This is a genomic window from Streptomyces sp. NPDC043878 (assembly GCF_056435735.1).
The window spans coordinates 86,059-143,081 of sequence record NZ_JBWKDW010000021.1; the positions used below are offsets into that span (position 1 = coordinate 86,059).

At 69.0% G+C, this 57,023-nt stretch carries 47 protein-coding genes and 10 pseudogenes (2 of these 57 only partly in view); 29 read left to right on the plus strand and 28 right to left on the minus strand.

Translation table 11 applies throughout. The annotated features are described in order from the left end of the window. The 5 genes and pseudogenes from AC07AZ_RS26980 to AC07AZ_RS27000 all read left to right on the plus strand — a co-directional run. On the plus strand, positions 1–1,390 hold the 3' portion of the coding sequence (locus AC07AZ_RS26980; protein ID WP_478852110.1) for an AfsR/SARP family transcriptional regulator. The gene continues 548 nt to the left of window position 1, outside the view; only the last 1,390 of its 1,938 coding nucleotides appear in the window; its start codon lies off the left edge, out of view; it ends in the stop codon at positions 1,388–1,390. A 643-nt stretch (positions 1,391–2,033) separates the two neighbouring features. Beyond that, entirely contained in the window at positions 2,034–2,309 is a 276-nt protein-coding gene (locus AC07AZ_RS26985) for an alcohol dehydrogenase catalytic domain-containing protein (protein ID WP_478852112.1), read from the plus strand. 66 nt (positions 2,310–2,375) lie between these two features. After that, positions 2,376–3,200 carry a helix-turn-helix transcriptional regulator gene (locus AC07AZ_RS26990; RefSeq protein WP_478852114.1) on the plus strand — a complete coding sequence of 275 codons (825 nt, stop codon included), beginning with the start codon at positions 2,376–2,378 and terminating at the stop codon, positions 3,198–3,200. A gap of 392 nt (positions 3,201–3,592) precedes the next feature. After that, a pseudogene (locus AC07AZ_RS26995) lies at positions 3,593–4,463 on the plus strand (IS110 family transposase); the annotation flags it as partial. Between the two features lie 71 nt (positions 4,464–4,534). After that, a pseudogene (locus AC07AZ_RS27000) lies at positions 4,535–4,869 on the plus strand (transposase); the annotation flags it as partial. A 264-nt stretch (positions 4,870–5,133) separates the two neighbouring features. Here the strand turns inward: AC07AZ_RS27000 and AC07AZ_RS27005 are convergent. From AC07AZ_RS27005 to AC07AZ_RS27035, 7 genes are all read right to left on the minus strand, one after another. Then, a complete protein-coding gene (locus tag AC07AZ_RS27005; protein WP_478852116.1) occupies positions 5,134–6,120 on the minus strand; it encodes a helix-turn-helix domain-containing protein in 987 nt (328 codons plus the stop codon). A gap of 440 nt (positions 6,121–6,560) precedes the next feature. Continuing rightward, positions 6,561–7,136, minus strand: coding sequence for a hypothetical protein (locus AC07AZ_RS27010; RefSeq protein WP_478852118.1), 576 nt, complete (start codon positions 7,134–7,136; stop codon positions 6,561–6,563). After that, a complete protein-coding gene (locus AC07AZ_RS27015; RefSeq protein WP_478852120.1) occupies positions 7,133–8,527 on the minus strand; it encodes a hypothetical protein in 1,395 nt (464 codons plus the stop codon). The genes AC07AZ_RS27010 and AC07AZ_RS27015 overlap by 4 nt, the downstream gene beginning before the upstream one ends. Continuing rightward, positions 8,524–9,357 carry an ABC transporter ATP-binding protein gene (locus AC07AZ_RS27020; RefSeq protein ID WP_478852122.1) on the minus strand — a complete coding sequence of 278 codons (834 nt, stop codon included), beginning with the start codon at positions 9,355–9,357 and terminating at the stop codon, positions 8,524–8,526. The genes AC07AZ_RS27015 and AC07AZ_RS27020 overlap by 4 nt, the downstream gene beginning before the upstream one ends. After that, positions 9,354–10,175 (minus strand): zf-HC2 domain-containing protein, encoded by an 822-nt coding sequence (locus AC07AZ_RS27025; RefSeq protein WP_478852124.1) that lies wholly within the window; start codon positions 10,173–10,175, stop codon positions 9,354–9,356. The genes AC07AZ_RS27020 and AC07AZ_RS27025 overlap by 4 nt, the downstream gene beginning before the upstream one ends. Beyond that, entirely contained in the window at positions 10,172–10,675 is a 504-nt protein-coding gene (locus tag AC07AZ_RS27030) for an RNA polymerase sigma factor (RefSeq protein ID WP_478852235.1), read from the minus strand. Before AC07AZ_RS27030 ends, AC07AZ_RS27025 begins: the two co-directional genes overlap by 4 nt. Positions 10,676–11,703: 1,028 nt before the next feature. Then, the gene (locus tag AC07AZ_RS27035; protein WP_478852126.1) at positions 11,704–12,594 is read right to left on the minus strand and encodes a helix-turn-helix transcriptional regulator; all 891 of its coding nucleotides are present in this window, start codon (positions 12,592–12,594) and stop codon (positions 11,704–11,706) included. A gap of 154 nt (positions 12,595–12,748) precedes the next feature. Here AC07AZ_RS27035 and AC07AZ_RS27040 point away from each other — a divergent pair, with 154 nt between their 5' ends. The 4 genes from AC07AZ_RS27040 to AC07AZ_RS27055 all read left to right on the plus strand — a co-directional run bounded on the left by AC07AZ_RS27040 (position 12,749) and on the right by AC07AZ_RS27055 (position 15,333). Beyond that, positions 12,749–13,531 (plus strand): SDR family oxidoreductase, encoded by a 783-nt coding sequence (locus tag AC07AZ_RS27040; RefSeq protein ID WP_478852128.1) that lies wholly within the window; start codon positions 12,749–12,751, stop codon positions 13,529–13,531. A 50-nt stretch (positions 13,532–13,581) separates the two neighbouring features. Next, a complete protein-coding gene (locus tag AC07AZ_RS27045) occupies positions 13,582–14,493 on the plus strand; it encodes an SDR family oxidoreductase (RefSeq protein ID WP_478852130.1) in 912 nt (303 codons plus the stop codon). Between the two features lie 29 nt (positions 14,494–14,522). Continuing rightward, positions 14,523–14,756 carry a tautomerase family protein gene (locus tag AC07AZ_RS27050; RefSeq protein ID WP_478852133.1) on the plus strand — a complete coding sequence of 78 codons (234 nt, stop codon included), beginning with the start codon at positions 14,523–14,525 and terminating at the stop codon, positions 14,754–14,756. 376 nt (positions 14,757–15,132) lie between these two features. Then, a complete protein-coding gene (locus tag AC07AZ_RS27055) occupies positions 15,133–15,333 on the plus strand; it encodes a hypothetical protein (RefSeq protein WP_478852135.1) in 201 nt (66 codons plus the stop codon). Between the two features lie 33 nt (positions 15,334–15,366). Here the strand turns inward: AC07AZ_RS27055 and AC07AZ_RS27060 are convergent, their stop codons facing one another. The 3 genes from AC07AZ_RS27060 to AC07AZ_RS27070 all read right to left on the minus strand — a co-directional run bounded on the left by AC07AZ_RS27060 (position 15,367) and on the right by AC07AZ_RS27070 (position 19,394). After that, positions 15,367–16,635 carry a hypothetical protein gene (locus AC07AZ_RS27060; protein ID WP_478852137.1) on the minus strand — a complete coding sequence of 423 codons (1,269 nt, stop codon included), beginning with the start codon at positions 16,633–16,635 and terminating at the stop codon, positions 15,367–15,369. A 389-nt stretch (positions 16,636–17,024) separates the two neighbouring features. Beyond that, positions 17,025–17,636 (minus strand): response regulator transcription factor, encoded by a 612-nt coding sequence (locus AC07AZ_RS27065; RefSeq protein WP_478852139.1) that lies wholly within the window; start codon positions 17,634–17,636, stop codon positions 17,025–17,027. Between the two features lie 150 nt (positions 17,637–17,786). Next, complete coding sequence (locus AC07AZ_RS27070; RefSeq protein WP_478852141.1) at positions 17,787–19,394, minus strand: trypsin-like serine protease; 1,608 nt, start codon at positions 19,392–19,394, stop codon at positions 17,787–17,789. A 389-nt stretch (positions 19,395–19,783) separates the two neighbouring features. On the opposite strand from AC07AZ_RS27070, the gene AC07AZ_RS27075 reads away from it, so the two are divergent. Further along, the gene (locus AC07AZ_RS27075) at positions 19,784–20,398 is read left to right on the plus strand and encodes a transposase (protein ID WP_478852143.1); all 615 of its coding nucleotides are present in this window, start codon (positions 19,784–19,786) and stop codon (positions 20,396–20,398) included. A 205-nt stretch (positions 20,399–20,603) separates the two neighbouring features. On the opposite strand, the gene AC07AZ_RS27080 is transcribed toward AC07AZ_RS27075, so the two are convergent. The 4 genes from AC07AZ_RS27080 to cseB form a co-directional block, all read right to left on the minus strand. Further along, a complete protein-coding gene (locus tag AC07AZ_RS27080) occupies positions 20,604–21,722 on the minus strand; it encodes an endonuclease/exonuclease/phosphatase family protein (RefSeq protein ID WP_478852145.1) in 1,119 nt (372 codons plus the stop codon). Positions 21,723–21,729: 7 nt separating this feature from the next. Then, positions 21,730–22,704: a D-alanyl-D-alanine carboxypeptidase family protein gene (locus AC07AZ_RS27085; protein WP_478852147.1), complete on the minus strand. Its 975-nt coding sequence runs from the start codon at positions 22,702–22,704 to the stop codon at positions 21,730–21,732. A 193-nt stretch (positions 22,705–22,897) separates the two neighbouring features. Beyond that, complete coding sequence (locus AC07AZ_RS27090; protein WP_478852149.1) at positions 22,898–24,142, minus strand: sensor histidine kinase; 1,245 nt, start codon at positions 24,140–24,142, stop codon at positions 22,898–22,900. A 14-nt stretch (positions 24,143–24,156) separates the two neighbouring features. Beyond that, complete coding sequence (cseB, locus tag AC07AZ_RS27095; RefSeq protein WP_478852237.1) at positions 24,157–24,795, minus strand: two-component system response regulator CseB; 639 nt, start codon at positions 24,793–24,795, stop codon at positions 24,157–24,159. 1,274 nt (positions 24,796–26,069) lie between these two features. On the opposite strand from cseB, the pseudogene AC07AZ_RS27100 reads away from it, so the two are divergent. Then, positions 26,070–26,129 (plus strand): annotated as a pseudogene (locus tag AC07AZ_RS27100) (hypothetical protein); the annotation flags it as partial. On the opposite strand, the gene AC07AZ_RS27105 reads toward AC07AZ_RS27100, so the two are convergent. Then, entirely contained in the window at positions 26,117–26,359 is a 243-nt protein-coding gene (locus AC07AZ_RS27105; protein ID WP_478852151.1) for a transposase, read from the minus strand. The pseudogene AC07AZ_RS27100 and the gene AC07AZ_RS27105 overlap by 13 nt on opposite strands. 107 nt (positions 26,360–26,466) lie before the next feature. On the opposite strand from AC07AZ_RS27105, the gene rpsN reads away from it, so the two are divergent. Further along, entirely contained in the window at positions 26,467–26,715 is a 249-nt protein-coding gene (gene rpsN, locus AC07AZ_RS27110; protein ID WP_478852153.1) for a 30S ribosomal protein S14, read from the plus strand. Positions 26,716–26,852: 137 nt separating this feature from the next. On the opposite strand, the gene ypfJ is transcribed toward rpsN, so the two are convergent. Next, positions 26,853–27,737: a KPN_02809 family neutral zinc metallopeptidase gene (ypfJ, locus tag AC07AZ_RS27115; protein ID WP_478852155.1), complete on the minus strand. Its 885-nt coding sequence runs from the start codon at positions 27,735–27,737 to the stop codon at positions 26,853–26,855. A gap of 534 nt (positions 27,738–28,271) precedes the next feature. Here ypfJ and AC07AZ_RS27120 point away from each other — a divergent pair. The 4 genes and pseudogenes from AC07AZ_RS27120 to mscL all read left to right on the plus strand — a co-directional run bounded on the left by AC07AZ_RS27120 (position 28,272) and on the right by mscL (position 30,228). After that, positions 28,272–28,445, plus strand: a complete 174-nt coding sequence (locus tag AC07AZ_RS27120) for a hypothetical protein (RefSeq protein ID WP_478852157.1) — start codon at positions 28,272–28,274, stop codon at positions 28,443–28,445. 116 nt (positions 28,446–28,561) lie between these two features. Continuing rightward, positions 28,562–28,765: pseudogene (locus AC07AZ_RS27125) on the plus strand (AraC family transcriptional regulator); the annotation flags it as partial. A 338-nt stretch (positions 28,766–29,103) separates the two neighbouring features. Continuing rightward, complete coding sequence (locus AC07AZ_RS27130) at positions 29,104–29,571, plus strand: GNAT family N-acetyltransferase (protein WP_478852159.1); 468 nt, start codon at positions 29,104–29,106, stop codon at positions 29,569–29,571. 213 nt (positions 29,572–29,784) lie between these two features. Next, complete coding sequence (mscL, locus tag AC07AZ_RS27135) at positions 29,785–30,228, plus strand: large conductance mechanosensitive channel protein MscL (protein WP_478852161.1); 444 nt, start codon at positions 29,785–29,787, stop codon at positions 30,226–30,228. Here the strand turns inward: mscL and AC07AZ_RS27140 are convergent. Then, entirely contained in the window at positions 30,195–30,914 is a 720-nt protein-coding gene (locus tag AC07AZ_RS27140; RefSeq protein WP_478852163.1) for a response regulator, read from the minus strand. The genes mscL and AC07AZ_RS27140 overlap by 34 nt on opposite strands. Positions 30,915–31,195: 281 nt before the next feature. On the opposite strand from AC07AZ_RS27140, the gene AC07AZ_RS27145 reads away from it, so the two are divergent. Further along, positions 31,196–31,708: a DinB/UmuC family translesion DNA polymerase gene (locus AC07AZ_RS27145; protein ID WP_478852165.1), complete on the plus strand. Its 513-nt coding sequence runs from the start codon at positions 31,196–31,198 to the stop codon at positions 31,706–31,708. A 197-nt stretch (positions 31,709–31,905) separates the two neighbouring features. Here the strand turns inward: AC07AZ_RS27145 and AC07AZ_RS27150 are convergent, their stop codons facing one another. After that, entirely contained in the window at positions 31,906–33,132 is a 1,227-nt protein-coding gene (locus AC07AZ_RS27150) for a L,D-transpeptidase (RefSeq protein ID WP_478852167.1), read from the minus strand. A gap of 351 nt (positions 33,133–33,483) precedes the next feature. On the opposite strand from AC07AZ_RS27150, the gene AC07AZ_RS27155 reads away from it, so the two are divergent. Then, the gene (locus tag AC07AZ_RS27155) at positions 33,484–34,176 is read left to right on the plus strand and encodes a hypothetical protein (protein ID WP_478852169.1); all 693 of its coding nucleotides are present in this window, start codon (positions 33,484–33,486) and stop codon (positions 34,174–34,176) included. Positions 34,177–34,207: 31 nt separating this feature from the next. Continuing rightward, positions 34,208–34,477: pseudogene (locus AC07AZ_RS27160) on the plus strand (glycosyltransferase); the annotation flags it as partial. 7 nt (positions 34,478–34,484) lie between these two features. Here AC07AZ_RS27160 and AC07AZ_RS27165 read toward each other — a convergent pair. Continuing rightward, the gene (locus AC07AZ_RS27165) at positions 34,485–34,622 is read right to left on the minus strand and encodes a PH domain-containing protein (RefSeq protein ID WP_478852171.1); all 138 of its coding nucleotides are present in this window, start codon (positions 34,620–34,622) and stop codon (positions 34,485–34,487) included. 433 nt (positions 34,623–35,055) lie between these two features. Here AC07AZ_RS27165 and AC07AZ_RS27170 point away from each other — a divergent pair, with 433 nt between their 5' ends. Together AC07AZ_RS27170 and AC07AZ_RS27175 are read left to right on the plus strand one after the other, a co-directional pair. Then, entirely contained in the window at positions 35,056–35,223 is a 168-nt protein-coding gene (locus AC07AZ_RS27170; RefSeq protein ID WP_478852173.1) for a hypothetical protein, read from the plus strand. Positions 35,224–35,324: 101 nt separating this feature from the next. Continuing rightward, positions 35,325–36,449, plus strand: coding sequence for an XRE family transcriptional regulator (locus AC07AZ_RS27175; protein WP_478852175.1), 1,125 nt, complete (start codon positions 35,325–35,327; stop codon positions 36,447–36,449). Between the two features lie 34 nt (positions 36,450–36,483). Here the strand turns inward: AC07AZ_RS27175 and AC07AZ_RS27180 are convergent. Then, positions 36,484–37,072 (minus strand): annotated as a pseudogene (locus AC07AZ_RS27180) (A24 family peptidase). Between the two features lie 510 nt (positions 37,073–37,582). Continuing rightward, complete coding sequence (locus AC07AZ_RS27185; RefSeq protein ID WP_478852177.1) at positions 37,583–37,960, minus strand: MerR family transcriptional regulator; 378 nt, start codon at positions 37,958–37,960, stop codon at positions 37,583–37,585. Between the two features lie 76 nt (positions 37,961–38,036). Here AC07AZ_RS27185 and AC07AZ_RS27190 point away from each other — a divergent pair, with 76 nt between their 5' ends. Beyond that, complete coding sequence (locus AC07AZ_RS27190) at positions 38,037–38,765, plus strand: SDR family oxidoreductase (RefSeq protein WP_478852179.1); 729 nt, start codon at positions 38,037–38,039, stop codon at positions 38,763–38,765. A gap of 1,165 nt (positions 38,766–39,930) precedes the next feature. On the opposite strand, the gene AC07AZ_RS27195 is transcribed toward AC07AZ_RS27190, so the two are convergent. Next, positions 39,931–41,013 carry a ParB/RepB/Spo0J family partition protein gene (locus AC07AZ_RS27195; RefSeq protein ID WP_478852181.1) on the minus strand — a complete coding sequence of 361 codons (1,083 nt, stop codon included), beginning with the start codon at positions 41,011–41,013 and terminating at the stop codon, positions 39,931–39,933. Then, a complete protein-coding gene (locus AC07AZ_RS27200) occupies positions 41,010–42,272 on the minus strand; it encodes a ParA family protein (protein ID WP_478852183.1) in 1,263 nt (420 codons plus the stop codon). The genes AC07AZ_RS27195 and AC07AZ_RS27200 overlap by 4 nt, the downstream gene beginning before the upstream one ends. Before the next feature lie 334 nt (positions 42,273–42,606). On the opposite strand from AC07AZ_RS27200, the pseudogene AC07AZ_RS27205 reads away from it, so the two are divergent. Further along, a pseudogene (locus AC07AZ_RS27205) lies at positions 42,607–43,547 on the plus strand (MerR family transcriptional regulator). 1,488 nt (positions 43,548–45,035) lie between these two features. Beyond that, the gene (locus tag AC07AZ_RS27210) at positions 45,036–45,173 is read left to right on the plus strand and encodes a hypothetical protein (RefSeq protein WP_478852185.1); all 138 of its coding nucleotides are present in this window, start codon (positions 45,036–45,038) and stop codon (positions 45,171–45,173) included. A 77-nt stretch (positions 45,174–45,250) separates the two neighbouring features. Here the strand turns inward: AC07AZ_RS27210 and AC07AZ_RS27215 are convergent. Then, positions 45,251–46,039 (minus strand): annotated as a pseudogene (locus AC07AZ_RS27215) (serine hydrolase domain-containing protein); the annotation flags it as partial. A gap of 44 nt (positions 46,040–46,083) precedes the next feature. On the opposite strand from AC07AZ_RS27215, the gene AC07AZ_RS27220 reads away from it, so the two are divergent. Further along, on the plus strand, positions 46,084–48,900 hold the full coding sequence (locus tag AC07AZ_RS27220; protein WP_478852187.1) for an AfsR/SARP family transcriptional regulator: 2,817 nt from the start codon (positions 46,084–46,086) through the stop codon (positions 48,898–48,900). A gap of 876 nt (positions 48,901–49,776) precedes the next feature. Further along, positions 49,777–50,331, plus strand: a pseudogene (locus AC07AZ_RS27225) (sigma-70 family RNA polymerase sigma factor); the annotation flags it as partial. A 637-nt stretch (positions 50,332–50,968) separates the two neighbouring features. Here AC07AZ_RS27225 and AC07AZ_RS27230 read toward each other — a convergent pair. Genes AC07AZ_RS27230 through AC07AZ_RS27240 form a run of 3 tightly spaced genes read right to left on the minus strand, consistent with a single transcriptional unit; the run spans position 50,969 to position 53,462 of the window. Next, positions 50,969–52,000 carry an ABC transporter permease subunit gene (locus tag AC07AZ_RS27230; RefSeq protein WP_478852189.1) on the minus strand — a complete coding sequence of 344 codons (1,032 nt, stop codon included), beginning with the start codon at positions 51,998–52,000 and terminating at the stop codon, positions 50,969–50,971. Next, entirely contained in the window at positions 51,997–53,055 is a 1,059-nt protein-coding gene (locus tag AC07AZ_RS27235) for an ABC transporter ATP-binding protein (protein ID WP_478852191.1), read from the minus strand. The genes AC07AZ_RS27230 and AC07AZ_RS27235 overlap by 4 nt, the downstream gene beginning before the upstream one ends. Then, positions 53,052–53,462 (minus strand): GntR family transcriptional regulator, encoded by a 411-nt coding sequence (locus tag AC07AZ_RS27240; RefSeq protein ID WP_478852193.1) that lies wholly within the window; start codon positions 53,460–53,462, stop codon positions 53,052–53,054. The genes AC07AZ_RS27235 and AC07AZ_RS27240 overlap by 4 nt, the downstream gene beginning before the upstream one ends. A 209-nt stretch (positions 53,463–53,671) precedes the next feature. Between AC07AZ_RS27240 and AC07AZ_RS27245 the strand changes: the two genes are divergently transcribed. The 3 genes and pseudogenes from AC07AZ_RS27245 (at position 53,672) to AC07AZ_RS27255 (ending at position 55,975) form a co-directional block, all read left to right on the plus strand. Beyond that, complete coding sequence (locus tag AC07AZ_RS27245; RefSeq protein ID WP_478852195.1) at positions 53,672–55,339, plus strand: glycosyltransferase family 39 protein; 1,668 nt, start codon at positions 53,672–53,674, stop codon at positions 55,337–55,339. Positions 55,340–55,356: 17 nt separating this feature from the next. Continuing rightward, positions 55,357–55,572: pseudogene (locus AC07AZ_RS27250) on the plus strand (hypothetical protein); the annotation flags it as partial. Positions 55,573–55,699: 127 nt separating this feature from the next. After that, positions 55,700–55,975, plus strand: coding sequence for a hypothetical protein (locus AC07AZ_RS27255; RefSeq protein ID WP_478852241.1), 276 nt, complete (start codon positions 55,700–55,702; stop codon positions 55,973–55,975). A gap of 599 nt (positions 55,976–56,574) precedes the next feature. On the opposite strand, the gene AC07AZ_RS27260 is transcribed toward AC07AZ_RS27255, so the two are convergent. Next, on the minus strand, positions 56,575–57,023 hold the 3' portion of the coding sequence (locus AC07AZ_RS27260; RefSeq protein WP_478852197.1) for a hypothetical protein. The gene runs 106 nt beyond the window's last position; only the last 449 of its 555 coding nucleotides appear in the window; its start codon lies off the right edge, out of view — the gene reads right to left on this strand; its stop codon occupies positions 56,575–56,577.

Genomic DNA, 57,023 nt, shown 5'->3' on the forward strand with positions numbered 1-57,023 from the left:
TGTCGCCGAACACCCGTGGCGCGAGCCGGCCTGGGAGCTGCTTGCCCGCGCGCTGTACCGCGCGGGCCGCCAGGCCGACGCGCTTGCCACCCTCCGCCGCGCCCGCACAATGCTCGTTGACCAACTCGGACTCGACCCCGGTGCCGACCTCCAACGCTTGGAGACGGACATCCTCAACGGGTCCGCGCCCCCCGAAGGAGCACGTACCGCGTGGACCGGCCCTGGTGTCCGGCTCGGCCCGCGCACCACCGTTGATCTGGCCCGCACCCTCGCACTGGCGGGTGGCGACGCCCTCGTCCGCTCGCGGCGCGACCGCCTCGCCGCCATCCAGGCGGCGGAACGCACGGGAGACCTCTCCCTGACCGCCCGGATCATCGGCGCCTACGACGTGCCCGCCATCTGGAGCCGGGCCGACGACCCCGAGCAGTCCCGCACCGTCGTCGCGGCTGCCGAGCGCACGCTCACCGGGCTCGGCCCAGACGGCCCCGCCGACCTGCGCGCCCGCCTCCTGGCCACGATCGCCGTCGAGAGCCGTAGCGCCGATCTGTCCGGGACCGAGCTGAAGCACGCGCAGCAGGCGGCGCGTCAGGCCGAGGAGCTGGCACGGGACCTGGCCGATCCCGCCCTGCTGGCCTTCGCCCTCAACGGGGTGTTCCTGCAGTCCTTCAGCAGCCCCGGGCTCGCGGCGGCACGGGACAGGACCGGCGCCGAGATCCTCGACCTGTCCACCCGGCACGAGCTGCCGAACTTCGCCGTACTCGGCCGACTCGTCCGCCTGCAATCCGCCTCGGCCCTCGGCGACCTCGACGCCGCGGCCTCGCACGCCAATGCAGCCGACCAGCTCGCCGACACCACCGAGGCGCCCCTCGTCTCCGTCCTCACCGGGTGGTTCAGGGCCCGTGCCACGACCGCCCGCAGCGCCGAACCCGGCGGACCGACCGCCGCCACGGCAGCAGCGCACTACCGCGCTGCCGAGGACGCCCTCCGGACGGCCGGAATGCCGGGGCTGCACCGCGGCATGTTCCCGCTCGCCCTACTGGGACTGCGCCTGCTGCACGACCGGCCCGCGCCCACCGACCCGCACCTCGACTGGGGCCCGTACAGGCCCTGGACGCGACCCCTCGTGCTGCTCGCCCAGGACCGGGGCGAGCAGGCCCGTACCGCCCTCGCTGCAGTGCCCGAACCACCGCGTGACCACATGCAGGAGGCCATGTGGTGCCTGACCGCCCGCGCCGCCGCACGCCTCGGCGAACGCGGAATCGCCGCGCACGCTGCGGCTGCCCTGCGTGATGCCTGTGCAGAACACGCCGGCGCCGCCAGCGGAATGCTGACCCTGGGCCCCGTGGCGCGCTACCTGGCAGAGGCGAAGGCATGCGCCGGAGCGGGATAAGCGACCGCAATCCGCGAACCCCGAGTCCGTGGTGATCCACTGCCCGTAAGCGGGTGTGAGTAGTTGGCGTACAGGAAATCCCGGTGAGAACAATCATGGTCCGGTCGGCGCGAGCGCGCTGATGCGGTTCTCGTACTCGCGGCGGGCCTTGCGCTGGGCCGGGATGGCCGGGGCGCCCGGCGTCGACCACCCAAGAGCTGCTGATCAGCGACGCCGCCTCATCCCAACCGAAACGGCGAGGTTGAGGTGATCCGGCTGCGGGCAAGGCCTTTTCCGATACGCCGCGCCGGCCTGGTGGATGCGGAAGAACGCGGCAGGGAGTTCGCGGTCGTCTCCCAGAGACACCGCGCTGATACCTGCGGTAGCTCTCCACCCTCCCGGAGTGCCTCCGCAATCTCCCTGCTGTGACCCGCCAGGTGTTTGGCGGTCCCGACCAGAACCCCGAGCACGCCGGCCCCGTACAGGCCTGTTGTTCCCGACCAAAGATGAAGTTGTCGCCGGAATCCCATCTGGTGTCGCACATGTACACGCCTTCCCCGCACGGCCGTTCTACTGTTGGCTGTAATTCAACTGTCAAACGATCAACCGCCTGCGGGTGCACCCGGCGCCACAGAGACCGTCAGTACGGTGACCCGGATGTCCTGTGTTACGAGGATGTGGATCAGCCGGTTCCCGGCACCGGGCAGGTGCGGGTCCGTGTCGCGGCAACGTCATTCAACGCGGCCGACGCCAACATCCGCGCTGGCCTCATGCTGAAGGCCATCCCTGTGACGCTGCCCCATACACCGGCATTGACGTCGCCGGAACCGTCGAGGCGCTCGGCGCGGGCGTGACTGGCACCCAGGTCGGTGACCAGGTCGTCGGTTTCCGAGGGCTGGCGCCGCCGCAGAGTACGTCTTGGCACCGGCCGATGTCCTGACGTCGGTACGGTGGATTGCACCGACCTCTCAGTTCTTCGGCATGCGTCTCGTTCGCGGAGGTTGAGATGAACCGGGCATTGTTGGCCGACTTTCTCCGGGCACGCCGGGAGCGGTTGCAACCGGAGGATGTCGGGCTTCCCCGCGGCTCGCGGCGTCGTACCGGTGGGCTCAGGCGTGAGGAGGTGGCCGCGCTGGCCGGCATGTCGGTTGACTACTACAGTCGGATCGAGCAGCAGCGTGGCCCGATGCCGTCCGAGCAGGTGCTCGCCGCACTCGCCCGGGGACTGCATCTCAGCCTCAGTGAGCGGGACTACCTCTTCGACCTCGCCGGGCACCCTGCGCCGCGGCGGGTACTGCGCGAAGATCACGTCAGCCCGACCATGATGCGCATCGTGCAACGGCTTTCGGACACACCCGCTTTGGTGATGTCCCGCTTCGGTGAGACCCTGCTGCAGACCCGCCCGGCGGTTGCCCTGCTGGGTGATTACACCCGGTTCAGCGGAATGTCCCGCTACCTGGTCTACCGCTGGTTCACCGACCCGGAGCAACGCAGCCTCTACCCCGTCGAGGACCACGCCCTGCGCGGCAGGGTCTTCACCGTGGACATCCGGGCGGCGCACACGGCAGACCCTACGGGCAGGGCCGGCGACATCGTCGCGGCACTGCTGGAGGTCAGTCCGGAATTCGCCGACCTCTGGCGGTTGCACGAGGTGGACGTCACCCATCACAACGACCTCAAACGCTACCTGCATCCGGAGCTGGGCGAGCTGGAGCTGTACTGCCAGCGGCTGGTGGACCCCGACCAGGTTCAGGAGCTGCTGGTCTTCTCCGCCGTACCCGGCTCACCGGACTACGAAAAACTCCAACTCCTGGCAGCCGTAGGCGCTTAGCCAATGGGAGATACGGAGCCGGGGAATGCTCGATTCCGTAGCTGTCAGCAGGTGAGCACTATCGCCGCCGGAAGCTCTGACTTCTCGGGTCAGCGATCCAGCGCACCTTCGGTGCGCGCCGGGGGCGTGGTAAATGCCGTGGCGTGCGCCGAGGTGCTTCTTGTGTGCCCTGAGGTGGGCTGATGTCGGTCCGGGACGCTGGTGGGGTTCGTTCCGGCCGAAACCGATGCCTCTGTGATGCCGGTGAGCTCGCAGGTCAGCGTGGTGCTGGGGACCGTCCACGGGAACCGTGGAGTGTCGCTGTGAAGCAGGTGCGTCAGAATTCCTGATCCACCCTGGTCCTCCCGGAACGGCGTACCGCTCAGCCGTTCGCAGAGGGAGGGAGCAAGGCCGTGGACGTGCTGCACGAACGCTGTGCCTGGCCTCGACATCAGCAAGAAGGAAGCCAAGGTCTGCATCCGCACCCCGAGTACGAAACGGCGGGGGTCCTTCACGACCGAGACCACGACGTGGGGATCGACGACGAACGCGCTCCTGGATCTGCGGGACCATCTGCTTGCCGCACGGGTGACACTGATAGTGGTCGAGGCGACCTCGGACTACTGGAAGCCCTTCCACTACGTGCTGTCCGAGGGCCTGAACGTGATCCTGGTCAACGCCCGGCAGGTCAAGAACCTGCCCGGCCGCAAGACGGACGTCTCCCGACGCGGCCTGGTCGGCCCAGCTCGGCGCCCACGGCCTGGTCAGGCCCGCCTTCGTGCCACCCGAGCTGGTCCGCGAACTACGGGACCGCGGCGGCTGGAGAAACTGCTGGAGGACACCGGCATCAAACTCTCCGCGGTCGCCTCCGACATCATGGGCGTCTCCGGCTGGGCCATGCTCGAAGCCCTCATCCGCGACGAAGGCGACCCGCACGCCCTCGCGGAGATCTCCCGAACTCACCGAGGCCCTGACCGGACGCTTCCGCGCCCACCACGCGTTCCTGACCCGCCTGCACCTGGACCACTACGACCAGCTCACCACCATGATCGACCAGCTCACCGGGCGGATCGAAGAGGCGATGGCACCCTTTGGTGGCGCCCTCGACCTGCTCAACACCATCCCCGGAATCAACCAGCCCACCGCCGAAGTGATCACCGCGGAGACCGGCAGCGACATGACCCGGTTCGCCTCCGCCAAACACCTCGCGTCCTGGGCCGGAATCTGCCCCGGACACCACGGCCCGCCGGCCGCACCAAGGACACGAAGGTCTGCCCCGGCAACCCCTAGTGGCGCCTGGTCAGGTCGGTTGTTGTGGTGCGTGTCTTTTCGGCCCGGTGTCGCGTTGAGGGTGTGTGACTCCGGACGAGATTGCTGTGGTGCGTGATGAGTTGGAGGCGTTCGCGGCGGAGGTGTTCGAGCCGTTCGCGCGCAAGGATCAGCGCCGGTGGGGGAGGTCTGTCTGCGGGGGCTGCTGACCGGCGGCAAGCGTAAGTCGGTCGAGCCGATGGCCGCCCGGCTCGGCCAGGACGGCAATCGTCAGGCGCTGGCCAACTTCATCACCACCAGCCCCTGGGACCCGGCACACATCCGGGCCCAGCTCGCCTGGCGGATGGAGGAGGCGATCGGGCCCGAGGCCCTGGTCTTCGACGACACCGGGTTTTTGAAGGACGGCCAAGCCTCGGCATGTGCGATTTCATCGTCGCTGAAGTTGTGTTGCACAGCCAGGGGACGGGAGCGGTCTCGTTGACTCATGGTGACCATGATGGCAAAGCCGCTCCGTAGTACTTTGGCTGTCCGAAAAGCGTGCGGGGTTTTCGTCCATGATCGTCTTCGAGTGTGCTGGTCTTTAACTCGTGGTGTTCTGCGGGGTGGTGACATTTGGTGAATACAGTACGGTCAACTTCCCGGCGTCATGCGTCAGTTCATGCGTCAGGCCCTGCTTCAGGTCCGTTCAGCGTGCGGCCGATCCGGTCGATCGGGCATATTCGGTGGGCGTTTGGCCGTAGTGTTTCTTGAAGGCGCGGATGAAGTGGCTGCTGTCGACGAAGTGCCAGTGGGCGGCCAGTTCCGAGACGCTCCACCGGCCGGATGGCGAGGTGAGGGCGAGCCGGGCTTCTTCCAGCCGCCGGTGGCGGATGTAGGCGGTCACCGACTCGCCCGCCGTGGCGAATGCCCGTTGCAGGGTGCGCACGGAGACGTTGAGCTCGCGCGCCAGCATCGTCGGGGACAGCTCGCGATCGGCGAGATGCCTGTTGGCGAGGTCCTTCGCGGCTCGGGTGAGTGCGGGAGCCAGCTGTGGTTCCACGTCGTCGAAGCGACCCACCGCCACGGCCCTGGCCAGTTCGATCAGGGTGCTGTGGGCGGCGTGTACACCGGCCGGGCCGAGGTCAGTGGCCGTCTTCTGGATCATGTTCGTGTGGGCTGTCAGCAGGCGCATCTCGGCTGAGTCCGCCGCCCCGATGACGGTCCGGTTCCCGAGTAGGGATCTGAGCGTCGCGGAGGGCAGGAAAAGGAACTGCGCCGTGGTGTGCGGCGCCGTCTCGAAGGGCGTCTGCCGCCCGAAGTGCCGGAGGAGGAACTGCCCGGTCGATACGGTGTGCTCGTCGCGGTCGGGCAGGCCGCCCAACGTCCACGCACCGCGCCGCAACACGTGGATCTCCACCAGGTCCCGATCGCCGCCCGCTGGGTCCGCGATCCGGATGGCCGACGCCATGTGGAGATCAGCGATCACCACATCGCGCACCCTGGCGACGCGTCCCTTGAGCCGGAAGTCGGCGACCGTGGCCGGGCTGAAGGCCGGCAAGGGAAAGAAATCGCCGATCTGCGTCTGCCATCCACGACGGAAGGTATCGAATCCTCGCGGTGCGGCACCCGGGACCCTGGAATCCACGGCGAACGCCCCGGGCGCCAGGTCGGTCTGTGATCCAGTGCTGTTCATCTCCGGTGATCCACCTCCCTCTCGATGTTCCTGAGCCGAATGCCTGCGCTATAGGCGCCCTGGACGCCTTCATTGTCTCGAATGGACTGCCGCGTGGTGACATGTCCTGCACGTAGGAAGCTGTTGCTGAACCAACGCGGCTGGGTCCGACCCGGCCGACCGCCAGGACCGTTCACGAGGCCATGTGGCTGGTTGATGAGATCCCGTCCGATCGCATTGATCGGGCGGGATCTTGGCGTTTCCGGGGCCTGCTCAAGATGGGGTCCGAACGCCAACGTCGGCTGAGGCGATTACTGGGAAGGTCCAGGTCCAGGCCGTCGCATTCGGCTACATGGTGGCCTGGTTCAAGGTGGCGTGGATGGAGCCGAGTAGCGTCGTCGGGTCGCCGAGCGGTGGTTGGGCGAGCTGTTGGCCGATCTGCGCGGCGTGCCCCGGCTCGGCTACCGCCTGGGACCCGCGACGGCGTAGGCCGTGGTGCCGACGAGCGCGAGGACCAGGGCTGTCCAGGTGCCCGCCGCTGTGCCGGGAGGCAGCAGCATCCACATCACCGCCTGCATCGGCGCACTCGTCGGGGGCGGGGCGAGGAACACCAGCGAGAGCCAGGCGAACGGCAGCGTCCAGGCGTACTGACCGCCCGAGAGCGCCGCGCCGAGGGCGACCAGGCCCATCAGGCCCGCGCTGTCCCGGACGACGAACGCGGTGGTGGCCATGGACACACCCATGGTCTGCACCGTCAGCAGCACCCCGGCGACGGCCGCGCCGGCGAGCAGCACGTGCGCCGCTCTGCGGGGAATCCAGCGGATCGCGGCCGTCCGGTCCAGTGCGAGGTCCTGTCCGCCGAGCCCGACCGAGACCGCCATCGCCCCCGTGGTGAGGATGAGCGCGGGCAGCTTCGGATCAACGGGCCCCGCGTTCCCGTCCCGGGCGAGTGCCCACACAGTCACCGCGCCGATCAGCACCGCGGCCAGCGCCGCGGGTACCTGACGCGAACGCGCATACAGCGTCAGCCATCTCACCGGGACGCACCGCCGGACAGTACATCGAACGGGTCGCCCTTGCAGGAGAGTGCTGCGGCGCGCATCGCGTTGATCCGCGAGAGCTGCTCGGCCCGTGGCAGCGCCTTGAGTTCCTTCCATACCGGGCGGGCCTTGGTGTCGACCTCGCGGCGCGACAACGTGCCGGGAAACGGCTTGAGGTCCCCGAGGACCCAGCCCAGCGCGACGGCCTGCGCGAATTCATCATCCCCGAAGCCGCTCCAGCCGACGGGGGTGCATCCTGGCACCATGCCCTTGGCGATCAGGGCCCAGGTCAGCTGCTGGCCCTTCGCGGTGGCGACGATGTCGTCGTCGAAGTCGAAGAGCACGGTGCTGCGGGACCACCGCGGCGTGGAGCCCTCCGGCAGTGCGGCGGTGTTCTCCCGGACCGAGTCCGGCGCCTGGCTGCCCAGGGCGCCGTGCAGCAGGCGCAGCGCCTCCTTGCCGGGGCCCGCGAGGTCCGCGAGCCGTGCCTGCTGCGTCTTCGTCACGCACACCGGGCCGTCGCACACCAGCTCCGCGGCGGCCTTGTCGACGACGTACATCCGGCGCGCGTCGGCGGGGAGGACGAGCAGGGCGATCACCGCGCCCGCCAGGACGGGCGCCAGGGCGATCAGCCGGGCGCGCGGGGTCGCGGCGACCAGCAGTGCGAAGCCGGTCGCGGCCATGCCGAGCAGCCAGATCGTCTGCCCGACATGCACGGAGGCGGACAGCGTGACAAACGCCTCGCGCACCTCCTCCTCCACCACCGTCGGTGACAGCAGCGAGATCCGGTTCGGCTCCGTGACCGGGACCCCCGCCGCCGTGGTCGTCTCCGTCCGGCCCAGGGACATGTACATGAGGGTTGTGAACACGAAGGCGCCCATGGCCAGCGCGGGCGGGGTGAGCACGGACGGCAGTGCCCGCCCGGCCCCCATGCCCAGCACGGCCCCCGCGACGAGAGAGAAGGCCCCCACCAGCGAGATCGGCAACCACCCGAGGTGCATGTACTCGGTGTTGGCGAGCACCTGGACCCCGCCCACGAGGACGAGAAGCGCGAAGGCCGAGGCCAGTGTGATCGCCATGGTGCCCGTCAGCATGGCAGCGCGGTGCCGGGCGGGCCGCGATGTGGTTGTCAGCAGCTCGGACATCTTCGAGCGGTGGTCACGCAGGCCCTGCAACGCCCCGAGCCCCACGGCAAGCGGCCACAGGTAGAACAGCAGGGAGCGGGTCCACAGGGCCATGGGCGTCCACTGCGCCGTCCACGCCGTGGTGCCGCTCCGCCACTCTCCGTCCAGCAGGTACAGGAACGTCAGCGCCGGCGCCAGGATCACGGCGCCCGCCCAGGGGGCGACAGAGCGCCTCAGCTCGATGCCCAGGACACGGGTGTTCACCAAGTTCCCCTTTCCTGCTCCGGGTTGAGCAGCAGCGCCGAGTAGCCGCGCTCCAGCGGGCTGTCGCCCACGTGCTCCGGGCCGCCCACCGAGGCCAGTTCGTCCGGAGGGCCCTGGAAGACCAGCCGGCCTTCGGCGAAGACCACCACGTCGGTGCAGGCGGCGGCGACGTCCTCCACCAGGTGGGTCGAGACGAGCACACAGGTGTCCGTACCCAACTCCTGCAGCAGCTCCCGGAAACGCAGCCGCTGCGCCGGGTCCAGGCCGACCGTCGGCTCGTCCAGCAGCAGGATGAGCGGGTCGTTGACGATGGCCTGGGCGATACCGACCCGCCGCACCATGCCGCCCGACAGGGCCTTCATCTTCTCGTCGGCACGGTCCGCCAGACCCACCCGCTCCACGGCGCGCTGCACCGCTGCGGGGATACTCGCTTTGGGTACCTCCTTCAGCCACGCCATGTACTCGACGAACTCGCGCACCGTGAAGCGCTTGTAGTAGCCGAACTCCTGGGGCAGATAGCCGATGCGGCGACGCAGGGCACGGTAGCCGCCCGCACCGCCCGCGGACTGACCGAGCAGCTCCAGAGTGCCCGCGGTGGGGCGCAGCACGGTGGCCAGCGCCCGGATGAGGGTGGTCTTGCCTGCCCCGTTGGGGCCGAGGAGGCCGTGGACGCCGATACCCAGCGAGAGGTCGAGGCCGTCGACGGCCATCCGGTTCCTGCCGACCCTGACCTTCAGCCCGGTGGTCTGGATCTCCCATGCGTAGGTAGTCGGTGCGATGTCGGCCGCGTTCACGGCGGATGTCATGTGGTGTTCCTTTCTGATGGTCATTGATGTGCTCCCAGCAGGGTGTACGCGCCTCTGCGGGCGATCACGACACCGATGCTGAGCACGAGGATCAGCCCCCATACGGGCAGACCGCCCGTCTGCAGGGCGAAGGTCGTACGGCTGGTGGCCAGGGTCGGCGCCACGACCACACCGGCCCACACGGCGGCCAGCACGAAGGCGGCGCGGGTCACACCGATGACACCGCCGAGCGCCAGCGTCGTCGCCGTGAAGGCCAGACACGGCAGCAGCCACTGGGCCACCATCAGCCCCGTCGCCCATCCGCCCACCAGCAGCGCGGGAATGACCACGGCGAGTGCGGACGCGGTGCGTCGCAGCACCAGATAGAGCCCGGCCCTCGGTACGGAGGCCGTCAGCTCGTAGGCCGGGTCCAGACCGCGCGACCAGGACGCCGCGACGCCGAGCACGGGCAGCACCGGGGCGAGCAGCAGCACCAGCGACACCTTGCCGGAGCCGGGGCCGCTCAGGTCCAGCAGCAGCGCGATCAGCGTCACGCTCCCGGCCATGGCCAGCCACGGCACCATCGCGGGCGTCAGCCACCCCGACAGCCGCGCCCAGCGCCGCGGGCGCTGCCGGCGCGGCAAAGGGCCGGCGGGCAGCTGGACCTGGAGGCCGGACCACACGGTCTCGACCAGCGCAGCCACGGCGGGCGCCTCGGCCGTGACGGCGGCCGACAGCCGGTCACGGCACACCCCGCACGCCTCCAGATGGGCCTCCAGTGCCCATACCTCGTCGGCGGCGAGGTCCGTGTCGCCGCGCGCATAACCGTCGATGATCCGCATCGACGCGTGTTCCACGCTCATGCCAGCGCCTCCCGCATCGCGATCCTGGCCCTGCGAGCACGCGTCTTGACCGTGCCCTCGGGCAGCCCGAGCAGGACCGCGGTCTCCCGGACGGACATCCCGTCGAGCACCATGGCCTGCAGTACCTGTCTGAGCTCTGGCGCGAGGCACCGCAGCGCGTCCCCGACGTCACCGCCGACAGTCGCCGCGAGCACCTCCTCCTCGGCGGCGGGCACCACGGGCTGCAAGGCGGCCGCTGGCGGCGGCTCCGCGTGGTGAGCCCTGCGCCGGAACGCGTCGACCAGGCGACGCGCTGCGATCGTCCACAGCCAACCGACAGCCGTCCCCCCGACAGCGGCCCCGGCGAACGAGCCCGCCGCGCGCCACACCGCCAGATACGTCTCCTGCATGACCTCCGCGACGATCTGCTCGTCCACGCAGCGGCGACGCAGCCGCACCGCCATCCACGGCGACGTACGCCGGTACAGCTCCTCGAACGCGGCACGGTCGCCCCTGGCCACCAGCCGGACGAGACGCTCCTCGTCCAGCTTGTGCAGTGCTGTCACCCTGACTGATCTCACACCTGCTAGACGCCCGGCCCGAACGGCAGGTTTTCCACCCGGCGTGATCCCCGTCACACACACGCCCCCGCAAGCACCGGCCCCGATGGGCCCTCACGGGGCACGCACGCCAGCCGGACACGCGGTGCCGTGACATGCCGGAATTGGCTAGCCACGACGCTGCTCCCGGAGCCGCTTCACCGTCGCGACAAGGTCGAACCTGATCAGCAACTCCACACCCTCCACGAACGATCCCGGATCATTGCGATGGTCAAGCAGACCCCGCCCGGCCGGCTCGAGGTGCAGCCGTCGAACGAGATGTGGGCCGCGGACGAGTCGAAACCCTCGGAGTGACGCACTGTCTGCCGCGGCCGGGGACCCGGGAATCGAGGTCAGCCGCTCCCAGGTGCGCCGCATCCCGCAGGCCGAGGGCGCGCGCTGGCGACGCACGCCCTCGTGGACGCGCTCGAGAGATGCGGACTTCGAGAGACAAGGACCCGGATCGTCGAGCTCTACACCAGCCCGCCCACCGGTGCGACGGTCCTCTGCACCGACGAGCTCGGCCCGGTGATCCCACGCACCTTCCCGCCGACACCGGGCTGGTCACCGGACGTACACCGCCTCAAGAACGAGATCGACTCCTCCCGCGGGCCGGAGAAAACCTGGGTCTACGGCGCCTTACGCGTTCGCGACGGCCAGGAACTCACGATGACCACCACCTCCCTCAACAGTGCCTTCTACCAGCAGTTCCTTCAGCTGGTAGAGGACGCCAACCCTGTCGGGGACATCTATGTGATCACCGACAATCTGTCCCCGCACAACAGCGTGTCCACCCGAACGACGCCGCCGATATGTGTACGTCCTTTGAGGAACGCAGCAGTAGCGGACTTCGGTTTGCGCCACGGCCACCGCGGTGACCGGCAGCGCGGGCTCGTGTCAGAGTCACGGTGTTGTACACAGCGGGACGCCATGGACTCCCAGGCCGGCGACTACCTGTGCGGGGAAGATTCCTCCGATACCGTGCCCTCGGCGGCGCTCAGGTCCTGTGTTCCTATGACGGACAGAAGGGCCAGCTGTTCGGCTCCCGGGCTTCCGGGTGGCGCAGTGAACCACAGCAGGCGTTGACGCCCGTCCTCGCTGAGCAGGTTGTAGCAGTCGAGTTCGATGATGCCGAGCGTGGGGTGGACGATTTTCTTGTGGTCCATGCGGCGCACCGCGACGTCGTGGGTGTCCCAGAGGGCTGCGAACTCCTGGCTACGGCGGCGCAGTACGGCGACCATCTTCGCAACTTCCCGATCCCGGCCACGTCGGGCAGCCGCTGCCTGGAGGTCGGCCACGAACACCCGGGAGTGGTGCGGGTGATCCTCGGGCGGGTAGATCTCGCGCGCCTGTGGGTCGGTGAACCAGCGGTACACAAAACTTGCCGTCGGGCCGCGGTATGCCGGGGACTTGCCGAGCAGGGTCAGGGCCAGGTCGTTTTCCACCAGGGTTTCGTGCAGGTCGGTGATGACACGCGCGGGGGTGTTGGACAGCCGGTCCAGCAGTCCGAGAAGCGCCGGCTGTACATGTGCCGACGGTCCGTGTGACGACCGAGGGATCGGCCGTTCGGCCAGGTGGAACAGGTGGTCGCGCTCGTCGCCGTTCAGACGCAGGGCTCGGGCAAGGGCCGCGAGGGTCTGGGCCGAGGGCTGCACGCCGCGCTTTGCGCTGCCGCGTTCCAAGTCGGTGTAGTAGTCGGCCGACATCCCTGCAAGCTGGGCGACTTCCTCACGGCGCAGCCCGGGGACGCGGCGACGCGGGCCTTGAGGGAGACCGACTTCGGCGGGGCGGATGCGGTCGCGGCGTGTCCTGAGGAAGGCGCCGAGTTCTGGAAGGTTCACGCCTTCATCGTCCTTCGCGCGCCGGACCGTAGCCAGGGGGCGGCGTCCCCCGGTTAAAGCAGCCCTGGTTAGAGGTGGGAGATCGGTCGATTGTGGAGGACGTAGCAGGGCGACGGCGAGGCCGCGGCCTGATCAACCACCACAGGAGTCAGCCATGCCTACCCCCGCTTCCCCCGACGGGATCGCCGCCCCGGTTCAGCGATCCGCCTCATCTCGTGTCGCGATCGTCACCGGTGGCTCGCGTGGCATTGGCCGCCGGGTCGTCGGCCGGCTGGCCGCCGACGGATACGCCGTCGTGGTCGGCTATGCCGGCAACCAGGACGAGGCCGAAGCCGCCGTGAAGGAGGCCATCACCAGCGGCGTCCGGGCGATCGCAGTACGCGCCGACGTCGCCGACGAACACGCCGTTGCAGCCCTGTTCGATGCGGCAGAGGCAGAGTTCGGCGGTGTCGACGTCGTCGTCCACGCGGCCGGACGGATGCGCCTGGCGCCGATCGCCGAGCTGGATCTGGCCGTCCTGGACGACCTGCACCGCACCAACATTCGCGGCACCTTCGTCGTGGTCCAGCAGGCCGCCCGCAGGGTGCGCCCCGGCGGTACGATCGTGACGTTCTCCACGTCCGTGGTGGGGCTGGCCTTCCCCAAATACGGCGCATACGTCGCCAGCAAGGGTGCGGTCGAGGCACTGACGCTGATTCTGGCCCGGGAGCTGCGGGGCCGGGATGTCACCGCCAACGCCGTCGCGCCCGGGCCCACGGCCACCGACATGTTCCTGGGCGGCAAGGACGAGGAGACCATCGCCCGCCTGGCTGCCCAGCCCCCGCTGGAGCGACTCGGTACCCCGTCCGACATCGCCGAGGTCGTCGCGTTCCTGGCCTCACCGGAGGGCCACTGGATCAACGGACAGGTCATCCGCGCCAATGGCGGAATCATCTGAGCCGGCCCGCAGCCACCCAGTCGATGAGAGAAACTGAGAGAGACCCAGTCATGAAGAACGACGGTGCTAGGAAGGTCATCCTGGTCACTGGGGCCTCCAGCGGCATCGGGGCGCTGTCCGTGCGTGCTCTGGCCCGCGCCGGTCACACCGTGTATGCGGGCATCCGCCAGACCACGACCCGTAACGCAGCCGCGGTGGCCGAGCTGGCGCGCTACGGCACCGACCACCAGGTTGCCGTGCACGCCGTCGAGCTGGACGTCACCTCCGAGGACTCCGCTGACACCGCAGTCGAGCGGATTCTCGCCGAACATGGCCGGCTGGACGTGGTTGTGCACAACGCCGGACACATGGTCCTGGGCGCCGCCGAGGCGTTCACCGCCGAGCAACTCGCGGCCCTGTACGACGTGAACGTCCTGGGCGCGCAGCGTGTCAACCGCGCCGCCCTGCCGCAACTGCGTGAGCAGGGCTCTGGGCTGCTGGTGTGGATCGGCAGCTCCAGCACTCGCGGCGGCTGCCCGCCGTTCCTGGCCCCGTACTTCGCCGCCAAGGCCGCAATGGACGCCCTCGCCGTCAGCTACGCCGCCGAGGTGCTCCCGTTCGGCATCGACACCGCGATCGTGGTGCCCGGCGCGTTCACCACCGGCACCAACCACTTCGCGAACGCCGGCGCCGCCGCGGACCGCGATCGCGCCGAAGCCTACGCCCAACGTCACAGACCACTGATGGACGATCTGGCCAAGCGCCTGGCCGCGCTCATTCCTCCAGACGCCGATGTGTCCGATGTCGCTGAAGCCGTCGCGCTGCTGGTCGCGATGGAGCACGGCGCTCGGCCGCTGCGCACCCACATAGACCCCAGCCGAGACGGCAGCGAAGTTGTCTCTGCGGTCGCCGACCGCGTCCGCGTCGACTTCTTCCGCCGCATTGGACTGGACAGCCTGCTTACCTCAGGCAGCTCCCTGTAACGCCCCGCTGAGAGAAGGAAACATCAGTCATGCCTTTCGCGAACTTCAAGGTCCCCGAGAAGACCCTCACCCAGAAGCAGAAGGAAGAGATCGTCACCCGCACGACCGAGCTGTACGTCGAGATCTACGGCGAGCGTGCCCGCGGCAACACCTTGGTGCTGGTCGAAGAGGTCACCGACGGCGGCTGGGGCATCGGCGGCAACGTGCTGACCGCGGCCATACTCGGTGAGGCGGCAACCGACGACACCACCAGCGACGCCTAACCGCACCGGCCGTCCCTCGGCCAAGGCAGCACTTTGAATAAACGAGGGCCGCCGGCCGTACCCGGCGGCCCTCGGGCATGGAAGACACTCACTGCCATCCACCGAGCGTCGGCGATCACATCATTGGGCTCTGTCAGAGATCTTGTGACGTCACCTGCCTGATCTGGGCATCTACCGGGTGTGGCGGTCCTCGCCGGTGGCCTCGAATCCGGCGCCGCCCATGTTCGTGCCCAGTGCGAAGAGGGCCAGCAACAGGCGGCGCTGGAGGAGCGCGAGGGTCGGGCCCCGTAGCCCCGCCTATGACGCCTCACCCTCCCGCAGGATCAATGACGTCCTTGACGACACCTCGCTCCACTCGCCGGGCGACCCAGGCAAGATGGTCGACGCAGTGATCGCCAGCGTCGTTGAGGAACCCGCCCCGCTGCGCCTCACTCTGGGCAGCGACAGCTACCAGCACATCACCCGCACGCTGAGCACTCGCCTGGCCCAGCTCCAGGTACAACGCGACCTGGCCTGCTCGACCGACTGCGCAGACCGGAGAAGCGGACCGCGCTTCTTCCCATCGGACGAAAGCTGACTCGCAGGCAGGGCTGAGAATCGTGCACGGAGGTCAGGGCGACCACAGCGGCGACGGAGCCGTCGGGAGCAGCTCGAACGGGTTGGCCGCGCGGGTCGCCATGAGGTACCAGGCGGTGGCGCCGGTGTGTAGCGCGGCGTAGTAGTGGTCGCCGTCGCAGTCGCTGAGACCGTCATGCGAGGCGGCGACGATGCCATAGCCGTCGTGGTGGGGCGCGGTAGTCTGGGCGAGTTGGATGGAGCTCAGGTAACCCTGCGCCTTGGCCGCGTCGCCAGCGGCGTTGCGAATGGCGAGCGCGTCTGCGAGATGCGCGGTCCCTTCGAGCCAGACCTTTGACCGGTCGCAGGCACCGAAGCTGACTCCGCTGACGGAGCCGTCCCTCGCCGCCAAGTTGCTGACGTCCCAGTCGATCGAGACGGCGTAAGTGGCGTCCCTGAGCGCCAAGTAGGCCCAGGTGTTGACGTCCTCGGGCAGGAACCCCTTGTCAGGTTTGGCCCCGCCCTCGTCGGTGCCAACCCAGAACTTCCTCCCCTCCGCGTCCCACATCGCGGTGACGAAGCTTCTGGCATGACGCGCCGCCGTGGTCCAGGAGGCGCTCCCGGTCTCCTTCGCCAGCATGGTGAAGAAGGCGTACACGTCGAGGTTGTGCTCAGTCGACTTCCAGAGAATCTTAGTGTCGCCGTCATACCCGCCGTCGTAGCCGCCGGCCCCGCGAGTGTCGTAGGCCTCGTCCTGGATCCAGTCGGCGATGCCGGTCGCGCCGGTGAGGTAGGCCTTGTCGCCAGTCTTGGCGTACAACTGGACCAGCGCCTGACCGACCCACGCCATGTTGCCGACATCGCTGATTGCATCGGTGGGTTGCACGTGGCGGGAATCGGTCAGCGGCTCTGGTGAGTAGGCCGCACGGATCCGCCCGTCGTGGCTGGCGTCGTTGGCCTGCACGTAGAGGAGCGCGTTGCCGATGATCCGCGCCCGGCGGAGATCGTCGGCTGTGCCGCGGGCCAGCAGCGCATGGATCACCAGTGCGTCGTCGTAGGTCACAGAGTCGGTGAAATCGCCCAGCGCCGCGTCGGGGACATAGCTTTGCACCAGCCGGGGCGTCGAGCCGCTAGCGTATCTGTCCATCATCCGGTCGAGGAAGGTGTAGCCATTGGCCACGCTCGCCGGGGGCAGGCTCGACGCTGCTATGGACGAGGGCGGTGCAGAGCAGCTCGCCGATGCCGTGGCCGCAACCAGTGCAATCACCCCGCCGGCGGCGACCTTCGCGAAATGCCGAATTTTCGCTGCCGAATTGAACCTCATCGCTCACACCCTTGGTTGGGGGCCGTGGACAGTCGCCGCGTAGCACGTGCGACACGGCCCTGCGGACAACCAGAGGGTTGGCGACGACCCCTGAATCAGGGTCCGAGTGTAGGTATGGGTCAGGGCTTGATCAAGTTCCGTAGGCCTCCGGATCGTTGGTGATGCCCAGGATGGGGAGTGCTCGTCGGGGCTCGTCGCGGATCGCCCGGGTGGTTTGGCGATGTTGTCGGCTCCGAGGGTTTTCAGCACGCAGATGGCGAGGTTGCGGAGGGTCGCCATGACCCGTGGTGCGGTTCCGGCGTGGACGGTGGAGGCGTCCTCGGCGAAGGTGACATCCCTGATGTGGTGCGAGGAGTTCTCCACTGCCCAGTGCCCGCGAATCGCGGCGGTCAGGTCGGCGGGCCCGGTCTGGTGGGCGTCGAGGCTGGTGACGGCGTAGACACTCTCACGGGTCTCACGCCGGCCGGTCTGCTTGCGGCCGCGATGGACGCGGATGGCGAGGCGGGCGTGGGGAAAGGCGATTCCGCCGAGTTCGTCGGCGATGGCGCACCGCCCCCGGGTTCGGTCGGGGAGCGGTGCGGCGCGGCTGGTGCCGCGGCTGGCGCGAACGCGGCGCGGCGCAGCAGCGAGCGGATCCGGGCCACCAGCACCGCGGTGTCGACGGGTTTGACCACGTAGTCGTCGCCGCCCGCCTCCACGCCGGAGACCACGTCCGAGGCGTCGCCGCGCGCGGACATCATCAAGATCGGGTCCATGCTGGTCTCCCTGATCCGGCGGCACAGCCCGATGCCGTCGAGGCCGGGCAGCATCACGTCCAGCAGCAGGTCAGGGCGGCCCTCCCGGAACAGTTCGGGTCCGGTCAGGCCGTCACCGGTGGAGGTGACGCGGCAGCCGTAGCGCTCCAGCGCCATGGTGACCGATCTACGGATCACCTCGTCGTCCTCGACGAGCAGGATCGCCACGAATGCCGGGGCGTCTCCCCCGGCCACGGGAACCGGCATCTTCCCCCCTCGGACGCGGGTGCTGGAGGTCCGTCATGCGGCGGAGGATCATCCCGCCCTGCCACATGCTGTCTCCAGCGCGCCCGCGCCCGGCCGGGTTCACCGGTGATGTCGAGTGAGGCCGACTGATGTCGAGTGACGTCGATCGGGTCAGGGTTTGCGGGTCTGGGCGCTGCTGTGCTGGACCTGGTCACCGGGGCGGGGCGGGGCGCCGGTGAGAGCGCAGCCCCGGCGAGACAGATCCAACTTCGATCCCTCGGTCAGGCAGGCCGTGATCATGTAGACCTGCTGGCCGTAGGCACGGCCTTTCGTGGAGGTCACTTCCCCGTTCGGGCCGACCTCGCAGGGGTTGTTGTTGGTGCACTGCTCGCCGTCGCGGTTGTGGGTATTGTTGATGCCCATAACCGTGTTGCCGTCAGGGGCCAGCAGCGCCGAGCCGGAGTACCCGGGCTTGCTCACGCAGGTGTCGCTGGGGGCGTAGCGCACCGCGTCGTCTTGCTGGTAGCCGTCCTCCCTCAGGTGCGTCGCCACGGCCTCCACCGTGCACTGCGGGCGGCTGCTCTCGTAGGCCATGAAGAGCTGGTCACCAACGCGCATCGGGGCGGTGGACAACTGGAAGACTTTCGCGCCCTCCGCGGCCAGTTGAGCGTAGGTCTTGTCCAACCGGTACAGCGCGATGTCGGTGCCGGTCATCGTCGCGTACACCAGCCGGGTCGCGCGGGTCGTGGTCTGGGTGTAGCCGGCGGGGTCGTTGATGGTGACCGGGCTCTCCAGGTCGGCGGGCTGGTCCACCAGCGCTTTCCCCGGTGCGGGCCGCCCGCTCGGCACGCAGTGGCCGTTGGTCAGCGCCAGCGCCGGGTCTTCAGGGCGCGCGGTGGCGGATCGCACCACCGACCCTTGGCAGTCGCCCACCTCGGCCGTGCCTTCCACGTTCGGGATCGGGTCGAATGGAGGCACGTCGGTTCCGGTCAGGATGCCGTTGATCCAGCCGGCGTTCTTCGTGACGTCGGTGTACATGTCGGGAAAGTCGGCGCCCCTGTTGCCGGGACCGATGACCGTACCGGCCAGTACCCATTCGTCGCGCACACGGACCAGGGCAGGTCCTCCGGAGTCCGTCGTCCCCGGACCGACGGGAGGATCGGCGCGGCCGACGCACAACGGCAAGGTCTGGCCGTCGTCGTCCCAGCACTGCTCGACCGGCACGACCTCGGTGTCAGCTTCGCGCAACTTGCTGGGAAAGCAATTCGGGTCGTCGAAGTCGCCGCAGGAGCCCGAAGTCGCGCCCCAACCGAGGATGCGGACGGGTGTGCCGTCGGCGGGCGTGGTCTTGGCGAGCCGCACCGGCTTGGCTCGCACCGGCTTGCGCAGGTGCAGCACCGCGATGTCCTCGCCAGGGGGATCGTACTTGTTGTGGCGCCGGTAGAACTTGTCGATCTCGGTGACTTCGCCACCGCTGGTGGTGTCCAGCGATCCGACGCGGACCTGCCAGCCGCGGGGAACGCCCGCCGTCACGCCGGTCGGAGTGTTGGCGCAGTGGCCCGCGGTCACCGCCCACTGCGGCGCGATGAGCACCGCCCCGCACCGGTGCCCGTCCGGGCGGGGAGCGTCGTACTGAAGCGAGACCATGAACGAATACGGCTGGGTGGACTCGGTGCCACCGACGATGGCCTGCGCCGGTAAGACGGCCACCAGGGTCGTGATCGCCGCGACCCCCGTTGTCAGGACGGCGGCCGTCCTTCGGCTTATCCACTTACGCATGAGCGACTCCCGTTTCGTCTGCCGCCGGGCATTAGCTCCGGCGGGCTTGTACGGAGGAACAGCACCGGGCCGTTGCGTCTCGTCTCGATCCTGGGCTCAGAGGTCTTCCGGGTGGTCTCACCCGCGCATCAGGAGCACCGCGGCAACCGCTCAGTCGTGTATCAGCCCAGGGGTGAGTGCCATGGACAGCCAGACATCGGCTTGACTCTGTCGGGGATCTTGGAGTTCGCCGGTGCGCCTGTGCGATCAGCGGGCATGCTCGAGTCTGTTTCGCAGGCCGATGCAGTTGTCGAGGTGCCCGTTGTCGCTCCGTCCCCGTTCCGGTGAGCAAGTTCCGTCTCTGGCCGCGCAGATCGCGCGGGCGGGCACCCCCGGGCGGTACGACGGCGATGTGGCTGAGAGACCGCCTCGACGGGCTGTGGGGCGACGAGGACTTCGCCGACTGGTACCCGCGTGAGGGTCGTCCCGGTCTGTCGCCCGCCCAATTGGCGACTGTCTGCGTGCTGCAGTTCCTGCTCGGCCTGTCGGACCGTCAGGCCGCCGAGGCGGTCCGCTGCCGCATCGACGTCAAGTACGCCATGGCCCTGGAACTGGACGATCCCGGCTTCCACCACAGCGCGCTGGCCGACTTCCGCGACCGCCTCGCCCGGGGCGACCGCGCCGACCGCCTCCTCGACCTCGCGCTGGCCCGTCTCAAGGAGGCAGGTCTCGTGCGAGAACACACCACGCAGCGCACCGACTCCACTCATGTCCTGGCCGCGGTGAGGGACCTGACCCGGCTGGAACTGGTCACCGAGGCCGTCCGTGCCGTGCTGGAGGAAGTGGCCCGCACCGCTGCGCACTTGTTGGACGGCCTGGTCGATGAGGACTGGGGGCGCCGCTTCCTGATCGTTACGGGCGGAGGCACCGGCGGTCACACTTACCCGGCGCTCACTGCACGGCTGTCCGGTCCGTCTGGGCAAGCATCGCCGTCGCGGCAAGCAGTGTCCCGCGGCGGAGCATGACAGCTGGTGGCATGAGGGGGCCTCCAAGAGTGAGCCGATTGTCTTCGATGCCGTGCACGGGCACTCTGGCCGGGCCCCGTCTCCTCGTCGTAACCCCCGGGCATCGGCCACCACTTCGGCAGGCATCCGTCGTGTATCAGTCGCGGTGGACCGGCCGGTCCGGGTCCGATCACTGTGTCCGGGCCGCCCGCTCCGGGCATACGACTCACCGCGGTCCGCTGCGGCGGGCAGACGCCGGCTGCCGGACTGCGGTGTGCTCCTCGTCCCCGAGGTCGATGCGGGCCGCCACCGGGATGTGGTCGCTCGGCGTCTCCGGCAGGTTCCAGGACGACGTGGCTTTCACGCCCTTGAGGAGGATCTGGTCGATCCGGACGACCGGAAAGCGTGAGGGCCAGGTGAAGCCGAAGCCCTGGCCCGCCGTCGACTGGGCTGAGGTCATGCTCCTGGTGAGCGGGCGCAGCGCGCGGTCGTCGGTTGATCCGTTGAAGTCGCCCATGACGACGACGCGTTGGACCCGTTCGTCGTGCAGAGGGGCCGTGAGGCGGTCGAGGGCCTCATTGCGTGCGAGTGTGGCGAAGCCGTCGGGGCGGACGCGGACGGACGCCAGGTGAACGACGTAGACGGCCAGCGGGCCCTTGGGGGTGTCCACCGTGGCGCGCAGGGCCCGGGTCCACGGCATGATCGGCACCGCGCGGGCGTGGCGCAGGGGGTAGGTGCTCCACAGGCCGACCGTGCCGTTGTAGAAGTGGTACGGGTACGAGGAGGCCAGGGCGCGCTCGTACACGGGTGCGGTGTCGGGGCTCAGTTCCTCGAGTGCCAGGATGTGCGCTTTGGACGCGATCAGGCTGCGGGCGGTGCCGCGCGGGTCGGGGTTGTTCTGGTTGACGTTGTGGCTGACCACGGTGAGGTCACCGTCCGGTGACGACTTGTCGGCGAGTGAGGCGCCGAAGGTGGCCAGCCAGACGGCGATCGGCAGGACGCAGGCCGCCGTCGCCACCGGCGATCTGCGTAGCAGCGCCGTGGCCAGCAGGGCGGGAAGGGCGAGGGCCGTCCAGGGAAGCAGGGTGTCGGCCAGGCTGCCCAGACGGCCGGGGGTGTTGGGGATCAAGCGATGGCCTTGGACGACCAGCGCGAGAAGGACGCAGCCGCCCGTGGTCAGCGTGCCCCGCCGACGGAACCGTCGAGGCCGCAACCGCTGCGGCCGGAGCCGTCGGAGCGGGAGCTGTGGGGAAGAGGCCCCGGCGGTCGTCCCCGGCCCATGGGTCGAACCTTCGGGTACCGCCTCCTGGGTTCGCCGGTCGCTCTCTGCCTGTGTTCGCGTCATACCCATTTCAGCTCTCCGTTCGCGCCGAGGCCAGCTGGTCGCGGAGCCCGTCGATCAGGGCGCGACTGCTGTCCAGCGCCGCCTGGAGTCCTTCGTCCGGCGTGGTGTTCGCTCGCTGGTGCAGGACCGCGCCAAGGAACAGTCGGGTACGGTCACCGACGCGGACCTCGGCGGCCCACAGGAGGTTGCCGCCCGCCGGGGTGCTGGAGCCGGTCTTGATGCCGACGACACCTGAAGTGCCCAGCAACGGGTTGGAGTTGTGGATCAGACCGATGCCGGGGACGGTGGCGGTGGGGCTGGCCACGATGTCGCGGAAGACGGGAATCCTGATCGCCTGCCGGGTCAGTTCCAGTTGGTCGGCCGCGGTACTCGTGGTGCTGGCTTCGATTCCGCTTGCCCCCGTGTAGGTTGAGTGGTCCATTCCCAATTCGTCCGCGGTGTTCCGCATCTTCTGGGCGAAGGCGCCCTGGCTCCCGGAGTCCCAGCGGGCCAGGAGGCGGGCGACGTTGTTCGCGGAGGGGATGAGCAGCATCTGCAGGAGCTGGTGCTGGGAGTACCTCTGTCCGGCCCGGACCGCAACTGACGACTCGTCACCGACGCCCGCTTCGTTGGCGGCCTGTCGGTCCACCTCTATCCGCGGGCCCGGCTCGCCCGGTTCGAGGGGGTGATCCCTGAGGATGACGTAGGCGGTCATCACCTTGGTCAGGCTCGCGATCGGCACCGGGAGCTGTTCGCCCCGCGTTTGTGTGGCCGCCATGCCCTGGAGTCCGACCGCGGTCTGGCCTTCCTCCGGCCAGGGGATCGCTCCGTCGTCCACGGCCGCTCGCCAGGCGCTGTCCAGCCTGGTGCGGGAGGCGGACGTCGAGCCGGAGGTGTCGTCGGGTGTCGTGGCGACGATCACGGTGGCACCTAGGCCCACCAGTAGGAACAGGGCCAGCAGACCGATCGGGAGGCGATGGCGTGGGGCAGGGTGAAGAAACATCGGGAATGCCACCTCAGGGGGCGCCGTACGTGAGCGATACATCGCAAGGCTGCGGGGGCGGTTCGTCCGGACGACGGGCAGCGGAGCGCTACGGGTGCTCAGGAACCCGTCAGTTGTGTATCAGTGCCGGCAGGGGGGAGGAAGGAAAGGCTTCCAGGCCGGGCCGGGCCGGGGCGAGGCGGGATGGTCCGGGTCACCGGGCAGCTGCGGGGACGTCCGTGGGCAGGCGCAGCACGACCACCGCTCCCCCGTCCTCCGGGTGGTTGGCGAAGTCCAGGGTTGCCCCGATCACCTTCGCCTGACCACATGCGATCGTGAGGCCCAGGCCGTGCCCGCGGCCCCGCTCGGCCACGCCGGTACGAAACCGCTGAGGGCCGTGGGCCAGGAGGTCGGCGGGGAAGCCGGGCCCGTGGTCCCGTACAGTGATCGTCGCTTCGGTGACGGTGATCTCCACGGGGCCGGCGCCGTGGCGATGGGCGTTGACGACGAGGTTGGCGATGATCCGGTCCAGGCGTCGCGGGTCGGTCTCGGCCAGCGGTGTGCCGTGGGCGCTCACCCGCGCCGTCACGCCGGTCTTCACCGCCGACTCCTCGACCAGTTCGGCCAGGTCCACCGGCCGTGACTGTGGCCGCTCGGCGTCCGCGTCGAGACGGGAGATCTCCAGCAGGTCCTCGACCAGGTCGCGCAGTACCCGGGCCCGGTCTCTGACCAGGTCGGTGGCCTCCCCTTCGGGAAGCAGGCCGGCCGAGGTGACCAGTCCCATCAGCGGCGTGCGCAGCTCGTGCGCGACATCGGCGGTGAAGCGCTGCTCGGTGGCGATGCGCTCGCGCAGGCTGTCGCCCATCGCGTCGACCGTGGCCGAGATGGCGTTGATCTCGTCGCGTGTGCGGCTGCCCATGTTCGTGCGGGCGTCCAGGTCGCCCGCCGCGATACGGCGGGCGGTGCGGGCCACCCGGCGCAGCCGCCTGGTCGGAAGTTCCATCGAGAGGGCTGTGGCCGGGAGCACAACGGCCAGGGCGAGCAGTGAGTACTTCCACATGTGGCGGTCCAGGGCCTGCCTGGTGAGCAGGTCGGCCGTCATGTCGACCTCGGTGGCGTAGAGCCGGCCGCCCTGCTTCTTCGCCACCCAGAAGGTGGGGGCCGGCAACTCCTTCTCGTAGACGCTGCCCCGGCCGTGCAGCTCGATCTGTCGCAGCAGGGATTCCGGAAGCTTGCTGGGGTCCGCGAGGGGCGGTTGCCGACCGGAGGCCCGGGCGTCCCGTACCTCCGCGTCGAGCTGTTGCCAGGCCTGGGACTCGCCTTCGTTCAGGGACCACTTCAGCGTGGACTCGTGCACCAGCACACCGACCGTGAGCGCCATCGCGGAACAGGCCATGGCAACCAGGAAAATGATCTTCCAGCGTATCGAGCGGGGGTTCAGCGCGTGTGCGATCGGCATCTCGGCTCTCCGGTTCAGCGCCGCAGCTTGTACCCGAAGCCGCGGACCGTCTCCACGCGGTGAGCGCCGATCTTCCTGCGCAGCCGCTGCACACACAGGTCGACGACCCTCGTGTCACCGTCCCAGCCGTAGTCCCAGACGTTGCGCAGCAGGGTCTGGCGGTCCAGCACGATGCCGGGGTGCGCCGCGAACTCCAGCAGTAGCCGCAGCTCGGTCGGGGCCAGGGCGACTTCCTCGCCGTCCAGGCGGACTTCCAGAGCCGCGGGGTCGATCACCAGGTCGCCGAAGACCAGCAGGCGGGGCGCGGCGGGGCTCTCGGCCCCGTCGGCCTGTGCGGCGGGGACCGCGGTGGCCCTGCGCAGCAGCGAGCGGATCCGGGCCACCAGGACGGCGGTGTCGACGGGCTTGACCACGTAGTCGTCGGCACCGGATTCCAGGCCCGAGACCACGTCGAGGGAATCGCCGCGCGCGGACATCATCAGGATCGGGTCCGAGCTGGTCTCCCTGATCCGGCGGCACAGCCCGATCCCGTCCAGGCCCGGCAGCATCACGTCGAGCAGAAGTAGGTCATGGTGGGCCTCCCGGAAGAGCTCCAGACCAGTCAGCCCGTCGCCCGCCACGGTCACGTGGTAGCCGTAGCGTTCCAGGGCCATCGCGACGGATCTGCGGATCACCGCGTCGTCCTCGACGAGGAGGATGGTCACCGCGGTCGCGGAAGGCGCAGCGGTTTGCGGAGCCGCAGGGTTCTCGTGGGCGGAATCAGACATGTACATCCATCGTGAGAGGTACCGGGGCCGGGGCTCCATCATGCCGTACGGGACAGCGGAACCCCGCGGGGTCCGGGAGCCCTTGGGCCCGCCACCGCAGGCCTGACCGGCGCTGATACGGGAGTGATACACCATCGCGCGGCAGCAGGGACGCGGTTGCGCCATCGTGGCCGCACACGACCAAGCCTTCACGGCCTACGGCTTGGACGAGGCCACCATCAGTGCTCTCCGCACATGGGCCTTGGAGTGGGCCGAAGACCTCGCCACCCGGCTCCATGAAGAGGCCGGTGACCCGGGCATCGACTGATCGCGTCCGGACGGGATCACGGCTGCAAACGAGGTCGCGAGCTTGTCACACCGAGCACGCCGGGCGAGCTTCGGCCCCATCGGGACCGGTGACAAATTGGGGTCATCCCTCGTGCGCCCCTATGAGCCTGGCCTCCAGGGTCTCGGCCGTAGGGAAGGTGGCGTGAACAGGGCAGCGTGCCGCCGGGATACGTACGCCGGGCCCGGCGTCAGCCGGACGCGCGGCCCGTAACGGGATGGCCCTCGCCGGGGTGTACCTCGCCGTGTCTGGTCGGTTTTCGGCAAGGTGACCGTAAAAGGCGACCGGACCCAGCGGCAAGCAGCGGGTCCGCGAACACACCGGTCGCCTCGGCCAAGGCGCCGGCCTCGGCCCGGTCCGTGCGTAGGTTTGCCAGGCGGCCCAACACCTCGTCGGGGTCGCCCAGTTCGCCATGCAGGAGATGTGCTCGGCTGACCATGAGCGGCCAGCCGCCGGTCAGCTCGTGGAGACGGTCCAGGCGGTCCTCCGTGTGGAACATGTTGAACGCTAAGCCCAGCCCCGCAGGCTGCGGCGGTCGTGACGGCGCAGGGCCACCGGGGCTGCCGAGGTGGGCTCGATTCCCATCAGTAGGGTCCGTCACAAGGCAAGTATTGCCAGCGCCTTGAGCTGAGCGCCTGCCGAGTCGGCGGAGCGCGCCGGGAGAGGATCCTCCGCGGTGGGATCTTCTGGACTGGTCGGCGCCGCAGGACCGCCCCAAGCTGCTCGGGCTGCTCGGGCTGCTCCATGGTGGGGGCAGTGTGCTGGTCCTCACGACGGGGAGCCGCTGCTGGTCCGAACCCGCGGGACGCGCTCGGGAGCGTCGATGACGACGGTGATGGGCCTGACCGCCTCACTGCTGGAAGAACTTGAACTGCGCCCCGGTCAGCGCATGCTGGACGTCGGCACCGGTGCGGGCGTAACCGCCGCGGCGGCCATGGCGTACTTGACGTCGATGCGGCAGCGGACCGCCTCGGCGGCCTCACGGTCCGACAGGCCGAGCAGGAACTGCAGCACGCAGACAGTCGCCAATTGGGCGGGCGACAGACCGGGACGACCGTCACGCAGGTACCAGTCGGCGAAGTCCTCGTCGCCCCACAGCCCGTCGAGGCGGTCTCTCAGCCACATCGCCGTCGTACCGCCCGGGTTGCTCGCCCGCGCGATCCTGCAATGTGGTGTGCGTTTGGGCAGCGACCTCACTGCTGCCCGGGCGCGCCGCTTGCTCGAGCCGGCCTGTGACGCGCCGCGCCCAGATCGAACTGCCCGCGGAACGCTTGAGGCCAACCTCCGGCGAGGACCGCGCCGCCGCCCAGTGGGAACTACGCCGACAGCCCCGTGACGCCAGCGCCGTCCGCCTACGCAACCGCGACTCCGTGGACGGGCGCCCCCGCGGCTACCTGCGCGCCTTCGGTCTGTCCCGCATCCGCGTACGGGAGATGGCCCACGGGGGCGAGCTCCCTGGCGTGACCAACAGCAGTTGGTGACCCGGCGCGCTTCTCAGGAATCAGCCGGGTTCCACGGATATCACCGCGCGCGATGACGCTCGCCCGGGGCGTGCTGTCGCGATCTGCCCACCAGCGGCGGCCCACAACCGGGCATCGTGCCGTGGTTGTCAGTGTGGTCAGCTGAACGTGTTGCAGCTGGCGACGCGGCCGGAGCGGTAGCCGGTGGAGAACCATTGCTGGCGCTGGCTCGCGGAGCCGTGGGTCCAGGTGTCGGGTGTGACCTTGCCCTGGTAGCGCTGCTGGATACGGTCATCTCCGACGGCGGCGGCCGCGTCCAGCCCGCGGTTGATGTCGTCCTTCGTCAAGTCGGTGATCAGTGGCTTACTGCTCTTGGGGTCGGGGGTGGTGGTGGCGTGGTGGGCCCACACTCCGGCGTAGCAGTCCGCCTGCAACTCGAGTTTCACCGAGCCGCTGTTCTGGCCCTTTCCGCTGCCGCGGGAGATCGTTCCGCTGAGGTCCTGGAAGTGGTGGCCGTATTCGTGCGCGATGACGTAGGCCTCGGCGAACGGGCCGCCCTTGGCGCCGAACTTGTTGCTCAGGTCGTTGAAGAAGCCGAGGTCGAGATAGACCTTGTCATCGGCTGAGCAGTAGAAGGGGCCGACGTCGGAAGTCGCTGTCCCGCAACTGGTGTTCACGCTGCCGGTGAACAGGAACGTTGGGGCCTGCTGGTAGGGCTTGCCAGCGGCTGTCTCCGTCTGCTTCCAGAATGCCTGCACGCTGTCGACCACGGCGACGATCCGGCACTCCTCCTTGCGGTTGGCGTCGGCACCAGTCCGGCAGTCCGCCGCGAGGTCCGCGGCTGACTTGCCGGACGAGGACGTGTCGCTGCTGCCCGAGCCGAACATGCCGGGGTCGACACCCAAGAGCACGGACGCGACCAGCACCACGAGCCCTACCAGTCCCCCGCCGATGGTCTTCCCGCCGCCCGGGATCCCGCCCAGACCTCCCCGACCGTCCTCGACCTCGGACGTGTCCAGAGCAGCATCGTCGTCGAATTGCATACGTGTCCCTCCCTCAAGCAGCGCGCCGGGCCGCCCCGCGTCGTCCCGCTCGCCTACCCCGTACGAGGACATCCCCATCCCGTCCTCTTCCTGCTCCGCCTCTTGGAGGAGCCGGCGGGCGACGCCGCGACGCCGCTCTGTGGGTGAACGGCGGACCGCCCGTGCGCGGTAACGGCCCCTCCATGCCCTCGACCGCGCAGCCGGGCCCCGCCTGTCGCCGGTGCCGAGACCGTGCCCGCGAGGTTCAGACGACGGACGGCCACCGCGGGTCGGTCGGGCCGATCGCGTACTCGTCGAAGAGCCTTCAAGGGCTTCGTGACCGTGCGTGCGGCGGTACTCCATCTCGGCCGCCGTCACCGGCAGCACCCAGAGAATGCGGGCGTGTCCGTCGGCCAGCGGGCATTTCTCAGACCGGGCAGATGCAGGGCCATCTCCTCGCCGGTGCAGCGCGGGCGGACGGCGCCTGTCTCGGCCGAGTTCGGCGGCTAGGTCGTCGAAGCAGCGGGCCATCTGCCGCCGCCACTGCTGGTTCTGGTGAAGGGTGATGGGCGGCAGCGAGCCCAGGACACGGCCCTGGCCGCGCCCAAGCGGCGTATCGCCCACGTCGGCGACGTCCTGCCAGACGTGCTCGGGCAGCTCCTCGAGGGCCATCCGCAGCACCGCAGCCGTCCGCGCGTCCTCGTCCTCGTCGTCGTCTTCGTGCCGTGACGCTGGCCCGCCGCTCGCTGGTGAGCCAGCGCCACGCAGTGAGGTCGCCCACCCTGAGCCGGTCGCTGACCCGGCTCTCGCCACGATGATCCGTGGCCGTGCTTGAAGGAGATGTGATGCAAGTAGCCGTGGTCGCTTTCGACGAGCTCAACGAACTCGACGGCTTCATCGCTTCTGCGCTGATCAACCAGTGCGGCAAGGACGGCTTGGAAGCCTCTATTACGACGCCGACACCCGTGGTCACGTTGATGAACGGTGTAGAGGTGACCGGGCAGCGCCCGATGGACTTTGTCACCGAAGCCGAGGGCGTGCTGGCTGGTGACGTTCGCCAAGACACTGGCCTGCAGCTCCAGGTCGGCCATCCGCCTTCCGTCACCCCCACCCTCGACATCTGGGGCGCCATCGCGCCTGCCTGCGCTCTGCCGATGGCGGCAGCGGCGAACCGGGACGCCACCAGTGCTTGGACAGGAGGCACCTCCCATTCCACCGTCGCTCACAACCGGCCCATTTCGCTATTCCGGCGCGCGAAAACCGCGATGCAGCGTGCGGATGCCGTGAAGGTCCATCGGGCAGCCGGCCCGGGACAAGAGGGTGCCCCCGGGCGGGGGTCCCGCGCGCTGGACGGGTATCTGTCGGCTGTTCGGGCACACGAGACGTCATGCACGGACTACATGCGCGTCCCACCAGCAGCAGTCTCGGCGCGAAGCACTCACGCCGAGGTCGGCGCACCGGCCGCCTGCGCCGCCGCGTCCTCGCCTACCGGGCAATCGATTTCCTGTCCACGCACATCCCGGACGACCCCGGCCCGGGCGACGAATGCCTGCTCCTCGTGCACACCCGCCAGGTCGTCGGCCAGGTCCGGTACCGGATCTGCGCTGACTGCGCCCGGGGTGTCATCACCGCCGTCGTCATCGACGAGCGCTTCCACGGCACCGGCCTGGGCACCCGTGCGCTGTCACACCTACGGTCCCGCCACCCGGGACTGACCTGGCGCAGCACGCTGCGCAAGCGCACCACCCGTGATCTCCTGCGCCGGATGCGCATTCCCGCAACCGCTTCTGCCATGACCTGCCCCCACGCTCACCAGACACTTTCCGCCTCGACCCCGATGCTCGTCAGCGGCTGACCCCAACGCTCAGCGGTCACAGCGCACCTGCCAGCGCAGCAGGTCATGGATGGCCTGCCGTCGTCGCGCCACTTGGTGAACTGGTACATCACCGCGCCGCGCGGCGGAGCAGGCATGGGGGACGAGTGGTGGGGCATCCGAGGCCAAAAGGGATGGGCTGACCGCGGTTTCGGTGCCGCCCGTCGACGTCAAGAGCCTCTTAGGGGTGAGAAGGTGAAGGGCTTCCGCAGCTTCATCCTGCGCGGCAACGTGGTCGACCTGGCCGTCGGCATCGTCATCGGGGCAGCGTTCACCGCCGTGGTGAACGGCTTCGTCAGCGCCTTCCTGACACCACTCGTCGGGCTGGCCACCGGCGCCACCGGCGACATGAGCCACAAGACCTTCACCGCAGGCGCCACCAAGTTCCCCTACGGCGCCTTCATCAACGCGGCGATCAGCTTCCTCCTCCTCGCCGGCGCCCTGTACTTCCTGGTCGTCCTCCCGATCAACAAGCTCCACGAACGCCTCGCCCCGCACCAAGACGTCCAGGCCCCCAAACGGGACTGCCCCGAATGCCTCAGCCCCGTACCCGCCCAGGCCCGACGCTGCGCCTCCTGCACCGTCTCCCTGCCCGCCGTACCCGCTCAGGCCGGAGAGACAACCCAACGCGCCGGGTGACCCGACCTCCATGGCCCAGCCTGGGTTGCCGGGCCCGCGCGGGCACGTCCGTGATGACCGTAGTCACCGACGGGGCTCGCTGCGCCCAATCCAGGCCGAAGCCGGGAGCCGCAGCTGTGCCGCGCCCAGCTTGATCTCGGTGCGTCTGGCAGGACGGCGGCTGACTCGGCCATGTGACGCTCGGAGTTTGACCGGCCGCCCGCCATCAGCTCCAGCACCTCCTGCTCGCGCGGTGTAAGCCGGTCGAGCGGATCGCTGTGCCGGCGCACCAGCAGCTGCGCGACGACCCGCGGGTCGAGCGCGGTGCCGCCGGCCGCCACCCGGCGTACCGCTTCGGCGAACTTCTCGACGTCGGCGACGCGTTGCTTGAGCAGATAGCCGACGCCCGAGGTGTTGGCGGCGAGCAGATCGGCGGCGTACCGCTCCTCCACGTACTGCGACAGCAGGAGCACGGCGGTACGCGGGTACTGGCAGCGGATCACCAGCGCGGCGCGTACTCCCTCGTCGGTGAAGCCGGGCGGCATGCACACGTCGACCACGGCGATGTCGGGCCGGTGCTCCTCGACGGCCGCCAGCAGCCCTTCTGCGTCGGCGACCTGCGCGCACATCTCGAAGCCGGCCGCCTCCAGCACCTTGACCACGCCGATGCGCAGCAAGAGGGAATCCTCGGCGATCACGGCGCGCACGGCAGCTCCACGGCGATGACAGTCGGGCCCCCGGCGGGGCTGCGGCAGGAGAACGTGCCGTCGACGGGCGCGACGCCCTTGGCGGTCCGGGAATTGCCCGGCGTCGGCACCCGCGGCCGCGACGCTCCGTGACTACGGGCTGCACACGGTCGGCGAGGTCGCGGACGTCCCCCAACTCACCCTGCAGCGCCTCCTCGGCGCCCGCCCGGGCCGCGCCCTCCACGAACGCGCCCACGGCCAAGACACCACCACCGTCGACCCCCACTCCCACGCCGGCCAGCATGAGCAGCGAGCACCCCTTCGACCACGACGAACTCGACCCCGCCCAGCACCGGCGCGCCCTGCTCGCCCTCGCCGACGACCTCGGCGCCCGCCTACGGGCCTGCGACCAGATCGCCGCCGGCGTGGCCCTGACCGTCCGCTACGCCGGCGCGAGCTCCACCCGCCGCGGCCGCACCCTGCCCGAACCACCCAGCACACCGTGCTCCTGGCCCGCACCGCATACGCGCTCTACGACTTCCTGGGCCCTACAGCGCGCACGAGTCCGCAGCATCGCCCTTCGCGCCGACGCCCTTCAGTCCGACGACCTAGCCACCCGGCAGCTCACCCTCGATTGCGTCCTGCCTTGGTGGTCCTCACGCGCGCACCGCGCCGCTGGTCCGCTCCTGGCCCGTTCGACGGTTGATGCCGACGATGCGGCTGGCCTCTCTGATACTCACGCCTTCGTGTATCAGTTCGAGGAATCTCTGCTTGACCTCGGGGGCACCCTCTTGCCGTTCGGGCGCCCCCGATAGTGCTTCTGTTGTCCTTCATCGCCCGCCCGGACGGGGTGTTGCGACGTTCATTAGAACCCGAGAGACCGGGCGGGGCTCCACCTGTTGCATGCAAGTGCTCTTTGGAAACGACGTGGTCAGAGTCAGGCGGCGGCCGGTGATGTGCCGGCCGCCGCCTGACGGGAGGATTCAGGTGCGCGTGCGTGAGCGACGTGGCGTCAGTTCGATGCGCTGCCCGAGACCCACGTGTTCCACGGCATGTTCCAGTCACTGAGGCCGTTGTCCGGGGCCAGGGTGGCCTTGTCCGCGGAGTTCTTGACGATCACGACGTCACCGGTCATCGAGTTGTCGAAGAACCATGCGGCGGGCTGCTTGCCCTCGCCGGCGTTCCTGACGTCCTTCAGGCCGACGCAGCCGTGGCTGGTATTGACCTTGCCGAAGACCGAGTCGCCGCCCCAGTAGTTGCCGTGGATGAACGTGCCCGAGGTGGTCAGGCGCATGGCGTGCGGCACGGCTTCGATGTCGTAGGAGGGCTTGCCGTTCTTCTCCGTGAGGCCGACTGTCGCACCGTTCATGCGTATGTGCCGGTACTTCTCGGAGATGACCATCCGGCCGTTGTACGTCGGGTGCTCGGCGCTGCCGGACGAGATGGGGATGGTCTTGATCGTCTTGCCGTCCCGCACGACGGACATCTGCTTCGTTTTGGCGTCGACGGTGCTGATCTGGCTCCGGCCGATCTTGAACGTAGCCGTCTCCTGGACGCCGTCGAGGCTCATCTTGACGGTGACGGTGGAGCCGGGCTTCCAGTAGTGCTCGGGGCGGAAGTCCAGCCGGCTGCTGTTGAGCCAGTGGCCGACGATCCTCTCGCCGCTGCTGGAACTGACGTGGATCTCCGACTCCACGGCGGTCTTGTCGCCGATCGCCTTGTCGAAGTTGAAGGTCACGGGCATACCCACGCCGACGGTCGAGCCGTTCTCGGGGGAGAGGTGCCCGAGGAAGTCGTTGGCCGGGGAGACCTTGGAGATCGAGGCGTTTTCGTATGCGGGGCGGCCCTTCGCGTCCTCGGCCTCCGCGGCGACCTGATATCGGGTGGCCTGTTTCAGTGGGCCGTTCGGCTTCCAGGACGTTCCGTCCGCTGACAGGGTGCCCGGAACCTCGGTACCGGTCGCGACGGCGGTCATGGTCACCTTGGTGAGCCTGCCGTCGCTGACGGTGACCTTCACGAGGTCGTTGATCCCGATGCCGTGGGCTTGGCCGGGCGTGATCTTTATTCGAGCGTCGGAAACTTCCTGGGTGTTCGCCTGATGTGCCTGTGCCTGTGCCTGCGGTTCCGGGTGAGCCCCGGTGTCACCGGTGGTGGCGTAGCTCGTACCGGCCAGGGCCGTGAGTGCGAGGGCCCCGGCCGAAGCCATCAGCACGGTGCATCGCTTGCGTGCGGTGATCAAACGCTTCTCCCAGGCCGCTGGTCGTTGAATCCCCCGGCTGATTGACAGAGGGGCAATCAGCCCTGAGGGAGCTAATTTACTTATTAGTCCGTTTTGATGGGTAGATTGTGGCTGGTTTCACACATTACGTGCGTGTCACTGAGACCCGCCCGACGGCCGGATGGTGTGTGATCGATCCGCTCTCTCTTCGACCGGTGCAGGGCCTATGGCGACACGTCTCGCGGTGACCTGTTTCATCACACCGTTCGGGTGTGGGACCTGCGGTCGAGGAAGCTTGTGCAGACTCTCATTGGGTGCAGCAACCGTAGAGGGCTCAGCGACTGAAGCGACTGAACCTCAGACACTCGGGCGGTGATGTTCGACCTGGCCGACAACGACAAGCTGAAGTTCACCGCGACCAGCGAGGACAGCCGGGTGCTGGACGCACTCGCGCACGCCCAGCGGCACCAGGCGGCCCGCGGCGAGTACATCACCGCCTTCAACGAAGAGGGCAAGGAGGTCGACATCTCCTTCGCCACCCACAACTGGCGCCAGGCGGTGGTCGACAAGACCCGGACCGGGCAGTTCGTGCGCAAGCACTTCGAGGCGATGGTCTTCACCGCGCTCGCCGAGGAGCCGCGCACCGGTGACGTCGCGGTGGTCGGCTCGGAGGAGTACGCCGACTGGTCCGAGCAGCTGCTGGCCTGGGAGGTCGTCCAGGAGACGCTGGGGTCCTACCTGGTGGGGGTCGGTCTGTGTGAGGCGGGCGAGAGCGCCGAGTTCGACGCCAAGTTCTTCCGCCGCAGGCAGTTGGAGGACAAGCTGCGAGGTGCCGCCGCAGCGGCGGACGCCGGGTACCCGGAGAACGAGGGCCTGGGGATCGATCCGGAGACGGGTATCCCGTCGCTGAAGGCGTTCCGGGCTGATGGTCAGCGGCCCTCGGCGAAGCGGCTGGAGCGGGAGATCAAGGCGAGGGTGCCGGGAGCGTTCCCTGAGGGGGATCGTGGCCCGGACCGCGTACTGGGTGCAGTGGTGGCGCCGGTTTGGTCCGCCGTCCGGCAATGAGCCCAAGCTCACCGACCCCTTGGGCCGCTACGTGACACCTATCTCGAAGCCGGCCGTGTTCATCCCGCTCGCCTCCTCGGCGGGGAACGAGCAGGCGCACAACGCCCGCCACCTGGAAGAGGCCGGAGCCGCCGTCGCCCTGCTCGGTGACGTCACGGCAGATCACCTCCGAGACGCCATCGGGCCGCTCCTGACCGATCCCGCACTGCGGGAAACGATGGCGGAGCGGGCCCGGGCTCACGGGAGGCCGGATGCGGCGGACCGGCTCGTAGACGTGATCCTTTCCGCCGCATCCGGCTGACCGCCTGCTACGCGCGGTGTCCGCCGATGTGCAGCGTCGTGCCCGCCTCGATCAGCACGGCGCAGTCGTTGAACACATCGTCGCCCTGGCCCATAGGGTCGGGGACATCGCGGCCGGGGAGGTAGAAGCCGAGTTTGTCGAGCATGGTCGCCCGCGCCGCCGGCCGTCTCCCCCGCCGCCCTCTCCCCCGCCGCCCTCTCCCCCTCCGAGCGCGGCAGCGCCGCCGCTCCCCGCGGTCTCGTCTCCGCCCAACTGCACGCCTGGGCCCTGCTGCCCACGCTCGCTCGCCAGGGCCGCGACCGGAAAGCGGACGCCGCCTTCCAGGAAGCCCTGACCCACCTCGAAGCCGACCCTGCTGGTGAGGCGCCGGGCCGGTTCGGATTCGTTGCAGCCGAGCTCGCGCTGCACCAGGCCGAGGCCCACCTCGCGCTCGGACGCACCGACCAGGCACGCTCGCGGACCGAGGCCTCCGCGGCCGCCTGCACGGCCGCACCCCGGGATGGGCGGCCGCCACCCTTGTTCTGGCCCAGGCGGAAGCCTCCACCCAGCCGTCCGACGCGGCCCAACGAGGCCTGGACGTGCTCGACCGGGTTCCGTCCAGCCGCCTGCGCTCCACTGCCCGTGCCCGCCTGCACAGCCTCGACCAACCGCTCGCCACCCGTCCCGGCGGCCACGCCGAAGACCTCCACGACCGGCTGCGTGTTCTCCCGCCCCCCGTCGACGTCTACGGCACCGTCACATCCTGAACCGCACGCAAAGCGGCCGCCGCTCCCCCAGCACGAACAACGCCTTCGCCTCCGGCCCGATCCAGCAGACGCACCGCGAACTCCGAACCAAGCTCCGTGGCTTGAAAGGGAGTCCCCGGGGAGTCCCGCACGGGAAGCAGTCACCGGACTGGCTGCCGCTCACCGTCGACGGCGTCATCCCGCTCGGGCCGGACAGCTCCGTGCCCGCCCTCAGAGAGGCCCTGCGAACAGCCATGGACCGCCGTACTTTCCTCACCGTTTCCGGCGCCGCCCTGTCCGCGTTTGCCGCGAACTGGGCCGTCAGCCCGGCTACCGCGCTCGGCCAGGCCGGCGACGGGAAACCGATCCGCGAAGACTTCGTCGCCTTCCTGGAGACCACGACCCAGCAGCTCGCCGGCCTTGCCACGGACCAGCGCCACCACACCGCCACGCTGCTGGATGCCCACCTGTCCACGGTGACCGAACTGCTCGCACACGGCCGCTACACCCCCGCCCTCGGCCTGCGTCTGCACACGCTTGCGGCCTCCCTGTCTCATACCGTCGCCTGGCACAGCTTCGACCAAGGTCGCCACCCCCACGCCAGTCAGAGCTGGATCGCGGGTCTGCACAACGCTCACGCTGCGGGCGACAACGACCTGGGCGCCGGCCTTCTGGGCGATCTCGCCTATCAGGCCGCCTGGCGCGACGATCACGCCATCGCGGCCAGCATCCTCAACCACGCCCTGGCCCGCGTCCAAAACCCCGCCGCCCGCTGCCTGCTCCAGCTACGCCTCGCCCGCACCCTCGCCGCACGAGGCGGTCGCAGCGAGCGACGCGCCGTGCTGCGTGCCCTCGCCTCGGCAGAGAATCACCTCAACGCCGCCGGCACCAACCGGCCCGCCTGGTGCGCCTGGGGTCCGAAGCCGACCTCGCCGTCGACTCCGGCCAGGCCCTCCTCGACCTCGGCGACACCGGCCACGCCCACCAGCTCATCACCGAAGGCGAACGCCTGCTGCCCCCGGCCCGGGACAAAACCCGAGGCGTGTTCCTCACCTACCGTGCCGCAAGCTACCTCGACCTCAAGGAACCCGAGCCCGCCGCGGCCGCCGCCACCCAGTCTCTACTCCTGGCCCGTCGCATCGGAGCACCGCGCTGCCTACAGCTCATCGACGACCTTCTCCCCCCGCTTCCAGCACTACCAGCACGCCCAGGGAGTTCCCGAACTCCTCCAGCTCGCTGCCGCATAGCGCGAAACCCGTCAACCTGTCGCTGCCCGGGTCCTCACGACCAAGAACCGTGGGAACCCAGCAGTACTCCGACGAATACTCCGGTGATGAGGAACGGGCCGAACGGGATCGCTGTTTTGCGTCCGGAACGGCGCACGAGAATGGGGCCAGTCCCGTACAGCGCACCAAGTAGGTATCCAGCGAAGGTGCCAATCAGGACGGCCCCCGGGCAGCAGCGCGGCCGCGGCGAGCAGGGCGAGCGCGGCCGCGGCGAACGGCAGGGTGACGATGTCGGGCAGCCGGTGCATCGTGTAGTCGACGATGGCGAGCAGCACCCCGGCCGGGGCGAGCAGCAGCCAGACCGCCAGCTCAGGGTGGGCGCCGGTGGCGGCCGTCAGAACGGCGCAGGCCGCGGCTGAGACGGCGGCGAGGATGGGCGTGCTGGGGCCGTACGAGTCGCCGTCGGCACAGCGGGCCTGCCCCCGCCATCCGTTCACGGCACCTTCGAAGGGGTGGCCGGCAGGACACGCTGCTCGCCACGGTTCATCGGGCGGCACGGAGAGCCGGTACGCGGCACGCGGTATGAGCAGGCCCACACCCGCACCCCAGAGCACGGCCACCGCAATGATCCAGAGCGTCTCCACCCGACCGAGCCTAAGCTCCGCTTCGCGTGTGCGGGTCTACGCAGCCTTGCGTCGGGAGGACGACGATGACGAGTCCGTTGCCGAGGAGCTCGGCGGAACACGCCGCGTCGGCGGGGAAGACACCCGTTCCCGGAACTCGGGTCCGGGCCGCACCGGAGCACCCCCGCATCGGCGGGGAGGACGCGTCCGCAGTGCTCGCGTACGACTCGGACAACGGAACACCCCCGCCTCGACGCGGAAGACCCGGACGTCTGGCTGATGGGACGGCCGACCAGCGGAAGGCCTTCCATCGCATGGCCGCACTACACCGTCCTGCCAGTTGACCGGCAAACCCTGACGGCCTATGACAGGAAAGAGCCTGGAGAACCAGACCACCGCGTTGGTCTCCGCCCTGCCCGAACACCGAAAATCGCGTCGGCCGCCCGACAGCAGTTCCCCCTCGAGGACTGCTCATCGCCCCAGCCAGGACAGCGAGGTTGGATCGCTGATGAGACGTCTGGCCGACCGTGCCTACGGGTGTGTGTCCGTGATCGCGATGATCCCGTCGAGGTGGTCCAGGGTTGCCTGCAGGTCGTCGATCTTGGCTTGGATGCGCTCGCGCTCGGCGCGCAGCATGGCTCGTTGCTCGGCGTCGGTGTGCCCGGCGTCCCAGCATGGCAGGAGTTCGGTGATCCTTCGGCTGGTGAGGCCGGCGGCGAACATCTGCTGGAAGAAGCGGACCAGGGCGATGGCGTCCTGCCGGTACAGGCGCTGGCCGGACGGGCTGCGCTCCGCGACGAGCAGCCCTTGCTGCTCGTAGTAGCGCACGGCGCGCACGGAGACGCCGGCACCTCGTGCCACCTCGCCGATGCGGATCAACCGCTCGGCTGCGGCCACTGCGACAGTCATCGTGATTCCTCTCACCCCTGGCCCTGACGACCAGCACTTGCCTCTGACGCTAGCGTCAGGTTTTAGCGTACAGGCCATGGATATCAACAACTCCGTCGCCCTTGTCACCGGAGCCAACCGCGGCCTGGGCCGCGCCTTCGCCCAGCGGCTGCTCGAACGGGGCGCCCGCAAGGTCTACGCGACGGCCCGCCGACCGGAGACCGTGGACCTGCCCGGGGCCGAGGTGCTGCCCCTCGACATCGCCGATCCCGCATCCGTGAGGGCCGCCGCCCAGGCCGCCCCGGACGTCTCGCTGCTCATCAACAACGCAGGAATCAGTACGGGGACCGACCTGGTGACCGGTTCGCTGGACGGGGTGCGGCACGAGCTGGAGACCAACATGTTCGGCCACCTGGGAATGATCCGGGAGTTCGCGCCGGCGCTCGCCAGGAACGGCGGGGGCGCGATCGTCAACGTCCTCTCCGCCATGTCGTGGTTCGGGGGCAAGGGCGCCAATGCCTACCACCTGACCAAGGCCGCCGCCTGGGCCATGACCAACGGCGTCCGCCTGGAGCTCGCCGAGCAGGGCACGCTCGTCACAGCGGTACACCTCGGCCTGGCCGACACCGACATGGCGGCGGGCTTGCCCGTGGACAAGATCGCTCCGTCGGACCTGGCCGACGCGGCGCTCGACGGTGTCGAGGCGGGCTCCGCCGAGGTCCTCGCCGACCAGTGGAGCCGGGACGTCAAGTCCCGTCTGCCGCTGACGCCGGAAGAGTTCAACGCCGCAATGGACCGCGCCCTGGCGGCGCTGATGGCCACCTGAGGGCCCCTCGGGCCGCACGGACTTCGGTCGGCTGCTTCTCCATCGGCCTCTCGAACCCCTCTACTTGAGGTTGAACTCGTGGTGTCGTGGCGCTGACGACTGCTGGGTTTCCCCTTTCGGGCGGAACACGGGATCGCCGCGGAGAAGGAGGCGCAGATCGTCGCCTCCTCGTGATCAGGACTCGATCGCCAGGAGGGCCACGGGCGGGCCGAGACGATAAGGCGGGGAGGCCGGGGTGAAGTCCTCGATCTGCTCGCGTAGTTCCGTGGGGAGCTGCGCACCGTGGAACTTTGGTCGCGCCAGGTGCCTGCCGATGCGGGCCGCTCGCACGACGATGCCTGTGTTGCGCTGCTCGGCCGGTACTGTCCAGATGGAAGTCAGGGCGTCGGCCGCCCCCTCCACGTGAGTCGGTCAGCAGACGGGCGTATGCGAAGTCGGCGGCCGCCCCCGCTCGACCGTGGGTGGACTGCTCGTCCTGCGCCCGCGGTCCACGGTCTCAATCAGGTGACCTGTCGTCGTACTCATCAGATGACTCCTTCGGGGAGGATCACACCTGATTCATGACACTCCCGCGCACGCCCGGTCCGGTGCGCACCATGTGGTTCATCCCCGCACGGCGGTGCGCATCGCCCCACGAGCGTGCGCACGCACCTCGCTCCGGGTCACCCAGCAGAGGGGCTCAAGAGCGGTCGAGGTAGGGAGTGTGAGTCCTTCGGTGCACAGCGTTGCGCACGCATAAGGGGATGATGCGGGCGGTAGCGAGCGTGGTCTAGGAGAGACGTCCTTCAGAGGCCTTGGCGATGTACTCGCGGAAGGGTGCAATCGCGGGTTGTTGGCGTCCTGCCGCAGGGTCCTGAGCGCCTCGATCCATTCGGCAGCGTCTTCGGGCAGGGTGTAGGGCTGCCCGCTCAGGCGCTGGGCTGGGCGGGGGGCGGCAGGGATGGGGAGCGTGTCCTGCAGTACGACGCGGCGGACCACCGTTTCGTTGAGTTGCACGACCTCACGCATGGGCTCAAGGCTCCTGACCCTGCTGTGCAGGGGCCGGCTGTAAAGGCCGTCTTGATCTGTTGGCTGCTGCGGCGTCTATTACGACGTAATAGACGCCGCAGCGCCTCCGTTTCGGGGGCTCGCGTGACCGGTCCCTGCCAAGCTGCCAGTGCTGCGTTCAGCTGTCTTGGTTTGCGGAGGCCTCGGTGTGCTGGTGCAGGACCTTCTCGAATGCCGCCGGGTTCCGTTCCTTACCCAGCCGGTTGAGCATCTGGAGCATCTCGAAGAAGGCCGGCTCCTCCATCTTCCGCGTCAAGTGCATGGCGATGAAGTACGGGTCGTCGTAGGGCAAGGTGCGCGGCTGTTGCGGTTGCTCCGCCTGCTCCTCGGACTCAGCGACCTCAGTGGGAGTACGCGGTTCGGGTACTGGTGTCCCAGTGCTGCTCTCGTTGTCCCACTCCCCCACCCTGATGTCGTCGGTATTGCCGGTTGCCACACCGTCGGACACCGTCGCTTTGGGTCGTCTGCCGGGCTTGCGGGTCGGCTTCTCTGCTTCCTTCCTGGCGCGCTCGGCCTTCAGTTCTTCCAAGGCCGCCGCTTGCTGGTCGGCCGGCTTCCCGCCGACAGCGCGTAGCAGGTCGATGGGCTCCTGGCCGATGCGCTCTTGGAGTTCTTCGGTGAGGTTGAGCAGTGCCAGGCGTTGTGAGACCCATCCCTGGGACCGGTGGAGGCGTTTGGCCAGAGCCACCTGGCTGCCGTGGATGGCAAGCAGACGATGCAGTGCGCGGGCTTCGTCGAGTTCGTCGAGGGCTTGGCGGTGGATGTTGGCGACGAGGGCGGATTCGAGGAGTTCTTCGGAGGTGTTGCCCTGGTCGTCGCTCACCATGATTTTGAGGGTGGCGAGGCCGGCTTCGCGGGCGGCGGCGAGTCGGCTGCTGCCGTCGATGACGACGTGGCTGGTATCTGGTTCGAGGTCTGCTTCGCGCTCGGGGTTGGCTTTGATGTAGGCGTCGCGGTTCATGACCGTGATCGCCTGCTTCTGCCCGTGTGTCTTGAGGCTGCCTGCGAGGTCGGTGAGGTCTCCCAGGGTGGAGCGGGGGTTGTCGGGGTTGAGGCTGATGCGGCTCGTGGGCAGTTCGGTGGGGGGTGCTACAGCCTCGGTAGGGACTCCGGTCGCGGCGGCGACGGCCTGGCGGCGGGCGCTGACGGGGCGCACCGTGCCGCCGAATCGGCCGGCGCCGAGCTGGTCGGCCTTGCTCATGCGATCTCCCGGGCCAGTGCGCGCATGCCGATCGCCTGCTGTGACTTGGGTGCGTACGAGAGCAGAGGCTGCTTCATTCGTACTGCTTCCTTCTGTTCTTTGAGATCGCCGATGAGGCCGATGACGCGTGGATCCTTTATGTCGACCCATCCCTGCAGGGAGGAGGTGGCGATGAAGCCGCGGCGGGAGTCGTAGAGGTTGACGACGATGCCGAGGTAGTCGATGTCGACCTGGAGGTCGTTGCGCAGGTCGTCGATCTGGGTGGTGAGGAGGTCGTAGGCGTCGGCGGAGCTGTCCTCTGCCTGCACGACGATGAGGGCGCCGGACTGGCCGAGCTTTTCGCCGTCGCGGCGGCGGCCGTAGTAGGCGGCGGCGTCCATGCTGAGTCCGAGGCTGGGGGGGCAGTCGACGACGATGACGTCGTAGTCGGCTTCGAGGGGTGCGAGGGCTCGTTCTAGGGCGGCTTCGCGGGCGCGTACGGCTGAGAGGCGTACGTCGAGGAGGAAGGCGTCGTTGCAGGCGGGCAGCAGATGGAGCCGGCCGTCGAAGGTGTCGTCGGCGATGGAGACGATGAGGTCGCGCAGGTCGCCTTTGGGGTCACCCGCCATGTGGGTGGTGAGGCTGTCGCCGTTCATCGGCAGGGGGGTGGCGCCGAGTTGGTTGGTGAGGTGGCACTGGGGGTCGAAGTCGACGAGGAGGACCCGTAGGCCGAGACCGGGCAGGTTCTCGATGTCGAGTGAGTCACTGGCCGGCTCACTGTCGGACTGGGTTTCGCTGGCGCGCAGGGCTTTGGCGAGTGCCTTGGCCACCCGGACCGCTTGGAGTGAGTTGGGGTCTTCAGCGAGTGCTTCGCCGAGACCTGCCGTGATGGCGGTCTTGCCGACGCCGCCTTTCTGGTTGCAGACGATGATGCGGCGGGTGATCTCGGGGCGCTCGACGTCTGGTGCGGGGTTGGAGTCGAGCCAGAGCTGGACGGACTGGGCCAGGCCCTGGATCAGGGAGACGCGCCGGTCCGTGGTGATCTGACGGAACTCCTCCCACTGGCCCGGGGGGAGGAAGGTCGAGAAGGAGTCGGCGCCGGCGGTGTCGACGGTGGCTGGGGTGGAGGCCAGGCTGCACCAGTCGTTGATGCCCTGTTCGACGGCTGCCTGGATCTCGATGCCGTGCTGGGCGGCCCTGATTTTGAGGTTCTGCCGGAGCCATCCCGGCAGTTTGGAGACGACCTTTTCGCGGTCGCTGGAGGTGGCTGGAGAGCTCATGGAAGACACCTTACTAACGTGCATGATCCTTTGCCGCACCGACACGTTAGCTAGACGTAGTTGGTAGGTCTCCGAGACCAAGCCCTCTGCTCCTGGGCTCTATTACGCCGTAATACAGCCTCGCAGGATCCGGACCGCCCCGAGCCGTCTATTACGCCGTAATAGCGCCACCAGCAAGTCCTGTTGGAGGGCGCTGCCCGCCGTGGCTTCACCCCCTGGAACCGGGGCCGCTACGGCAGAGGAAGATCTGTCAGGGCTTGGGCACGGGGAGAGGTCGACACCGGACGGCGTCGACGCTTGAGTCTCCGGCAAGGGGAGACGTGAAGGTGGGGTCATGAACGGCGACACGCTCCATTCGATCGGCGAACTCGCTCGGCAGACCGGCCTCACGGTCAAGACCATCCGGTTCTACTCCGATCGCGGGATCGTGGTGCCGACGAACCGCAGCCCAGCCGGCTACCGCTTCTACGACATGGCCGCTGCTGCACGCCTGACCCTCGTCCGTACCCTGCGCGAGCTGGGACTGGGACTTTCCACGATCCGCAGGGTCGTGGACCGGAAGCTCACGCTTCCCGAGGTCGCCGCGGCGCACGCCGACGCACTGGACGTTCAGATCCGCATCCTGCGCCTGCGGCAGGCGGTGCTCATGGCAGTGGTCGCGCGCGCGGGTCCACCCTTGAGGAGACCGAACTCATGCACAAACTGGCCCATCTCTCCGCAGACGAACGCCGGCGTCTGATCGACGGCTTCCTGGACGCCGTCTTCGGCGGTCTTGGTCCCGCTCCCGCCTTTACGGGGGTCATGCGCTCGATGATTCCCGAGCTGCCCGACGACCCCGAGGCGCAACAAGTGCTTGCATGGTTGGAGTTGGCTGAGCTGTCCCTGGGCCGAGATTTCCGTGCTGCTGTACAGCGGATGGCCGAGGATCATGCTGCTGAGATGGCCCACAGAAACGCGGTGAGCCCGCGCCGCGACATCGTCGCGGTCGTCCGTGATGAGGTCGGCCCGGCTCTGACCGCCGGGACCGACCCGGCTTCGCCCGAGGCCGGCCCAATCATCGCGGCGTTCACGGCGCATTACGCATGCATCCTTGGCTGCACCGACGGCATCGAGCTGCGCAGCCGACTGTCGTCTCGGCTGCACAGCGTGAACGATCCCTGCAGGGAGAGGTACTTGCGTCTGCTCGCGGTGATCAACGGTTGGCCGGTCCCGGAAAGTCTGGCGCCGGTGCTCGACTGGTCCATCCAGGCCCTGCGCGTCCGGACACCCCTCTGACGGAGCGATCCCACGGCGGCAGGGACGGAGATGAATCGGTATCCGGTGAGTACGCCGCCCCATGCTCGACTGAAGGGCCGGTGAGTACACGCGTCGTCCTCGACACCGCTATGTGGGCCTCGCCTGCTCCTCGTTCTTCGCCCTGGAACCTGGAGGGATCAGTCACTTCGCAAACGTGGGGGAGTGGTGCAGCTTGCGCAGTCTCCGAAGTAAGTGTGATCTTGATCGTCACCCGTCCAGGGCTCATCCTCGGCCACTCTCAAAGTCTCCCCGTCCCAGTCGATCCGAGACCGTCAGTCCGGCGCCTGCCAGTGATCTTCTCACCGAGAAACAGGGCGAAGCTTCTCTGATGCGGCACTGGGTTCACTGAGGCGGAAGCAGACGATTCGGTTCGTTGAGAGAACGACTCGGTTCAGTGAAACGGGGGCGGGCTGGCCACCCGCCCGGGAGGAGCTATTACGCCGTAATGGCGTGCGCGGAGGTAGGGGGCGCCTACGACGGTCGCCACAGCGGTACAGCCGTTCGCTCTGGCCGGGGCGACGGCGCCGTGAGGCATCTTCAGCACACTGCGGGCAGATTAGAGGGCGACGAGCACAAAACCACCAATTGGGACTAGGAGGCTCAAAATCGACTCACAGAATGGGGTCCCTGGGGGCCGTTCTCCAGCGAGCTGGTGTCATCGGTCCTGGAAGCGCGCGAAAGGCCGCGAGAGAGGCGCACACGGATTTTGCTCACCTCCAATGGCATGTAATACGCCGCCATCAGCATGTGGCCAGGCTCTGACTGCGCAGCCTGCCCTTCACTAACCGATCATGTGATCGGACTGGCGCCGTGCTGAGTGGTGCTGAGGGCTGTCAGCGGCGTGCTGTAGCTTGATCGGGAGGCGCGGGGCCGTCAGCGCGGATCGGACGGATGATGGGCGACACGCGACAGCGGCCCCGGAGAGCGGCTGCCCGGCTGCCGCCCGACGTGGCCCTGGAGCATCGCCCGACACCCCAACTGCCTGGACAGCACGTCTTTCGTCCTGTCCAACGATGAGAAGACAGGGCAGGTTCACCCCGGGAACGGGATGTTCGTTCGCGGGCGTCGAACGTGGCTGCGTGGGGCACGGTGGTCAGCCGCTTCCAGGCTCTCGACCTCCGCGCCCTCCAGATCCGGGCCACCGGCCGTGAGGTCGAGATGCGGTTGGCTGACCGTATGCCGAGACGGCTGCCCACCGCTGTGGACGTGGTTGCCTACCATGCCTGCGAAACGGTTCGCGCGGCCGGTGGCGACAAGCCCATGGTCGTGGAACTCGACGCGGACGAGGCCGCGTTGACTCACAGCGACCGGTGTTCCTTCGCTCCGCGCGCCGCGCCCTGGGCACGCTCGCCGCGCGCCTGTACCTCATACCCTGCGCACTCCTGCTCGCTTTGACGCTGCCGGCAGCCTCCGGGGAATCCATGGCAGCTGTCCTCCCGCTCTTCGCCCACCTTCCCGGCCGGCACCGTGCTGCTGTTCGTCCTGCCCCTGAGCACCGTGACGTTCTACCTCTCCATCGTTCTCGGAGCGCTGATCAACGCCCTGGTCATCGGGTGGTGCTCCCTCGCACCGTGCCGGGAGCACAACACGGGAACGGCATTCTGACGGGCGGGCTGAACCGGTGAGTCACGGCTTCGCCCACGGAGCTCCTGGTCCGGGCCTCCGGGATGGAACGGGCGGGCTCAGTCGGTGGAGTCCAGGACTTCGTAGACATGCCTCATGTAGCTGAGGGTGCGCTCCGAGCCGAGGATTCCGTCGCCCAGCCGGTTCATCGTGTATGAGAACGTGACGCGCCGGTCGAGGTCCATCATGACGATCGAGCCGCCCCGGCCGACCCAGAAGCAGACCCGTCCGGTGGGCATGTGCGGCATCGTCCTGGCGTCGGCGAGCGCGAAGCCGATGCCCCAGCGCACGGGAACGCCCAGGAGCAGGTCGTTTCCGTCGGTCTGTACGTCGAGGGCCTTGTCCACCGTGTCCGCGGAGAGGAGCCGGTGGCCGTTCACCTGGCCGTGCCGTGAGATCACGGAGAGGGCACGGGCCATGCCTCGTGCGTTGCCGTGTCCGTTGACGGCTCCGAGTTCGGCACGGCGCCACTGCGGGGTGTCGACGTGCTCGTCCCGGGCGGGGCTTCCGAGCAACGTCTTGGTGAAGATGCCCTCGGGATCGAGGTCGGCGGGCATTTCGGGGAGCTGCGACGGGGCCACCAGCTTGGCGATGCGCGGCCAGTCGGCCTGCCGCGCACCGATCTGGACGTCGGCCTGTGACGGCTTGGCGATCTCGGTGTCGACGAACTCGGTCAGGGTACGGCCGCTGACCCGCCGGACAAGCTCTCCCACCAGCTGTCCCTGAGTCTGCACGTGGTAGCCCGAGGCACTGCCCGGCTCCCACCAGGGCGCCTGCGCGGCCAGCCGGGCGCTCGCGGTCGGCCAGTCGTACAGATCGTCGATGGTGAAGGGCTGCTGCCAGCCGGAGAGCCCCGAGGTGGGTCACCGAACCCCTGGGCTACGCCCTGCGTGTGCCGCCCGAGAGCCGTGACACCGCACGCTTCGAGCGGGCCCTTGCCCAGGCACACCGGTCCATGGAGCAGGGCCGGCCCGAACGCGTCGTGGAAGAGGCCGGAAAAGCCCTGGAGATGTGGCGCGGCACCCCGTTCGCCGACGCCGCGCACCACCTGTTCGCCACCCACGAGGCAGCACGCCTGGAAGAACTGCGGCAGACCACCCGCGAGATCCGCACCACGGCCCTGCTCCTGCAAGGACGAGTCACCGAAGCTCTGGACGCGGCACGGGAAATGACCACAGAGCATCCCCTGCGGGAAACCGGCTGGGCCTTGCTGCTGCGTGCCCTGTACCTCGGCGGCCGGCACCCCGAAGCGCTTCAGCGCTACACCGACCTGCGCCGGCACCTCGCCGACGAACTCGGCCTCGAACCCGGCCCGTCCCTACGCGCCCTGCACCACGGCATCCTTCACCACGACCTGCCACCCCTTCACTCAGCCGATGAACTGAACAGATTCGGCGCGGCATCCGTCCCCGGCGGAGGTGCCGGGCACGGCAGCGAACCCATCGGGCCGGCCATGTCCGGGGTGCCGGACGAGGGCGAGGCAACCGCGCCCGTCGGCGTTGACGCCGACGAACCAGCCGACGCGGCCGATCGGTCCGATGCGAGGTGCGTCCCAGCCACGGATGATGAGGGAACCACGTCGCCGCCCCTGGCGCGCCCGGCACAACTACCGCGTATTCTCCCGGTGTTCGCGGGGCGGGCGGCCGAGGAGGCGTGGCTGTCGGCCGTGAGCGGTGCACCGGGCCGGCCCGGACCGACCGCTGCCCCTGTCGTCGTCATCAGCGGTGCTCCTGGTGTCGGCAAGACCACCTTCGCCGTCCACCACGCCCACCGCATCGCCCCCGCTTTCCCCGACGGACAGCTTTTCGTCAACCTGTGCGGATTCCACCCCCACGCACCGGCCGTCGAACCCGGCAACGCCCTGCACGGCTTCCTCACCGCCCTCGGTGTTCCCGCCCAGCGCATCCCCGAAGACACCCCCGGCCGCAGCACACTCTTCCGCAGCCTCCTCGCCGACCGGCAGATCCTCCTCGTCCTGGACAACGCCCGCGACGAGCAACAAGTGCGCCCCCTGCTCCCCGCGGGAGCGGGCTGCCTCACCCTGATCACCAGCCGCAACCAACTCCCCGGCCTGATCACCACCGACGGCGCCAAACCCCTCACCCTCCCCCTGCCCTCGCAAAGCGAGGCCCACCAAGCCCTCGAACGACGCCTGGGAACCGAACGACTGGTCGCCGAGCCCACCGCCACAGCCGACATCATCCGCCTGTGCGGACGACTTCCCCTGGCCATGGCCGTGGTCGCCGCCCGCGCCGAACTCGATCCCTCCTTCCCCCTTCACGCCATCGCCGACGATCTGCGACACACCCACGGCGGCCTCGACGCGTTCACCGGCTTCGACACCACCACCGACGTACGCACCGTCTTCTCCTGGTCCTACCAGTCCCTGGACGAGCCCACCGCCCGGCTCTTCCGCTTCCTGGCCCTGCACCCCGGCCCCCACATCACTGCCCCCGCCGCGGCCAGCCTCACCGGCCTTCCCCTCTCCCGAACCCGCCGCGCACTCGCCGGCCTGGTCAGTTCCTGCCTCGTGGAACAACCACTGCCCGGCCGCTACAGCCTGCACGACCTCCTGCGTGGCTACGGCACCGAACTGACCCACACCCACGACACCACCCACGAACGCCACCACGCGACCCTCCGGGTCCTCGACCACTACATGTTCAGCGCCTACGAGGCCAACCAGCTCCTGAAACACGACACAACGCCCGAGCTCGACCTCGGTGCACCCAGCCCAGGCGTCACCCCGGAGAACGTCACCACCATCAAGCAGGCAACCCGATGGCTCACCGACGAACACCGGGTGCTGACCGGCCTGCTCCACACCGCCGTCAGCCAGAAGCTGGACCACCACACCACCGGGCTGGCCTGGTCACTCAAGGACTATCTCCACCGCCAGGAGTACTGGCCCGAAGCGATCACGGCACTGACCCCCGCCCTCGAAGTGGCCCGGCGCCAGAACGACCGCCTCGAAGAGGGCCGTTGCCTACGCCACCTCGGTGGCATCCACGGCTATCTCGGCCACCAGGAACAAGCCCTGCACCACCTGCAACTCGCCACCACGATCTTCGAAGAGCTCGACGCAACCGGTGAACAGGCCCGAGCCCACTACGTCACGGCGTGCGCGCTGTTCCTGTTCGGCCGGATCCAGGAGGCCGTGACGTCCTCGGAGCGGGGACTGGAGCTGTCCCGGGAGACAGGTGAAGAGCTGTGGTTGGCCGAGTGCCTCGTCGAACTCGCCTGGTTCCACTCCAACCTGGGGCAGCTCGAGAAAAGCCTTCAGTACAGCGAGGAGGGCATCGCCTTGTTCCAGCGCCTGGACGCGCCGTGGCAGCTGGCCCAGGCCTGGGACATCTTGGGCCACAACCTCCGTCAGCTCGGCCGTTACGAGGAATCGGTGGCCACCTACCAGCGGGCGACACGGGCGTTCGAGGAACTGGGTGACCACAGGAACGCCATCGGCTCACTGATGCGGCTGGGCGACACCCGGCTGGCCTCGGGCGACCGGAAAGGCGCACGAGCGGACTGGGTCCACGCCCTCCAAAGCGCCGACGAGCGAGCCATGTCGCACAGCGCCCAGCAGGTCCGTGACCGGCTCACCGCCCTGGACATGGATGCGGATCCCACGCCCATCGTGCCGGAGAGGGCGGCCGGGGACCATCAGCTCCCGGTGCCGAGGAGTGGTGATCCTGGGCGCCAAGTGTATTGAGCGGACGAGCCCGAGCCGGGAGAGGGTGCGCGTCATAGGTGGAGTTCTCCTTCCGAGATGGTGCCGTGCTGCGGAGCAACACGATCGAGGGGCGCCGGCAACCGCCCTTGTCGTCCACGCGGGCAAGCAGCCCAATGGCGCACAGAGTGAAGGGGTGGACGACGGGTCTGTGCGCAACCGTGTCGGACCTGGGCACCGGGTCAGCGAGCGAGCAGTCGCCGCCTGGCCCGCAGGCCCCGATGTGCAGGCGTTCGGTCTGCTGAACGTGGCGCGCGGCTCTCCGGTTCATCCCGCAGTCGATGCCGTCCTCGGCGCCGTCACGGGCGAGCCGCGCCTGTAGCATCTCGCGCCGGTGGTCGGCCCGAAGTTGAGCGTTGCTGGGGATGGGCGGGAAGGAACCGTCGAGGATCCGGACCTGGCGGCCGCCGTGAGATCGTCGGCGCCTCCTTGGAGATCTCGCCGAGGACAGCGCCAACGCTCTTCCGCCACCGGCCGACGGCTTCCTGGTCGATGGCCTTCCAGGTTTCCCATCCGCTAAGCCACATGTGCTGACCGTCGGCCTCCACTCAGCCCTTACGGGCCCGGTGTGCGAAGTGGGCACTCAACACACGTGACGGACGTCGCGACACGAGCGGGCACCCGCTCCGCCCCCCTTCGGCCCGAACGGCACGGCGGCGGTCCTTCCGTGTGCGACTCGGCCCGAAGCGCGCTCCGCAGCGGATGCCAGGGCCTGGCCGGGGCGGTCAGCGAGAGACGCCAAGGGGCACGACAAGGAGACGACAAGGTTTGGCCAAGGGCTCCCTACGAGGGTTGAGCCACTCGCCCGCGCATGCGGGAGGCACGCCACAGAACACTTGAACAGGATTGGGCGCCACCATGAACGGGATCATGGAAGCGGGGACCACCACCCTCGCTCCGGCTCGGGCGCATGCCCGGAACGTCACTTCGGACGCCGACTGCGATGCCTTCATCCGAGACGTCTACGATCAGTACGGACTTCTGCTCGTCCGGTACGCCACGCGGCTGCTGGACGGCGACTGGCACAAGGCGGAGGACATCCTCCAGGAGACCGCGGCCCGTGCCTGGAAACACGCCCGGTTCTTGGGCACCCGCGGCGACCACATCCGGCCGTGGCTGTTCACCGTGGCCAGGAACCTTGTCATCGACCACCACCGCGCTCGGCAGATCAGGCCGCTTGAGCTGATGCCGGTCGAGGACCTGGACACATCGTGGGACGGCATGAGATCCACGATCACCTCCCACGCAGTGCTGGTAGCACTGCGTGAGCTGAAAGAGCAGCATCGGACCATTATCGGCCTCATGTACTACCTGGAATGCAGCGTGGCCCAGGCAGCCGAGCGCCTCGGCATCCCGCCCGGCACCGTCAAGAGCCGCGCCTTCTACGCCGTGCGCGCACTGCGCAAGGCCCTGGAGAAACAAGACGTACTCGGCGAAATAGCCATGGCACGGGCGGTGGGCGCCGCCCGGTCCTCGACGACCCCCTCCGGGGCCACCGAGCGTGCCGCTCGCCGTGCTGTGCCGGGGTCATACTGGACAGTTCCGCGGACGGGCAGTGACGTCGGCCCCTCGGCGACTCCGACAGCAGAGGTGCCGAGGACGACCCTGGTCCGGCTGGACCGCCCGCCCAGAAGGTCGTCGAGCTGAGTGTGGGAACACCGGCCCGAAGCCCTACGTCTGGACGAAGACCGCAGACGAGATCCTCGAACGCCTCGCCAGCTATGTGAACAGAATTCCTGACTCAGAACACTAGCGGAACGCTGACCCTGGGCCCGGTGGCGCGCTGCCTGGCAGAGGCGGAGGCATGCGCCGGAGCGGGGTAAGCGACCGCAATCCGCGAACCCTGAGCCCGTCCGCGCTCGCCCCACGGCCCCGCGGAATCAGGTCGCCATGACGTTCAGGGGCATCCGTCGCCGACGCCAGGCGGTCGGCGACGGTCTTGATGCCACGCGTGGTGATCCAACCGTGGTGGTCCCTGCTGTCAACCACATCGTGGGGCCAGCGGGCGTCTGCAACTGTGATGACAAGCGCGACGCCCGGCGATTCGCAGTCACCGGGCTCTCATTCGTCGGACGTGAACAAGACAGAAGGCGGCGAGGAGGGCGGTCGCCGTGAGGCAGATCCACGTCTCGATCCACTGCAGGGGAAGGAACTGCTGCGGGTCGAGGTCGCGGCTGTAGGTACCCGTGATGTGCCGCGTGTGCTCGCACCGCTGCAGGGCCTCCCAAGTGCTGGGCGGGCAGGGGGACGTGGCGGTGAGTGAGCCGTCCGCGTGGGTGTAGCCCTGATCGAGATGCCAGGCATTGAGGGTCCGGTCGGGGAACGCGTCGCCGTCCGTTCGCCTGACGGTCGGGGTGAGCAGATGGGGCCTCAGTTTCTCCAGTCCGGTCTGGAGGGCGACGGTGACGGCGGCCGAGACGGCGACCGCGGCGAGGACACGGCGCAGCAGCAGACCGACGGCGGCACCGGTGGCGAGGGCGAGAAGGAGATGCGCGATGCCTGCGGGGCCGGTGTAGGGCAGATAGGACCAGTCGCTCTGGGGGGTGGTGTCGCGCCATGCCGTGCCGAGCGGGCCGGTGGCGGTGCGTCCATGCCGGATGGTGGACCACCACCAGGTGACCGGCGCGGTGATCAGGAGCGCGGCGACGACGGTGACGGCTCCGGTCACGCACAATTTGGCGGCGGCCCATTGCCGACGGCTGACGGACTGGGTCCAGACGAGCCGGTGGGTGCCGTCCTTGAGGGTCTGCGCGAACAGCGGGGCGCCGAGCAGCGCGCCGACCGCGACGGGAAGGAAACGCAGAGGCGCCCTGGCCGCGGTCATGACGGTGCTGACGGCGCGGGGCGTGCCGTCGCACACCGACGGTCCCCCGGCGCCGAGGGCGCGACCGTGCGGGCAGTTCGTGGCCCAGCTCTCCACCGCGCCGACGAGCTGGCCGTGCTGCCACACGCCCCAGACCGCGGCCAGGGCGGCGAGGGCGAGTGCCGTCCAGTGGGCCACGCGGTGCTGCCGCCAGGCCAGCCAGGCGAGTCCCGCCGCAGGGCCGACGGCCAGGCGGCGAATGACGATGCGTACGTTCACCGCGCCGGCCGGTCCTGAGTGTCCGGAGAGCCGGGTGCCGGGGCCTTGGCCTTGGCCGTGAAGCGTCCGGCGATCAGCGGTGCGGCGTGCGGATTGCGCAGATAGGCCAGCAGGATTTCCTCAAGGGACGGTGCGGCGGTGCTCGCGGCGCCGTCGGTGGTGAGCGGGAAACGGACCAGCACGCTGAGGACACGTCCGCTGCGGCGCGTCTCGATCACCGTGCCCATCTGCGGGGGTATCGCCGGCGTGGCGGCGTCGGGGCAGGTGAAGGTCATCAGGCTGTGCGCCGCCTCCACGAACTCCGTGTCGTCGGCCAGGAGCACGCGTCCCCGGGCCATCAGCAGGACGTGGTCGCACACCAGGTGCAGCTCCGAGAGGGCGTGGGACGACATCACGATGGTGGTGCCGTGCTCCGCGGCGCGCTTCATGAGGACACCGGTCAAGGCAAGGCGACGCTGGGGATCGAGGTCGGCCATCGGCTCGTCGAGCAGCAGCAGCTCCGGCTCTTTGCCCAGCGCCAGGGCGAGCGCGACACACGTGCGCTGACCGGCGGAGAGGCGACCGACACGGGCCCGCAGGGGTATGTCGCAGTCGTCGATGATCGCGCGGGCTGCCGCTTCACTCCAGCCGGGGTTGAGTGCCCGTCCCAGGTACAGCGTCTCCGCGACGGTGAACCCCCTTTCCAGCGGGCGGTCCTGGAGCAGCACGCCGACGCGGGGCAGGACGGCGGGGGTGCCCGGAGCACGGCCGAGGACACGCAGGGTTCCCGCGTCGACGGGCCGCAGCCCGGCCGCCACGGTGAGCAGGGCGGTCTTGCCTGAGCCGTTGGGTCCGACGAGACCGACGACGCGTCCACGGGGAACAGTGAAGTCCCCGCCACGCAGAGCCCATTCGTCCCGACCGCGGAGGCCGAGGCCGACAGCTTCAAGTGCGGGAGAAGCGCCCGGAGCGTCGTCGCCGTAGGAGCCGCTGTCGTGGGAGCCGCTGCCGTAAGGGCGGTTGTCGTAAGGGCCGTCGTCCTGGTGTGCGGCGGACGGGTCGAGGGGGTGGTTCATCGCTCCTCGATCACCGTGAGCCTGCCGACCGGGGGGAAGAAGACGTCGAGTTCGGCGGCCAGCAGCGCGGCCACGTCCTCGCGTTCCAGTCCGCCGGCGCGGGCCGTGGCCATCCAGACACGCAGCTCGTCACGCAGGGGCGAGCCCGCCTGCGTGCCCGGCTGCGCGAGTGATGCCCGTACGAACGTCCCCCGGCCCTGGCGGGTGTCGACCAGGCCTTCCCGCTCCAGCTCCCGGTAGGCCTTGAGGACGGTGTTCGGATTGACCGCCGTCGCCGCGACCACCGCCGAGGCCGACGGCAGCATGTCACCGGGCACGAGCTGACCGAGCCGCAACGCCTGCTTGGTCTGCTGAATGATCTGCTGATACGGAGCCACGCCGTTGTGCCGCTCGATTCGATAGTCCACGGGCCCACTATCTCACCACTAGCTGAGTAGTGGACCTGTTTTGAGCCGCCGCGTATCGACGCTCTCTTCCCTCTGCACCTTTCCTCGCAGCTCACTGCCCCTCCAGGCGTGCGTGCCCCTGTGGCGCGAGAGGTGTTTGACACGAGCGGGGCCCCCACCTAAGACTCAGTCCACTAAGTAGGTAGTGGACTGATTGAGGGAGTTTCGCCATGCCCACGGACATGGACCGTCCCCTGCGGACGCTGAGTCCTCCCGCCTCCGCGACCGCTCGGGCGAACACCGTCGAGGTCGTCTCGGGGCTGCCCTCCGTCCGTCCACGGGCCCGGAGTCGCATCGCCCGGTCCTCAGTCACCGAGTCGGTCCTGCTCTGCCTCCTGACCCTGGTGGTGCGGCTGCCGTCCTTCCGCCGCCCGTTCTGGAGCCCGGACGAGGGCTACCTCGCCACGCAGGCGACGATGCTGCGCAACGGGGGTCACCTGTACGACGACGTCGTGGACCGCAAGCCGCCACTGATGCCCTGGCTGTACGAGGCGTGCTTCGCCGTGGCGGGGAACAACGGACTGGCGGCGGTACGAGTGGCAGCGGTCGTTTCGCTCGGTGTCACCGCGATCCTCATCGCGCGGACGGCGAGTCGGCTGCTGGGCGCCTGGGCGGCGCTCCCCGCCGGGGTGATGACGGTGGCGGCCTCCGCGGCACTGCCCGCACCGGATGCGATGGCCGCCACCTTCGAGATCTTCATGCTCCCCGCGACCGTGGCAGCGCTCTACTTCGGGATCAAGGGACGCTTCCTGGCTGCGGGACTGGCCGTCGCCCTCGCCGCTCTGACCAAACAGGTCGGCTTCGCACCCCTGTTACCGCTGATACCGCTCGCCCTCGGGCGGAGTCGACGACGTCGGGACACGGTCGCTCTGGCCGTGGGCGCGGCGGCTCCCGTGGTGATCTGCGCCCTCGCCCTCGGGGCGCACCGCTTCACCTTCTGGGTGTTCCTCTCCTCGGGCTCGTACGCGACGTCACCGCTCGGCGCGCTGCACGTGGCAGGCCGGGCCGCAGCCGGCTTCGGCAACCTGCTGACAGCGTTCGCCGCCGTGGCGATCCTGCTTCCACTGCTGCCTTGGCGTCGCCATTCACGCCTTCGCTCGGCACGGCTCCGGCGGGACCGGACGGTGTGGCCCCGAGGCGAAACGGGGCCCGACGCCAGGCTCTCCCGCAGCCTCGACCTCCTGCTCGCCGGATGGCTGCTCGCGTCAGTCATGGCGGTCGCGGTGGGCTGGCACTTCTACGGCCACTACTTCCTCCAACTCGTGCCGCCCGTAGTGCTGTTGGCGTTGCGGGTGGTCGACGCGGTCTGTGGAACCCCGCCCGCCGGGCCTGCTCTGCTGCGTCGTCAGGTCGGCCGTGCCGGACGGCCGGCGACCGCTCTGGGCGTAGCGGTGTGCTCGCTGCTGGCCGCCGCCTGGTGGACGGCCGGGGCGTGGCAGGCCCGGCCCCCGCAGATGGACAAGTCGGTGGCGGTGGCGACCTTTGTGCGCGACCACAGTGCACCGGGGCAGCCCGTCTTCGTATGGAGTATGCACCCGGAGATCTACTGGCTGTCCGACCGGCCTCCGTCGAGCCGCTACCTCACGGCGGGACTGCTGACGAACTTCAGCGGTGGCGGCGATATCCGTCGCGTCGGCCCCTCCTACGCCGTCCCCGGCACCTGGCCCGTCTTCCGCCGAGAACTGGCCCACACACCGCCGTGCGTCTTCGTGGACGACTCGCTCGACACGCCCTATCCCCTCACCGACTACCCGGAACTGCGCACCCTGTTGGCCGACGGCTACCGGCAGGTGGCCGAGATCGAGGGCGCACGTGTATATCGCAGGGACGTGTGCTGAACGGTGTCCTGCCGCTGGGGTGCATGGCCATGCATGAGAAGGCCCACGGGCTTGACCAGCGGTACTACCGCCAGGCCCTTGGCCTGGCCAAGGCCGGGGGAGACCAGGTGACGTACTGCCGGACGCTTCGAGGCATGGCCCCTCAAGCGGCCAACCCGAAGCTCGCGAACGAAGCCCTCAGCCTGGCGGACACGGCGGCCGAGGCCGCACCGTCAGCCGGCCCACGCCTAGTGCTGGGTTCCTCTTTCGCTGGGTGTATGTCCTGGTGGCGGGGGAGTCGACGGTGCTCGGGGCGGGTGCCGGACGATGGTGCCCAAGCGGCCCGAGTCACGGTCGCCGTTCTGACGGCCGGACTGGCGCATGAGCATGGTCGCCGAAGCCTCCGTCCGCCACTGGACCGTCGCCTTCAAGGCCGTCCAGGCCGGCCACACCCTCATCGCCCTGCGCAACGTCGACGCCGCGATCTTCTGGACTTCGCAGGTCTTCAGCGGCTTGACGGGGGAGTACCGTCTGGGTCGCTGTTCTCTACTCCTGCTGTTCCGGGAAGGCCGTGATGCGTGGCGTGCGGGGAGCGTTAGCCCCCGCATCTACGTCGACGTGCGGGGCCGCGAAGTGTGGAACGCAGCTCGGGTCTGAGTGGCCGTCGGCGCGACCCGGTGAGCGCGGGGCAGGAAGATCGGGAGTCTCCACGGCCGCGTGGAGCGTCGTTGCGCGGTCGCGGGGAGGGGAGCCTGGTCGACTCCGAGGGGCTCCCGATCCTCTCGTCGAGACCCGCGGACTCAAGGGTGGACCTCTTTACCGGGACGTGGGCGGGGTGACGGTGCAGGGCAGGGTCCATCGTTGGTGGCCGGTGGCGCTGCATTCGGCCCACAGACGCAGGGGGTGCCGGCGAGTTGGTTTTCGCGGCTGCGGTCGCGGTCGTCGCGGATGGTGAGGACGAGGCGGTCGAGGACGCGCAGTCCGGCGGGGCCGTCGAAGCGCACGGCGAGCCGGAGGTGCTGGTCGTTGCGGATCTCCAAGTGGAGGCGGGGGGTGAGGTCGGTGTGCCAGCGGTCGCGCTCGATGCGGGCGACGGAGTCCGCGGTGTTGTTCGCGCGGCGTACGGCGAAGAGCGCGGCTGCGGCGGCCGCGGCGCTGAAGACGGTGCTGAGGACGGCGAGCGAGGTGTTGGCCGGCGTTCGTGGACGGAGTGGAGGCGACGGACAGTTGATGACATGACCGGCGCGGCTCCCCTGTCACGGCGACGCGGGCCTGGGTTCCCCGGGTTCGCGCACCGCCGCCTCGTGGAGCTTCTCCATCTCATAGCAACCGGCGCCGTCCGGCTCGTTCCCTGGGAACTCGACAACCACACTGCCGTCCCGCGCCATCACGGTTACGCGCGTCCCCCAGTCGGCACTCTCCCCGCTCCCGCTCCGCCATTTCTTGCGGTGAATGGTGAGCTCGGTCCAGCGATAGGCCCGCAGGACGTCGCCGGTGGCCACCACGACTCCGAGCTGGAAGCAGTACAGCCGGGGGGTGGGGCCGCCCGTGCGCCGCTCGTAGCGGGACACGAAACAGCAGCCGATCAAGAACACGGTCCAGAGTCCGCTAAGCGGGGCGAACCAGCCGTGCAACCAGCCACCCTCCCCCTTGAAGATGTGCACGAGATCGACCGTGGTGCCCCATCCCTGCAATACGCCAAGGG

Bases quoted from the DNA above. Each gene is read 5' to 3' on its own strand.
- AC07AZ_RS26990 (WP_478852114.1), top strand. From the start codon at position 2,376: ATGAACCGGGCATTGTTGGCCGACTTTCTCCGGGCACGCCGGGAGCGG.
- AC07AZ_RS27005 (WP_478852116.1), bottom strand. From the start codon at position 6,120: ATGAACAGCACTGGATCACAGACCGACCTGGCGCCCGGGGCGTTCGCC.
- AC07AZ_RS27020 (WP_478852122.1), bottom strand. From the start codon at position 9,357: ATGACCATCAGAAAGGAACACCACATGACATCCGCCGTGAACGCGGCC.
- AC07AZ_RS27025 (WP_478852124.1), bottom strand. From the start codon at position 10,175: ATGAGCGTGGAACACGCGTCGATGCGGATCATCGACGGTTATGCGCGC.
- AC07AZ_RS27040 (WP_478852128.1), top strand. From the start codon at position 12,749: ATGCCTACCCCCGCTTCCCCCGACGGGATCGCCGCCCCGGTTCAGCGA.
- AC07AZ_RS27045 (WP_478852130.1), top strand. From the start codon at position 13,582: ATGAAGAACGACGGTGCTAGGAAGGTCATCCTGGTCACTGGGGCCTCC.
- AC07AZ_RS27050 (WP_478852133.1), top strand. From the start codon at position 14,523: ATGCCTTTCGCGAACTTCAAGGTCCCCGAGAAGACCCTCACCCAGAAG.
- AC07AZ_RS27055 (WP_478852135.1), top strand. From the start codon at position 15,133: ATGGTCGACGCAGTGATCGCCAGCGTCGTTGAGGAACCCGCCCCGCTG.
- AC07AZ_RS27060 (WP_478852137.1), bottom strand. From the start codon at position 16,635: ATGAGGTTCAATTCGGCAGCGAAAATTCGGCATTTCGCGAAGGTCGCC.
- AC07AZ_RS27065 (WP_478852139.1), bottom strand. From the start codon at position 17,636: ATGCCGGTTCCCGTGGCCGGGGGAGACGCCCCGGCATTCGTGGCGATC.
- AC07AZ_RS27070 (WP_478852141.1), bottom strand. From the start codon at position 19,394: ATGCGTAAGTGGATAAGCCGAAGGACGGCCGCCGTCCTGACAACGGGG.
- AC07AZ_RS27075 (WP_478852143.1), top strand. From the start codon at position 19,784: ATGTGGCTGAGAGACCGCCTCGACGGGCTGTGGGGCGACGAGGACTTC.
- AC07AZ_RS27080 (WP_478852145.1), bottom strand. From the start codon at position 21,722: ATGACGCGAACACAGGCAGAGAGCGACCGGCGAACCCAGGAGGCGGTA.
- AC07AZ_RS27085 (WP_478852147.1), bottom strand. From the start codon at position 22,704: ATGTTTCTTCACCCTGCCCCACGCCATCGCCTCCCGATCGGTCTGCTG.
- AC07AZ_RS27090 (WP_478852149.1), bottom strand. From the start codon at position 24,142: ATGCCGATCGCACACGCGCTGAACCCCCGCTCGATACGCTGGAAGATC.
- cseB (WP_478852237.1), bottom strand. From the start codon at position 24,795: ATGGCCCTGGAACGCTACGGCTACCACGTGACCGTGGCGGGCGACGGG.
- AC07AZ_RS27105 (WP_478852151.1), bottom strand. From the start codon at position 26,359: ATGTGGCTGAGAGACCGCCTCGACGGGCTGTGGGGCGACGAGGACTTC.
- ypfJ (WP_478852155.1), bottom strand. From the start codon at position 27,737: ATGCAATTCGACGACGATGCTGCTCTGGACACGTCCGAGGTCGAGGAC.
- AC07AZ_RS27130 (WP_478852159.1), top strand. From the start codon at position 29,104: ATGCACGGACTACATGCGCGTCCCACCAGCAGCAGTCTCGGCGCGAAG.
- AC07AZ_RS27145 (WP_478852165.1), top strand. From the start codon at position 31,196: ATGAGCAGCGAGCACCCCTTCGACCACGACGAACTCGACCCCGCCCAG.
- AC07AZ_RS27165 (WP_478852171.1), bottom strand. From the start codon at position 34,622: ATGCTCGACAAACTCGGCTTCTACCTCCCCGGCCGCGATGTCCCCGAC.
- AC07AZ_RS27185 (WP_478852177.1), bottom strand. From the start codon at position 37,960: ATGACTGTCGCAGTGGCCGCAGCCGAGCGGTTGATCCGCATCGGCGAG.
- AC07AZ_RS27190 (WP_478852179.1), top strand. From the start codon at position 38,037: ATGGATATCAACAACTCCGTCGCCCTTGTCACCGGAGCCAACCGCGGC.
- AC07AZ_RS27195 (WP_478852181.1), bottom strand. From the start codon at position 41,013: ATGAGCAAGGCCGACCAGCTCGGCGCCGGCCGATTCGGCGGCACGGTG.
- AC07AZ_RS27200 (WP_478852183.1), bottom strand. From the start codon at position 42,272: ATGAGCTCTCCAGCCACCTCCAGCGACCGCGAAAAGGTCGTCTCCAAA.
- AC07AZ_RS27235 (WP_478852191.1), bottom strand. From the start codon at position 53,055: ATGAACCACCCCCTCGACCCGTCCGCCGCACACCAGGACGACGGCCCT.
- AC07AZ_RS27245 (WP_478852195.1), top strand. From the start codon at position 53,672: ATGCCCACGGACATGGACCGTCCCCTGCGGACGCTGAGTCCTCCCGCC.
- AC07AZ_RS27255 (WP_478852241.1), top strand. From the start codon at position 55,700: ATGAGCATGGTCGCCGAAGCCTCCGTCCGCCACTGGACCGTCGCCTTC.